The organism is Pseudanabaena sp. PCC 6802 (assembly GCF_000332175.1).
Classification (GTDB): Bacteria; Cyanobacteriota; Cyanobacteriia; order Pseudanabaenales; family Pseudanabaenaceae; genus PCC-6802.
Map to the genome: position 1 here is coordinate 4,235,606 of NZ_KB235914.1, position 57,671 is coordinate 4,293,276.

Genomic DNA, 57,671 nt, shown 5'->3' on the forward strand with positions numbered 1-57,671 from the left:
CCGAATGTTTGCTTCGCTAATCTGCTCAGCTTGGTTAGCAACCTGTCGCAATACCTCCAACCGTTTCCGACCATTAGCTAGTATAGCAAACGGCAATAGCCCCGGTGCTTGTAAAAACGCATCCACAGGCTGCTCCCACAACCTGATAACCTCAAACTCATGCCATAAACCAGAGATCTCAAACTTCGTTTCACGTACCAAAGGCGATCTTGTTGGACGCAAATAAATGACCACTTGTCGCACAACTTTAGTAGGAAAGCGGTTATAGATTCTGAGGCGATAGTTTGCCATGCAAGCCGGGATTGTGGAATCGGGCTTAACCTGAAATTCGCCATGCAGTAGTAGTTCAGGAGAGTCTAACAGAATCAGAGAATCAGCACGGATTGGTTCGACATTGAGTTCGGTGGGACTGAGTTGGGTAAAAGCAATGGGACGACCGACCAACCAGGAAGCGAGGTCCGCGGAGAAATTTTCCGCCAGGAATTTGCAGACATTGTCGTACATGGGTAGTCACTAGAGGAGCGATTGCGATTCAAAACCGAATTCCCATCACCTTAAAATCCCATGATTTTGGCTACCGTACTAATTTCCGGCGTTACGCCTTGATGAAACTTGGCTTTGGCACTCTTGACGGCGGTGTCGGGATCTTTCAAACCATTACCGGTGAGGACGCAAACTACGGTGGCACCATTCGGAATGCGATCGCTCACCTTAAGCAACCCAGCCACTGATGCCGCACTGGCGGGTTCGCAGAAAACGCCTTCCTCGGAAGCAAGCAGGCTGTAGGCTGCGATAATCTCGTCATCGGTGACGCTGTTGAATTCTCCACCGCTTTCTGCTTTTACATTCAAAGCCTTTTCCCAATTCGCGGGATTGCCAATCCGAATTGCCGAGGCAACCGTCTCGGGGTGTTCTACTTTAATCCCCGTGACTAGAGGTGCCGCACCCGCTGCCTGGAAGCCCATCATGCGCGGTAGTTTGGTTGCCTTGCCAATGTTGTAATACTGGTTAAATCCCATCCAGTAGGCGGTGATATTACCAGCGTTCCCCGTGGGAATGCACAGCCAATCCGGCGCTTCGCCCAAAGCTTCGACAATTTCAAATGCCGCTGTTTTCTGTCCTTCCAGGCGATAGGGATTCACGGAATTCACCAGGGTAATCGGGTAGTTATCCGCCATCTGACGTACGATTTCAAGGGCGCGATCGAAGTTACCGTCGATCGCAATCACCTCGGCACCGTACATCAAAGCCTGCGCCAGCTTGCCCTTGGCGATATTGCCATCGGGTATCAACACGAACGCTTTCATCCCTCCCCGCTTGGCATAGGCTGCCGCTGATGCGGATGTATTTCCGGTACTGGCACAAATTACTGCTTCTGCGCCAGCCTCCTTCGCCTTCGAGATCGCCATCGTCATGCCCCGATCTTTAAAGCTGCCTGTGGGGTTCAAGCCGTCGTATTTAACCAGAACTTTGATGTCGCGACCGAGGCGATCGCTAAGCGCAAATGCCGGAATTAGTGGGGTATTGCCCTCATGCAGCGTGATAATTGGCGTACGATCGGACACGGGCAAGTAGTCGGCATACTGGCAAATCAGACCTGGCCAACCGTAGGGAAATGTACAAGCAGGATAGCGATCGAGACTAGTTGAGAGCACGCTGATAGGTTTAATTACTGAGTTATTGGACAATTAATAAAGGTTATATTATTTTGCTTTGCTTTTTTGCCTTTAGCTTGCTAGAGAATAATAGTCGCCTTTCCTTAATTATCCCCCATGCTTGCGCCTGATTTCAAAACTGAGCTAGTCAATGCCGCACCAATTTTGCGCCAACTCATCCAAAGCTTTACCAAGCATCGCATTCTGGTCGTGGGGGACTTAACCCTAGATGAATTTTTAACTGGGCAGGTGGAGCGCATTTCTCGCGAAGCCCCAGTACCGATTATTCGTCATGAAGGTACAAAGCAAGTTCCAGGGGGAGCTGCCAATGCCATTTACAATCTTGCCAAGTTGGGAGCCAGCGCGATCGCGGTTGGCATTGTGGGCGATGACATGCAGGGTGAAGCGTTAAGGCAGATTTTTGCGGAGGCAAACATCGACACGGCAGGCTTCATCGTCGATCCGAGCCGCCCTACGGTAACTAAAACTCGCATTTCCGCCCATGCCAGACAATCCGTGACGCAGCAAATCGTGCGGGTCGATCGCAAGTCAGATGCCTTACCTAACGAGGCAGTCCAGGCCCAGCTTGCCGATTTTATCGAGGCAAATTTGGATCGGGTGGACGCGGTGGTATGTTCCGACTACGGCGAAGGCGTAATGATGCCCAGCGCGATCGCGACAGCATTAAAACATTCCTTAACTATTGTGGATGCCCAAAAAGATTTACACCGCTACCAGGGTGCCACCATATTTACCCCCAACCTGCCAGAAGCCGAACTGGCTTTGGGTTATCAAATTGGCGATCGCTTCGACAAAGCCGCACGGGATTTACTCGCTCTGACGAATGCCAAGCAGATTTTAATCACTCGCGGCGAAGATGGCATGAGCCTGTTCGGGCAGGATGGCACGGCAGCAAACATTCCCGCCTTTAACCGCACTGAAGTGTTTGACGTGACAGGGGCAGGAGATACGGTCGTTGCCGCCCTAACTCTAGCTTTAGCTGAGGGTGCAACCTACTGGCAGGCAGCCGTGCTTGGCAATCTGGCTGCTAGCATAGTGGTAAGGCAGTTTGGCACCACCACAACTACCGCAATGGAAATGCTGACAGCCCTGGAGCATCTGATATCGGAATTCTAAACGTTATACTTGAAGGGGCGCAGGGGCACAGCCCCTGCCTGAGTTCTATTCCCCTCTCCCTGAGGGTGAAAATATCCTATGGATCGCGGGTTAAATAAGCTGTAATTTTCGTAGGGTGCGTTACGCCGCGCTAACGCACCGTGTTCGAAGCTTTTGGTGCGTTACGGCTTCGCCTAACACACCCTACTTTATTTAATTCGCATTCCTAAGGGTTGCAGGGGCGCAGCCCCTGCCTGAGTTCTATTCCCCTCTCCCTGAGGGTGAAAATATCCTAAGGGTCGCAGGGGCGCAGCCCCCGCCCTGGTTCTATTCCCCTCTCCCTCAGGGAGAGGGGTTAGGGGTGAGGACATTAAGATTAAGTCATTACAAATTTCTCAATATGGAATGGAAGCAAGTCGAACAAAATTGGGTATTAACACCATCACAGCCTAAAGGGGTAGTGCATTTTTTAGGTGGCGCATTTTTTGCTGCCGCACCGCAAATTAGCTACAGCAGGCTACTCGAAAAACTTGCCAGCCACGGCTACGTCATCGTAGCGACTCCATTTATCAATACATTCGACCACCGACAGATTGCAGTTGACGTGCATCGCTCGTTCCAACAAGCACGCAGCAAACTATTCCTGGATTACTTTCCCATCTTCGGCCTCGGCCATAGCATGGGCTGTAAACTGCATTTACTGATTAATTCCCTATTTCAGTCAGACCGCAGCGGCAACATCTTTATCGCTTACAACAACTACAGTGCCGATCGCTCCATTCCATTCTTCAAGGAACTTGCCAGTACGATTCCAGAGATGTCCACCATGGAATTTGAACCCTCACCTCAAGCAACTTTAGAAATTATCGAGAGGGGCTATCAAATACCCCACAATCTTCTTATCCGCTTCTTCAACGATGACATCGACGAAATTCCCGCTTTATCAAAATTACTGACGCGCAAATTCCCTAGCTCCGTCAAAACTCAGACACTGCCAGGCACGCACCTGACATCTATGGGAGTGGATTTTAACTGGCAAACGGGATCGAGCTTTACCCCGATCGACGCGATCGCCCAGTGGCTCAAACAAGGCATCCATCGCGATAATCATACCTTAGAGCAAGTATTGCTGCGTTGGTTATCTCAGCATGAAGGCGCGATCGTCTGAAAATTCAACCATGAGGTGCAATTATGCAAACAATCTCTGCGGCAAATCTTGACATCACCGATCTGATACAGTCATTCAGCTTAGAACGCTGTTTCGATCGTGAGTTTTTTTCGGAGTGGCAGGAGGATCTCCCCGAGCTATCCGAGACAGAACAGCAAGTACTGGATGAGGTGCGTGCGGACTACGAAAACCTTTCTGCCTATGGGCTGCTCGAACCTCTGGTAAAGATGGTGGTGCTATCGCCATTATTGAAACTAGCGGGTTTCTACCGTCTGCCGTTTCGGGTCGTAGCAGAACAGGAAATGGAGATTCGATCTGATGAGGACGGTATTCAGATTACTGGCAAGATCGATATTCTGGTATTCGTGCCCGAACTATGGGTTACAGTAATTGAGGCAAAACGCACTAGCTATTCGGTCATTAGGGGAATCCCGCAACTGTTGGCATATAGCGGTTTTCACTTGAGAACGGGTTTTATTTTTGGGGTGAAGGGGTGGAACCCCTTCTTGGGGGCAACGCCCCCAAACCCCCTACTCTTTCTGATCTGAAAACCGCTATATCTAGCCAGCCCTAATGTAAGGGTGCCCGCCTACGGATTCATTACCACGGGTTACGAATTTCTATTTCTAAAACTCGAGCGTACTGAGAACGATCCGGAGAAATTTGTTTACGGGCAATCCTATTCTTTAATTATCGATCGCGAAGACGATCTATACCGAGTTGTCAGGATTTTGAAGAAGTTGCGAGATTTGGCGATCGCGCACAGTGCGAAGTAATCTGGTGAGTTCGCTAACCTGAGGCTATGTCGCAATTAACCCCCGCTAGCAATGGTGCGCTTATTGGGGCGGGTGGCAGGAGTAGGGAGCATAGTTTGAAAAGCGGCATCGCGATCGCCCAGACTCTCGTAGAAAAAGAAAGAAAATCCGTGGAACTTGCGATCGCGGGTAGCTTTGACTTGACTGGCAATTTGTTTGATATCGACATTGCGAACGCGCAATCCCGTGAGGATGCCGATGCCCACTGGCATTTTGCGGCGTACTTCCTTCAGATCGGGTTGGTCGATTTCGCGGAGGAAATCTTTGAGCTGGTAGCGGTAGACCTGCACGACGATTTCATTGACGAAGCCCAACCTCACCCACTGCGACCAATTTTGCAAGTAATTCGTATAAGCAAAGTCCTTGGAGTTGGGGGAAAGAGAAATGAGACAGTTGGGCTTGTTGGTTTTGACGGCGGCGAAGATCTCAATGAGCAAATTTGTAATTAAGCGAGTGCGCCAGCGCGTCCATTCTGGATCTTTAGGGTTGTTGGGAGGGCGCTTGCCATTATGTTGTTGTTGATAAAGAGCGACAGTGTAGTCATCATAGCCAAACTCTACTGGTACGCCAAAATGATCGTCAAATTGAATGCCATCAACGTTATATTTGGTAACCACCTCAGTGGCGAAGTTAACCAACATCTTTCGCACCTCTGGGCGGGCAGGATTGAGATAAACTAAACGATGCTGCTGCTTATCGCCCTGAACGATTACGGTGGAACCATCTCGACGGTGCGTCAGCCAGTCTGGATGCTGGCGGACTAGATCCGTTCCCTCATCTGCCATCAGACCGTACTCAAACCAGGGGATCACGCTTAGTCCTTTGGCATGACCGATTTCCACTGCCTCCGCGAGCATATCTCGTCCCTGGAACTGAGGAATTGGCTCCACGGCCTTGCCATACACGCGCTCTGCTGTAGGACTGGGATAAAGCGTATATCCACCATTCCAGATCGTGGGATAGATAGTGTTGAAGTTCAAACGTTGCAATCTTTGCACTGCTTGCTCAAGTTTGGCACGAGAGAAGAGAACGTCGCTATCTACGTTTGTGAGCCATACGCCGCGCAATTCGGTTAAGGGTGGCGCTGTTTGTGAAGTGGATTGAGGTGCGGATGGGTTGACAGATTGAGCGACAGCGAAAAAGGGGACGTTAGCGGCCAGGGCGATCGCTAGACCTAGAAAAATTAATAAAAGCGATCGCACCTGTTTCTGCCAAGTTATTTCACGCGCTTTACGCATATCACACTCCTCAAATTACATATCTATATCCTTTGCCATACCCTTTGTCCAGGATCGACCGATCGCTCCCATTTGGTAAGATTATCCACCAGCCTTTGTGAGTAAGATACTGCGCTTATCAGGTCGCGTAGCCATAGCTGGAAGCATGGTCTGAAAAGCATTGTCGCGATTGCCTAAAGTTTCGTAAAAGAAAAAGGAAAAGCCATGAAAGTTGCGATCGCGCGTGGCTCTAACTTGCCGTTCGATTTGTCCGATGCCGACTTTCTTGACGCGCAACCCGGTGAGAATACCGATTCCGACAGGAATCCTACGGCGCACCCGACGTAGTTCCGGTCGATCTAATTCTTCTAAAAATGTATCTAACCCATCGCGATATACCTGTACTAGCAACTCATCAACAAATCCTAATCCTACCCATCGATACCAGTCCTGAGCATAGTTCTCATATGAAAACTTCATGGGATTGGGCGAGAGGGAGATTATACAATTCGGCTTTGAAGTTTTGACGGCGGAGTATATTCTCACCATCAAATCCGTAATGAAGCGAGAGCGCCAATGCACCCATTCCGGATCGTTAATATCGTCTGGTGGTGGGTTGCCGTTGTGTTGTTTCTTGTAGAGGTTAACCGTATAGTCGTCATAGCCTAACTCGACGGGCATACCAAAGTGATCGTCTATTTGAATGCCATCAACCTTATATTTAGAGACAACTTCAGCAATCATGTCAACCAAAAGATTCTGTACTTCCGGGCGCAGGGGGTTGAGCCAGACAAAGTGATGTTGCTTGCGATCGCCGTAGATAAATACCTTCGAACCATCCTTGCGCGCAGTCAGCCATTCGGGATGCTTGCGAGTTAGTTCGGAGCGTTCCTCCGACATCAAACCGAATTCAAACCAGGGAATTACGGTTAAATTACGGGCGTGTCCCAACTCGATCGCTTCCGCTAACATGTCGCGGTTTTGCAGTTCTGGGATCGGACTAATTGATTCTCCAAATGCTTGTTTTGTCACCATGCTAGGGTAAAGTGTAGAACCCTCATGCCACACTGTGGGATAAATGGTGTTGAAGTTGAGACGTTGCAGTCTTTGAATTGCCGCATCGAGTTTTTGGCGCGAGAAGAGGACATCGCTATCGACATTAGTCAGCCATACACCTCGCAATTCTGATGTGGGTAACCCGGACTGAGCTGCGGCCAAAAACGGAAAATTTGTCGCCAGGGCGATCGCCAAACCCAGGAACATTAATAAGAGCGATCGCCCTCTTCGCCGCCATCTTGCTATGTTTTTTGTTTTCAAAGCCTGCCAGCCCGCTAAACTCTGCCCGTGCATATATCTATACTTTACGTTGCCAAGTATCCGAGATAGCAATTTACCCTGAAGGGTTCCCATATGCAAGATCGATCTGTTAGCCTCATCTACGAGTGCGGTTAAGTGCAACGGCACGTGCAGTATAAGCAAACGGTTATTCCCCTATGAGAACAGTATTAATCACTGGTGCCTCTACAGGTATTGGTAAAGCCACCGCTATCTTGTTTCAGCAACGCGGCTGGAATGTGGTAGCGACTATGCGATCGCCCCAAAAGGCAGCGGATCTGGCTAACCTGGAACGCATAACCTGCTTGCCCCTTGACGTAACCGATCCAGACTCTATCCGCAGCGCGATCGCCACTAGCTTAGAAAAATTCACGACCATCGATGTAATAGTCAATAACGCTGGCTACGGTTTAGTGGGGGCGTTTGAGACTTCCACACGCGAGCAAATTCAACGACAGTTTGACACGAATGTATTTGGCTTGATGGAAGTAACTCGTGCCATTTTGCCGCATTTTCGCGCTCGAAAGCAGGGTGTAATTGTGAATATCACGTCAATGGGCGGTCGCCTCACATTCCCGCTCTACAGCCTCTACCACGGCACAAAGTGGGCAGTGGAGGGGTTTTCAGAAGCTTTGCAGTTCGAGCTGCGCCCCTTTAATATTCGCGTCAAAATTGTAGAGCCAGGGCCAATCAAAACTGATTTCTACGATCGCTCCGCCGATGTGACTGCCAATCCTGAAATTCCTGATTACGATCGCTTTATTGCCAAGGTACTCCCCAAAACCAATCAAGCCGGAGTAGATGGCGCACCACCGGAAGCAGTGGCGGAGGTAATCTACAAAGCCAGTACGGATCGCTCCTGGAAGTTACGTTACCCAGCCGGAGGTATTGGCTCGCTTTTACTCCTGCGTAAATTCTTGCCAGAGGGTTGGTTCACCGCACTGGTAAATCGTTTGCTCGTTGATTAAGGGTAAGTTTAGAAATTCACGCGATGCGTATAGCGTTTTTCAATTGAGAACAGGTTTTATTGACGGGGTGAAGGGGTTCTACCCCTTCTTGGGGGCAACGCCCCCAAACCCCCTTCTCGTTTTCATCTGAAAACCGCTATACTCCTACAATTTAAACGATCGCGTCAGGATCCATCCCAAACCCAGTCCCAGCCAGGAGACACTACCCAGCCACACCACAATTTTGGGTTTGGGTAAGCTTTTCCAGAGATGGTTACCAGCTAGGGGCAAAAGCACAAATCCCAGCCACACCACGACAAATGCGGCGATTTGCGTGTTTTTAATTTGCCCTGTCGCTATGGTCATCGCCAGGGCTAAGCCGCCGCCGACTGCGGAAATCCCAGCTACAAGTGGGAACCCTGCCAAGGCGGAAAATCCAGGCAGGACAAAGGCTGCAACTACAACTGTCGCCCAGATTTTGAATTGACTGGACGAAACCAGCGCAAACTCGGTATACCCCAAAGCGAGAATCACGCCAATTAGGGTAAATAAAAAGAAGATGCCGCCTAGCCACAACCAATTAGAGAGCTTCATCATGATTTGTTTGCGAGAACCAGTTTTAGAGTATCCCTAAACTGAGTAATCTGAGTAATCCGAAGCCAGAAGCATAGAGCCAACCCCAGAATCGGTGAAAATTTCCAGCAGCAGGGAGTGCGGTACCCGTCCATCAACGATATGAGCTGCGCGCACGCCCTGGGCTAGCGATCGCACGCAACACTGCACCTTAGGGATCATGCCACCACTGACAACGCCTTTGTTAATTAGTTCCCGTGCTTGTTGAATGCTGAGACCGCGAATCAAGCTATCGGGGTTTTTGTAGTCTTCTAAAATACCAGCAATATCAGTCAGCAAGATTAACTTTTCGGCTCCGAGCGCTGCCGCCAGTTCCCCCGCTACCGTATCGGCATTGATATTGTATGCCTGTCCTGTTTCGTCGCTGGCAACACTAGAAACAACAGGAATATGTCCTGCCTTAATGAGCGTTTCTAGCAGTCTTGTATCAACGCTACTAACTTCGCCCACAAACCCGATCGCCTCATTGTCATGGGGTCTGGCTCGGACTATGTTACCGTCTTTGCCACATAGTCCAACTGCTGAGCCACCTTCGAGGTTGATCATCTCCACAATTTGCTTATTGACTCGGCCAACCAGTACCATTTCCACCACCTCCATAGTGGCAGCATCGGTCACCCTCAGGCCATTATTGAACTGCGGCTCGATATTTAGCTTGCCCAGCCAGGTATTAATTTCTGGCCCGCCACCATGCACTAAAATTGGGCGAATACCTACCGATGACATAAATACAACATCGCGGATCACCTGCTGCCGCAGCGCCTCTTCCTTCATCGCCGCACCACCGTACTTGACGACAATGGTACGCCCCACAAATTTTTGCAAATACGGTAAAGCTTCGCTCAATACCTGCACGCGATCGTTATCTGTTAACATTCAGCCCCTCAAGAATCCTTTTGCTTTGACTTAGTTTAAATTAATGGCTTAGCCTAAGCAATTAAGGCGGTACTTATTGTTGTTTGCGATACGGGCTTGAAAACTAAATTAGCCCTTGCACGATACCGATCAATTGTTCGGCATCTACTGGTTTAGTGACGTAAGCATCTGCACCTAGATCTAAACTCCAGACCTTGTCAAAGTCAGTATTCTTAGTAGAGCAGACCACAACCGGAATCCGTTTGGTTTTCTCATTCTCGCGCAGCTCGCGCAGCACATCAAAGCCATTCACGTGCTCCATAATGATGTCCAGTACGATCAAATTTGGCTTATGCAGTTCGACATTCTTCATGACTTCATCACCATCATTGGCACGACTAACAATAAAGCCTGCATCTTGCAGAGCGCGGCAGATCGATTCTTGTTGGCTGGCAACAGCATCGACAACTAGAACTTTAGGCATTTGGAACCTCCAATAAATTATTTGCAATGTGGGTTACAACAAGCGGTCTTGGGGGTTCCCCGCTAGAGCCACTGCCGTGTTCCACCCCTTCACCCCAAAAATAAAACCCGTTCACAAGTGAAAACCGCTATAAGCGATCGCATACGCTTACGAGCTTATTTGGTTTAAAAATTGTGCTGCGGGTATGGGTGGGCTAATTAGAAATCCTTGAATTTCATCGCATCCAAGCTGCTGCAAGCAGTCCCGTTCCGCTTGGGTTTCCACCCCTTCAGCCACAACTTTGATGTCGAGCTTGTGGGCTAGGGAGATGATAGAGCTGGCAATGGTAATATCTTTCGGACTGCAATCGATATTTGTGATAAAACAGCGAGCTAGCTTGAGGGTGTCAAAGGGGAAATGATGCAGCAAAAGCATTGAGGAAGATCCCGTCCCAAAATCGTCGATCGCCACGTTGACTCCCAAAGATTTGAGAGCATGGAGTTGCTTAACCGTCCAATCCATATCTTCGATTAAAGTGCTCTCGGTAAGTTCTAACTCAATAAATCTCGGGTCAATTTGAGTATCCTGAAGAATCCGCTCGACTTGAACGTGCAGATGGGGCAACTTAAGTTGAGAGCCTGACAAATTGACGCTAATACTTAAATTTTTTAAGCCGCTTTCCTGAAAGGCTTGCAATTGATCGCAGGCCGCCCTGAGTACCCATTCTCCAATCGGATCGATTAAGCCATTTGCCTCCGAAATCGCAATAAAAGTTGCGGGTAAAACAGTTCCATGTTGCGGTCGGTGCCAGCGCAGCAACGCTTCTGCACTGACAATGCGATCGGTGCGCAAATTGACTCGGGGTTGGTAATACAAGCTAAATTCTTGATTTTTCAGTGCTTGAGATAAGCCTTCGGCGATGCTGCGGTGCTCTTCTTGCAGCCGCTTAAGTTGGTTTAGTTCAGCTTGAGAATCTTCCAGTTGTTCTGCAAAACGTTGTTCTTTTACGACTTCATCGCGATATTTTTGGAGAGCAACCTCAATACTGACTCGCAAGTTTTCAAATTTGAAGGGTTTTACTAAATAGCCATATGGATTGGTTGATTTAGCTCGATCTAATGTTTTGCTGTCAGTATAGGCAGTTAAATAAACTACAGGAATTTGTAACTGATGGCCAATCCGATCTGCCGCTGTGATGCCATCAATAGAACCTTGCAGCGATATGTCCATCAGCACCAGGTTGGGACGTAGCTCGGTGGATCTAGCGATCGCCTCTTCGCCCGATGGCACAATGCCTGACACTTCATAACCTTGCTTGCGAAGATGCTTGGCAATGTTTTCCGCTGCCAGGATTTCATCTTCCACAATCAAAATTTTAGATGGAGTTGTAGTTGTCATCTTTGAGAGTTTCCTTAAAAGCGAGGTTTGTACTTTAGCGGTTCAAATGCAAAATGGAAGAAAACACCATTTGCGAAGGCATGGTGCATATCTGCTCTTAACTGTTGCGAAAACAGTCCGATCAATTTCAAGCCTAGGGAATTAGAATTCTGCCAATCCAAACTATCGGGGATGCCAATACCATTGTCCCAGACGTATAAATGCAGCTTCTGTTCGGCCTCTTGATGGAGTTCGATATGAATTTCTCCAGGCTGACGATTTGGGAAAGCATACTTGAGAGAGTTAGTCACCAGTTCGTTGATCAATAATCCACAGGGAATTGCTGTTTCTATAGCTAATTTCACGGGTTCGATCTCTAGAATTGCTCGAACGTTGCCATTAACTTCACTATAAGAAAGCAGCAAATTCTCAACCAAGCGCTGAATATAATCATCAATATTGATAAAGCCCGAATGTGCCAATTGATAAAGGTGGTCGTGGATTAGTGCCATTGCTTGAATGCGATCTTGACTATCTGACAAAAAAGACAAGACTCGCTCGTCCTCAATGGAGTCTGCCTGCATATCTAGTAAGTTGGAAATCACGTGCAGATTATTCTTCACCCGATGGTGAATCTCCCGTAGAAGAATTTCTTTCTCTGCTAGCGAAGTTCGCAGTTCTGCCGTGCGTTGTTCAATGCGCGATTCGAGTTCGACATTGGCTGCTTCCAGTGCCTCGAAGGAATCCTGCAACTTTACTGACATGCGATTGAACGATTCTGCTAATTCCTCCACTTCACTGATTTGAGGCAACCACGACAAAGGAGGGATAATATCAACGGTTTGTTTTAGATCTCCTTCAGTAATCTCCTTGGATGCTTGGCTTAATTGTAGAATTGGAGTTGCTAACCAGCGGGCTGTGAGGGAGGTCATAAACATGGATGAGAAGAATGCTGCCAGACACAACAGGATTGTAGAACGTGTATTAGCGCGAATGTGCTCCATAAAGTCCGATTCGGGTATTACGATCGCGATCAGCCAATCTAAGCCCATCTCATCTCGCCAGGGTAACACCTGCACGAACTGCTTTTCGCCTGCAATGCTAAATTCCATCTCCCGATCGGCTTGAATGGTAGCCAGATCGCCAAATTGTCCGACCAAATGCGCTGCTGTGGCTTTAACCAGGGGATCGCCACTTTGACTGGCTAAGATCCGCTTTGCCTCTCCATTTGCGAGTGCAAACGAAGGATGTGAGGAGGAACTAGCTACTAGAAAACCCGAGCGCTCCACGATGAAGACAACGCTCGATCGCCCGATCTGGATCTGCCTCAAAGAATTAGACATATCTGAGATAACTCGATCGACTCCCAAAACTCCAATTAGCTTGGATCGAGCATCATACAGAGGATAGCTAGCAGATATCGCTAGCACACCGGGCATTCCGTCCCATTGATAGACATCGCTCCAAACGGGCTTACTCGCTTGCACGGCATTGGCGTACCAACTTTCCAGTCGGTGGTTGTATGGGTATTGGTTTAATAATTTCGTGCGATTTCCTTTTGAGTCAGTGGCATATTCGTAAAGCCTACCGGGACGATCGCGAGTTAACAGGTCAATCCCAAATTTGCCGTTGGGCTTGCGTTCTGCGCCTACTAATTCTCCTGATGGAGTGCCAAAGTTAATGTAACTCACATGGAATAACTGCACTTGCTTCCAGAAAAAGCTTCCCATGTTGTCCATGTTGGATAGCTTCAGCAGCCCAGACTGTATTGCTTGCTTGTTAATCTGATTGATTACTTTAGGAGCAGATAGGTAGTCTTCCAGGTTGTGAGAGACTGTGTTAGCTGCTTGACGCTGTAAATTCGTTACTAATTCTTTAATAGCTTGTTGCCCGTGTCTAAAAGACAGCCATCCAACCAAACCGACAGCTCCACAAATTTGTAGCACAAACGCGATCGCTAGAATCGATTGCAGTGAGGCTTTGCGTGTTTGCTTTTGGTTTTGGTTCAAAATAATTGTGAAAGGCATGTTCTATCCTGCGAGTTGCAGTCCGTCTGGTTACATTCAGCAAATGGTGCTGTTTGATTGCTTCAACTCTAGGATTTTCTTGAATATGCTTCAGTAAGGATTGGTGCGATCTTTAGGTAAGCAAAGGTGTCATTTTCTTGTCATATGGTTTGGGTAGGTGTGTAGTTCCTACCCGTATCCGCATTAGCTACCATCGCAACGATCGATAAAATTTTCTATATGGGGGATGTGTGTGGTATCCTCTGCGCGCTATCTGTTGAGTCACAAGATGGTGAGAAAAAGCCCAATCTGGTAGTAATTTCGATTACGCACCTGCAAATCGACTCTAAGCATCCCCTCGCTGCAAAATTTCGGGAATATCAGAAAAAACGCCTCATACGCATGGCTATGTTCGAGAAACTGCAAGGGCATCCCCCTGGGAAAGGAAAAAGGGTCGTTAGCGTTCGATAGATGCGTCTTGGTCAGATTTGAGCTTACTCTTTTGGTAGGCTAACGTGGCGACTAACTCTTCGATCTGATAGCGTTTATAACGCTCCGCTTCACGCCAACAGGTAATTGTCAGCAGCACTAAGGTGCCACAAAGGGTAATCCCTGTAAATGGATTTAGTTTTGGATTGATGCCCCACAGTCCTAAAGACCAGGCAATGACGATGATTAACCAAACAATTAATGCAGTTGCCAAGCCATCATAGGTTGCTGCCATAAACCAGTAGCGGTTTAGAAGTGTATAGGAGGCTATTAAATCTGGGGATTGCCGTACTTCCGCCCATAGCCGGGTGTAAAGGCGGCTAGTTGGGGCTCTGTCTTTTGCTTTTCTTAAAGGATGGTTGTGTTTGTGAACTCGATATTGTCGTGAGAGGTTAAGGCTTTTGATTTCCTGGCCTTCGGGTCCAACTTGATAGGCTATCTCCGCCAAACTGGATTCATCCACGCCTTCATCCTCTTCATCAGAACCGATATACTTGTTAACAAAGTCTTGCTTTGAAAGGGCATGGTCTTTCAGAACAGCTAATAAGAATTCTGATGATTGGACAGGACTTTTTTGATAACCGCGACGTTTGCAAAGCCACTCTTGGAAACGTTCAAATAGAGTTGTGCGAACCCATCTGCCAAAAGCAAAGCAAATCATGCCCAAAACATAGCACGCCAGCACGATGACCGCGATTCCCCAACCCTGGGTGAGTTCGCTGGGCACGGCTCTGCCAGCTAATTGAATCCAGACAAAGGCAAAGGCACCCAGGCAGGTTGCACCTGACACGAAAAGAGAGAGGAAGTCGATGCCAAAGAGATAGCCGAAATTGTCGATGATTATCTTCAGGACTTCACCTAGTTTTTCCATGATTTAGCAGTTCCCCTATCTTATGTTTTAGTCCCTAATTCGCTAACCTCTATTTGATTCTATAGCGGTTATCATATCTATGAGGTACAGTACATACTTTGTTTTTTGTTGATGGTTGATTGTTCATTGTTGATTGGGTGTACCTCATGAGTCACAGAATTGCTATAATCGCTCAAAATTGTCCCGTTAGCCTAGCTTAGAAATGTTTTTTCTTATCTCTATGTTGTAGATTATCATCAACTGATTCTATTGAGCGATCATAGCGATACCTTCGATACTCTGGAGATAATTTGTATTTAATAGTTCTAGGCTTATTGTCAGTATGAGAAATCTGCAAATAACCTAACAATCGGAGAGTTTCTAAGACAAGATATAACTTTTCAAATTCTTCATCGGATGAATTCCAGAAACCCGCAATTTCTACTTCAGAGATACCAGCATCAGAAGAGTGTTCTTCAAGAATTTTGAGAATTTCTTTTTGATTAGAGCCTAGCATTTCTTTTTGACTAAAATCGGGAGAACACAATAGCTTTTTACATTCCTTTGCCGCGTTAATTAACATACTTTGGGTAGACACTATACTAGTATCTGAGCTTTCTGAAGTCGGAAAGTTTTCCATTGGCAGGCTTGAACTTACATATTCCTTCCATTCATCATTACTGATATCTCGCCAGACTTTTTGTTGAACCATTGCTGCAAGACTGTCGGCCTTAGCAATCCAAACTCGAATTTTTCCATCGTTACTTCCTGAAGCTAAGAACTGTCCATCTGGACTAAATGCAACAGAGGAAACAACATTTTCAGATTTGGGTTCAGCTTGAGTAGAAACTGTCAACAGAATTGGCAAAACTGTAGGATTAGCACTCGCTTCACTAAGATTCCATAGCCAGATTCCTTCCGGTTGCGATGAGTTTTGTGTCTCAGGCCACCTTCCTATTGCAAGCATATTCCCATCCGGGCTATATGCAATGGAACTCCCCTTAAAGTTATGTCCGCCTAAAATAATAGGATCATTGATCTCGATGGATGCAGCTCCTTCATCTTTGATTAAACCCCATAGACGCAATGTTTTGTCTTCACTAACAGAAGCCAACTGATACTCCACTTTATTGTTAGTTTGTGCCTCTGTATCTTTTTGCCCTTTCGGACTGAAGTTAACTGAAAAGACCTCACTCTGTTCATGTCCTCCCTTTAAGTCAATCACAGGATTTGACTGAGCAAGGTCGCTTGGACAGATCGCTCGTTTTGGCTTTTGTTTCCCATCTACTTTGCCTAATACTGAGAGGATTTGATTGATATCCCATAGACGAATTGTTTTCTGGTTTGATTTTCCATCTGTCCAAGAACCTGATACTAGATACTTACTATCAGGACTGAATGCCAATGTTCTGACTTCACTTTCAAAAAATCCCTCAAATTTTGAAAACAATTCCAAGGATGTAAGATCCCACAATATTAGAGTCTTATCCCAACTCCCGGAAGCTAGCCACTTCCCATCGCGGCTAAAAGCAATAGCCCTAACTTCACCATCATGACCTGGTAAGAATGTAGGGATTACTTGAAGCTGATTTAGATATTCTTCAGATTGATCGATACGATCTTGAAATTCTCTTAGGTACCACAGTCTGACTTTATTATCTTTATCGTAACCGCCAGAAGCCAGAATCCTGCCATCAGAACTGAACGCCAGAGGACTGTTACCATAACGTGCGTCCGGCAAAATCATTGGGGAAGACTGAGGCTTCGTCAAATCCCATAACCGCACAGTATCGTTTCTTTTACAATCCAAGCTTGTCCGATCCCAACCGCCGGAAGCCAGCCATTTCATATCTGGGCTGAAAGCAACTGCCCTAACGGGGTAACCATCATGTGCTTCCCACTATAGGTAATCAGTCCGATCGTTTTTAACTTCCCATAGACGCACTGTCGTATCCTCACTCCCTGAAGCCAGAAAACTGTTATTACAATTAAAGGCTAAACAATTAATCTTCTTCTGGTGGCCGCGCAAAATTGCAGTAAGAGAAAGACGATCGCTTTCAACTTGCCATAGTTGAATAGTTGCATCCTCACTCCCAATAGCCAAAAGCTTTCTATCTGAACTAACTGCAATTGCACTTATAGCGGATTGATTATGGGCGTTTCTCAAAGTAATTCCAGTCTCTAAGTCCTGCCACTGGATAATTCCATCTCTATAACCAGCAACTAGAATTCGGTTGTCTTGACTAAAAGCAATGGCCGAAACTGCATAGTCGTTTCGATCCTGATCGATATCAAGCTGAGCAGTTTCATCAGTCCTGCTATTCACAATCTGTATGGTGACTTCGAATAGATATATTTTTAGCCCCCGAAGCTCTACTGCTACTGTATCTTGGTCGGGGTCGGATGCAGAAGTACAAATCTCTAGAGATTTACTTAGCAAGGTTTGATGTTCAGCACCAAGTTTGACATCATCACCCGAATCAGGCAAGAAGTTATTATAGGAATCTATCTTTAGATCACCATTCTGGATGGCAACAGATAGTATAATCGGTTGCTTTTTCTCTGATCCAGGGTCTTTAGGTGAAGAGTCAAATTGCCGTAAATTCCAATGCAAAATCTTATCCTCAATATCTGCTGCAATAAGTTGCTGCCCATCTGCACTAAAGGCAACCGCCACAACTTCTCTCTGATGCCCTTCAAGGAGAGTACTAAAATATGGAATTCTCAATGCTTCACGAAGTGCTTGATCAACTCGACTAAGCATGGGTAAACTACTTTCCTCATTCCAAAAATAAGCTCGCAGGGCAAGCAGAGCACTTAGCTCATCATTAGCTCCATCATGTTCTTGAATGTGACCATCTTCTTGCGAGAGAGCATACGATTCTTTAGCCAAGGTAATAGCACGTTGAGCAATTGTTGAAATCCGAGATAGTTTAAACTTTTCCTGTTCTTTTTTATAATCATTTAGCCAATTCAAAATTACTTTGGCATAGGCAGAAAACAGAATTTCGTATCGAGTACCACCAATTGGCCGCAAAATTCGAGATGGATCATCTTCATTAAGAGTGCCTAAAAGTTTTTGAAATTGATCCTTATCAAGTTTTCGGTGAGGAAGAAATTGATTGTCATTTGTATATTCAAATAAATCGCTAGCATTGTGAGAAATTGAAGTGCCAGATGGTGTAACCAGATGACGGAAAATAGAAGCTACAGTTCTTCGGTCGTTTTCCGTATCTAGTAATTTTAATCGTGTCTTAAGATGCTGCTCGATAATCCCTTTTGTTCCATCTAGTTCATCTAAGGTCGCAATCCGCAATTTATGGGAGCCAGGTTCTTCTTGTTCCTTTTCCCATAGTTTCCTCATTACAAGCTGTAGATAAGCCGCTTCAATAGTCTTGCCATCATTATCATTAGCAATTTTCTCTACAATAGATTCACTGAATTTGTCTTCAATCTCAAATTGCTGCTCAGATGATACTTTCTTGTTGTACCATTCGGTAATTGGTTTTTCTATGGCTTCGATCGCTTCACTTGCTGTTAATTGATCAAGAGAGATTCTATTATCAAACCAACGAGATATTCTTCCCTTGAAAAAACGATCGGCTTTGGCTAGTAAATCTTCTCGAATTGAAACAAGGAACCTTACAGGCATTTCAGAATAATCATAATCTTCAATTACACGAGTAAATCCATTAACAAATGTTTCTCTTGAATGTTGATCTTCTTGGCACGAGAAATAATCTTCAAATTGATCGAGAATTATATAGAGTTCGCCACAGTTATCTCCCCCAAGGCACTTCGTCCATACCCGAAGGTACTCAACAAATGGAAACTTCAAATCTGGTGCTAAGATTTTAAGCGTTTTCTTTTCTTCGCTATTTTCCCAACCTTCACCCTCAATTGAAGGATCAATGCATTTAATGCCGTTGATTTGTTGGATATCCTTTTTAATTTGGCATTTCAATTTTTCTAGAGGGTTGTCAAACCAGTCTCTAAAAACAACAATACCAAATTTGGGGTTGCCATTCTGCAGATTGCGTTCTGCTTCCCGACGCAGTACAGAAGCAACACCAGCTCTAAGTAGGGAACTCTTTCCAACACCACTCACTCCATAAAATACTGTCAATGGGGAGTTCTGCAAGTTGAGCTTAACAAGTTTTTGAAGGTTTGTGCGTCCGAAAAATCGCTCTGAATCTAAATCTGTCTCAGAGTAAGGTATAGGTCCTTTATAGGGGTTTCCAATTGGATTGGCTAATATCATATACTCACTCCTTGAGGTATTATTTCACTTTCTCAGCTAACTCATGCGTCTTTGTTATTAAAGAGAGTCAATTTGCTTAGTTAACTCATCAACGTAGGTTTTCAAAGAGATTTGCAAGGGTTCAATCCCTAAAGAGTTCCAAAATTTCTGATCGAGTTGATCAGGCGTAGATACCACCCTCTGAATTGACCAACAGTTTTTTAATTGTTGGTTCGGCCATAGGCGATGCAGAATAATTCTATGATTCCAGTCGCTTAGTCCAAAACCCAAAAATAAGAGATGATTCCTCTCTATATTAATTTTGTCTTTTAAGCTAACGTGTAACAATCGATCAATGTTTCTTTCTACTAGGTATTCGATGAAATTATCCTCAGTAATCACTAATCCTTCGTTCTCATTCATATGGTCGGTTGTACCGTAAAGCTTCAAAATTACAGGTCGCTCTTCAAATGATATTCCTAGAGAGAGATCATTTGGATCTGTAATCGGGGCAATTTCTCCATTCGGCTTCCTGTGCAAGAACTGGTCTTTCCCCTTCACTGAATTCATATAAAAAACTAGGTCATATTCTTGGTTCGCTCTTTTAAAGGCTACCTCTAATGCAGTATCGTAATTGGTCGTTATTATCAAAGGATAAGGAAGAGTGAAACCTTTAGCCTTTAAGCTCTTTGGAAGATGGGCAAAGAAGTCGAGCACTGGATTTGTCTGGTATTCAAAATCCTTTGATTCATTTGATTTATCAACATGAAAAATCTTCTCTAGTTCCTCCAGAAGCTTATTCGACCCGTCCGAAGTAAGATTGGCATATTGTGATGAGGAGTGTAGGGGGCTTCTACCCACTATCATGTGTTTGGACTTGACTTTTGTATCCGACTCCATTCTGGGGCAATAAATATATGCGTTCTCATCTAGAAACTCATCTCTGAACCAGCATTCTTTTGGCGGTAATTCGTGTTCATCATTAACGCTACAAAGGGGGCATCTAAATTTCTTGCTTTTATGGGGCAAGCCAAACTTTTGAATTAGATGCAAAGCCAATTCCCTACTTGTTGGAGGAAATTTAGAGTGAAGTTCCCAATCGATCACTTCATCATCATCTTGTCCTCCTCGACCATATAAGTTAACTTCTGAACCTAAAATTGCTACAAGTGCACCCTCTTTAATAGCTTTGACTACATCGTCATAATGCGATTCATCTGGGCAGCTTGAACTATTTTTAGGGGGAGGAGCAAATGGCTTTCTTAGCTTAAATGTGGCTGGGGAGGTATAAATACCTCCACTTAAATCGTTGTTGACATTATCTGCTTCTAATCGAAATGCCCTGTTAGGAGATCCCGGCCTATATCTTGGCCAATGGATCATATTTCCCTCTTTTTCACCATTGTTGAACTCGATTTTGCTAGCAACGTAACCGTGTGAACGTTGAACTTCTTGATTTCCTTGATCCGTAAAACACGTCTCTAGTCCGAAGAGTGAAGGAGCCTGCATTGTACGTCTAATCCAACCACTGCCTTGTTCAACCCCTGTATATCGAGTCTCATGCTCATGTCCGCACAGGTGTACTACAAAGTAGTTTGAAGTATGAATGAGGTTCTCTAAATGGTCCTTAGAGCTGCTGTCTAACCAAATTGAAGGGTGATGGGTCATCAGTAAATTAGCATGGTGCTTTTCAACCCATTTATCTCCCTCACGTAAGCAGGCTGCATGAAATTGTCTAGAACTCAGACCAAGACGCTTATTATAGTTACCATTGTCGAGTTGGAGGAAGCTTGTATTGAGTCCTACTACTCCTAACTTAGAAGCCATTTAGGAAGTAAAAGGCGCACCAAAAGCAGGTATAAATACTGATGAAGTCTAGTATAAACCTGAAGAGATGCGCCGATCCTATAATACCGATTTATCCAACCAAGAATGGGAAATTATCGCACCCATGCTACCCAAACCATCAAAATGGGGTAGGCCACCCAAAACAAATATGCGAGAGTTACTGAATGCCATTTTCTATATACTCAAAAATGGTTGTACATGGCAGAATCTACCCCATGACTTTCCGCCTTACTCAACGGTCTATTTCTACTGGCAAAGGTGGGAAAGAACTGGGCTACTGGAGGAGATTAATCGCAAATTGAGCCAACAATTTAGGGAAAAGGTTAGTAAAGAGGCGACCCCAAGCTTGGTGAGTATCGATAGCCAGAGTGTGAAGACAACAGAAAGTGCGGGCAGTCGAGGTTTTGATGGCGGTAAGCAAATCAAGGGCAGAAAACGCTTCGCTATGGTTGACACCTTGGGCTTAGTTGTAAAGGTGTTGGTGTGTGCAGCTAACATCGGTGAAAGAGCAGGAGCTAAGCAGTTGTTACAGAATCTCACATCTCCATTACCACGATTAGAGAAATTCTGGTTGATGCTGGATTCTCTGGTGATGAAATCACACAATGGGTCAACGACAACTTCGGATGGCTTTGGGAAGTTAGCAAACGGGCAGACAATCAGAAAGGTTTTGTAGTGGAGTCAAAGCGTTGGGTGGTAGAGCGAACCTTTGCTTGGTTAGGTAATTGTCGTAGACTAAGCAAGGATTATGAATTTTATGAGCAAATGTCTGAATCGTTTATTTACTTGGCTTTAATCCGCAAAATGCTAAGAAATCTGGCAACTGCGACTTCCTAAATGGGTTCTTAGCTCCGTCTTTGTTTTCAATGGTTACAGAGAAATCTCCTGGTAAAATACCATCACAGATATTCTTTGGTTTATATTCCTGCTCTTTCCACCAATCACTGTAGTTTTTAAAGGCTTCATTGATGACTTCTCGGTAATCGGATGTTTTTTTAAGATCCCAAAAGTCATCCCATACTTCTTCATGTTGTGACCACTTTAGAAGGACAGCCACTGCCGGTGCCTTAGGATTCTCAGGCCAAACCAAGTCATGATTTCCTGGAACTGCAAGCAGTTGGGGGGTGGTAGATTCAAGGTGTCCAAGCTTTGCGAATTCTTCCCACAGCTCATTCAAAAATTCATCAACTTGCTTAAACTGCTCCTTGCTGCCAGAATGTGTCAGATCGCCAGTGAATAAAACTAAATTCCATGGGCCGCACTGTGTATACAACTTTCCCACGTCTTCAAATATTACTTTTTTTATCCTGGACCAGGACTCTGCTTGTTCTGGCATTCCTCGATGTAGGTCTGAAAAGTGTAACCAACTGAAGCTTGTCATGATTTACTCCCTCCGTCAGCACTACAAAATGTTCTTCCCAAAAACCTGCGTCCCTTTTCCACGTTTTGTTCCAAACTCTTGCAAAGAAGTGTAAGTAATTTCTCTATTTGCCATTCCAACCTCCTTATCAAAACGTTAGTCACGGTAAATAAACCGTCAACTCACTGACTTTTTCAACCAACGCGTAGCGAATATACCGACTGATCGCCGAAATCTTTTAATCATTCACCACATACGTCCATCCCAGCACCAGGCTTACCCAGGGCAGCACCAACAGCGCATAGGGATTTCCCTTATCACCCAAGGCAAACACCAACACCGTACCAAATAAAGCCAGCGTCACGTACAGCAAGTTATCCCGAAAACCAATCCGTTGCACCTGTTCGTGCTTTAGCTTGTCATATTCTTGAAGGTACACATTCAGCGCCTGCACCTGTTCGTCTATCATAAAAACCTCCTACCACCGAAATTGAGTCAGGTTAAGACGATTGAAATACCAGCTTATTAATTCAGCTCGATCGCCGCCAGTAACTTCATCCAACGATCTCGCACGAGAACTTCCCACTTGCCCAGCTCAAACTCTTATTGCCAAGCACTCGGGCATCTACCTCACACCCTTCACCGACCAAATATCAATCCCGAAAACTGGGCTGCAAACACCTCCCGGCAAGGAAAAAAGTCGCTTGCTATTCCGATGCATTGCCTTAGGGGAATAAGTATAATCACTCTTTTTCACCACGTTTTAATTTTATGAAATCTATTTTGAAAAATATCAATAAGTCACAAATATTTACTTCTCGTCGTTGGGGATCGCTAAAGCACCGGAGCGCCATTGCCCCTTTACCAGATCGGCGCAAACGAAAATTTCCCAGCCAAAAATAGATTCAATAAAACTGTCCCGATTGAGAAGGGATTAACGTTCTTGCGGTATAGTTCGATCTCCGCCTCAGATCGATCCGCCAGGACAACTTTATTAAAGTCGCTAAAAAGATGTTGCTAAGTTTCAATCGCACCTAAAGCTTTTAAAGCTTCCCTCTGAGACTCGGTTAATCCTGTCACGTCCGAGATATTCATGCCCTCATAGGGGCGCTTTGCTCTTAGCGTTCTCAAGCACTGACCTGTCCCAACGTCCCATAGCTTAATGGTTTCATCTTCGCTGCCCGTAGCTAGCGTTTTGCCATCCACACTCCAGGATACAGACCACACGATGCTGGTATGACCTTCTAAAGTACGCAGGCTCGCACCCGTTGCCGCATCCCACAATCGCACGGTCAGATCGAAACTACAAGAAGCGATCGCTGACCCATCAGGGCTAAATTGAGCAGACCAGATCCGATTCGCATGCCCCTGTAAAGTTAGCTCCGGTGCTCCCGTGCAAACTTGCCACAATCGGATCGTGCGATCTTCACCCGCAGATAGGAGTTTTTTGCCATCAGGACTAAAGCGAACGGACATCACCCGATCGGCGTGTCCGCTCAGGATGCTGAGCAGTTCTCCAGATCGCGCATCCCAGAGTCGCACGGTCGTGTCTTCGCTAGCCGAGGCAAGGACTTGTCCATCGGGACTAAAGGCCACAGACGTGACACCATTTTCATGGCCTGACAGGGTTTTGAGCAGTTGTCCAGTCTGTACGTTCCAGATTTTAATCGTGCGATCCTGACTGCAACTAGCCAGAATTGGCTCCACCATACTCCAACTGACAGAATAGACGCGATCGCTATGACCCTTTAGCGTCCGCAGGCTGCGACCAGTTTCCACATCCCAGAGTTTGACGGTGCGATCTCCGCTTGCCGAAGCAAGTATTTGCCCGCCTGGACTCCAGGCAACCGCCCAGATGCGATTGGTATGCCCCTCCAAGGTTTTCAGTTCCTGGCCGGCATTAGGATCCCAAACGCGCACCAGATCGTCTTCACTACCACTTGCCAGCAATGGCCGCCAGTGCGTAGCTGCCATGACACTGCGCGGTTCAGGTTGCCAAGCGACAGACCAGATTCCGTTAGCATAACCGCGCACGACCTTCAAGATCTGACCCGTTTGGGTGTTCCAGATGCGTACCATTTGATCTTCCCCTCCCGAAGCCAGCAATGGTTGACTGGGACTCCAGTGCAATGACCAGACAATATTGGTATGCCCTTGCAAAATTTTCAGCGTTTGTCCAGTTTCGGGATCCCACAGCCGTACGGTGCGATCGCTACTCCCGCTAGCTAGAACTAGACCATCGGGACTCCACGCTACCGTACATACCCAGTCACCATGACCTTCCAACATCCGCACCGTATTTCCCGATCGCGCGTCCCACAATCGAATCGTTCGATCCTGACTGCCACTGGCAAGCGATCGTCCATCGGGACTGAACTTCACCGACCATACTCCCCCTGTATGTCCGGTATAGATCCCGATCGCTTTACCTGTCTGCACGTCCCACAGGCGCACCGTACAATCGTCTCCACTGCTGACAAGGTGCTTGCCGTCGGGACTCCAATCGATACACCACACCCCCCGTTCATGTCCTGCCAGAATGCGCGTGGTTTCTCCTGTTTGCCCGTGCCACAGTCGGATGGTGCAGTCCTCGCTACCCGTTGCCAACAGGTTGCCGTCGGGACTCCAGCTTGCAGACATCACCTGGTTTGTATGCCCCTGTAACGTTTTCAGGTGTTCGCCGGTTTGCCCGTGCCATAACTTGACCGTGGTGTCGATACTGGCACTAGCCAGCCTCTGACCATCTGGACTCCAGGCTACCTCCATTACCCGCCCTGTATGCCCGTAGGCCGTCCAAAGGATGCGATCTTGAAGTTGATCGTAGGATAAATCCGCACAGCGCACCTCTCCTTTACTATTCCCCGATGCAAAGTATTTACCGTTTGGACTGAAGACCAGCGATAACATCGATCCGAACGATCGCGTAAACCTGGTGCCGGAAAAATCCGACCCGCTAAAATTGACCTGTAGCAGTCGGCTCCCCGGTAAGTAGGCTTGCCAAATCGCAATGCCAGAAAAGTCATAGCCGGTGAGATCTAACTGTAATTGCAGACAGAGGTCTAACAGATTGCCACCTCCATAGCCCGCACGTTGGCTCGTCCGTAGCTCATGCAGAATGGCTGCCACCTGTCCTTCCACTGCGTTCAGAGAGGCAAAATTACTCAACAGCCTATCGGCTATTGGTTTTAAAATGCAGCGTACCTGACTTTCGCGAATGTAGTCTTTGGCCGTGCTTTGAATCAGGAAGTGACTTTGAAATAGAGATAACTGAACTCGGTCGGCAATCTCTCCACAAATCTTGTCAATCAGGCGATCGCTTACATATTCCATCACCACGGGCTGCTGCGCGTATTTGCCCAAGCGCCGCTCGATTAAGCTGCGCCAGCATAAGGATTCTAGAGCTTCCAGGATCTTGGCAGGAGCCGTTGCGGGAATTAAGTCAGCTTGCAAAGCAGGCATATCCACCCATTCCCGATGGATTGCCAACCAGAACATGATGCTTTGCTCGAGATCGGTGAGGCGATCAAATTGACTGTCGAGCAAATGGCGCACGCCATTGAATACAACTGCCCCCTGCGCCAAAAAAGCAGAGGCATCGTTGCCAAATAGTTCCCGAATGGAGGCTGCAACTAGTTTTAGCGCTAGTGGATTGTTCCCATAATAGTCCCCCAATTGCGATAAATTAGCTGGGGTACCAGACAAGCCTCTTGTTTCTAAAAGGGCTAAGGAAACTTCGGCGGAACCCTGGAGTTGCAGCGATCGCACTTTTGCCTGTGGGTCTTCTAGCAATGCCAGAGTTGCTAGCTTCTCGCGACTGGTAACGATCAGACAGCTTTGATGGTTCGTTTCAGCGATCGTCTGAAATAGTTCGTCGTAGTCTTCGTAACCATCCCGATATTGGCCTACCGTACCGACTTGCAAGATCGTTTCTAGATTATCCAACACGATCGCGCAACGGGCATTCCGCAAGCAAACCATCAAGTCTTTCAAACTCCCTTCAGTCTGGGCGCGGTTGGAAAGGAACGTTACCAATTCGTCGATTAATGTTGACAGGGGAGGCGCATTGCGAAGCGATCGCCAGATCGCATAGTCAAAATCACCAGCCACCTGATGGGCTAATTTCACAGCCAGGGCAGTCTTGCCGATGCCTCCCATACCCAAAATTGCCACCCAACGACATTTTTCCCCAACAATCCATTCCTCTAATTGAGCGAGTTCCGCCAACCTGCCATAAAAAACCGAGACATCGACCGCTTCTCCCCAATCTGTCCTGGTCGCACGCCCCCCAGATGCTGCGGATTGTCGCTTCAAGCTTTGGAGGAGCATGAAGCGAAAGTTGCGCTTATTTACCTTTTCTCCCAAAGCCTCGGAGAGCGATCGCCACAACTGAGACCCTATACTTTTGACATAATCCGGGTCATATCCCAGCATATCGGCAATTTCTGGATAATCTTTCCCTTCCCAGGCTGCCCGAAACACCTGGACTCTAACGGTACTCAAAGCCCCTTCTGGGAGAATCTGCTGTAACAGACCCAGAGCTTGTTCTAGTTCCATTAATCTAAACTATTGAGGATCGCTGTGGCGAGTCATCACGGCCTCCATTACGCTATCTAGAGAAGCACCAGCCACGATGCCGCTAGAGCAGTGATAGCAATTTGGATCTTGCTTGTAAAAAGTTTGGAATCCCGTTCGCATTTGATTGTCATTCATCACCCAGTAGCGCTGCAAAATTGACTCTGGTGCAAACCACCCCTCCCCCTCAATTTTGCCCAACTCACTATGCTGCAAGACAAATGTAAACGTACGCTCGTCAAACCCCAAACGTCCCTTATAGGTAAGAGTAATTTCGGGGCGTTTGTTGTCTGGGAAGCTAAGTTTAGTAATCATGGTGAACCAGCTATCCTGCGACCAACTGACTAAAGTTCTGCCACTCACAGGTATGGGCATTGAATTGCGCTCTAGCCAGTTCCCTTCCAATTTCCATCTACCAGATTCCAATAAAAAGGTGTGATCCACGTTGTTTGAATTTCCTGAGTGCATAGTTAATTATGCCAAAGTTCATAATTTTATTAACGTGCGTTCGACATTGACCTCTAGCCAATCGCTAGAATAAAGACATAAACAGGTTGCTAATTTTAGCTTTCACTGCTTCCGGACTATAATGACGCACGGCGGCGATCGCATTGTTAGAGATCTTCCGCCAGAGAGATTCGTCGGTATAGAGCTGCAATATACTCTCGGCAAAAGTGTCGGCGCTATCGGCAATCAAAGCATCAAATCCCGAATTCAGTCCCATTCCTTCCGCACCAATGGAGGTGGTTACAGTGGGCAGGCCGTAGGATAGACTGTGACCAATTTTGCCTTTCATGCCAGCGCCATAACGTAATGGTGCGACAAAAATGCGATGGTTTAAAAAATATGGCTCTACATCTTTGATATAGCCTGGGACGCTAACTCGATCGTTTTTTAAGGCTTTTACCTGAGGTGATGGGTTGCTGCCTAATAGGGTGAGCTTAATCTCGGGGTGCTTTGCCCATACTAAAGGCATAATTTCCTGGCACAGCCACGTTACGGCATCAATATTAGGAATATGGTAGTAGCCGCCAATAAACAAGATGTCATGGCGATCGCTAAATTTGGGAATGGGATGCTCGTAGATGTGGTGAATATTGGGAATTACCTGCACGTTACGTACGTCCAGGCTCTCCAGAATCTTTTGCTCGACAGCAGTAACTACAATTGTCAGATCGGCAGCTTGGGCAGCTTGGACTTCTGAAATTTGCATTTCCCGCCACTCTTCTTCGTCTTCACGAGTTTTTTGGGATGAAATTTCCCATCCGCGCTTCAAGCGCAGGAAGTGTAAATCGATGGTGTCGTAAATTAATTTTATATTTGGCTGCTTTTGCAGGACTGGGAAATATTTGGCGCAAAGTTCTGGACGGCACACCCAGGCTAGATCGATCGCGCTCAACCTGCGCTCCAATCGCAATTTCCAGTCCGCTTGCCTGTGCGTAAAGTACAGGACTTCGATGCCCATACTCTCAAATTCAGAGGTATAAGGCTCCTGCTCGTGGCCGTAGTCTGGCAAGAAAATGATGTGATATCCCAACTGTTGCAGGATTTTAATGATATTGAAAAGTCGATAGGAACCAGATTCTTTATCGTAGGCTGGAACTAAGGTATCTACGATTAATATAGTTGGCTTTGGTAATAGTCGCCTACAGGCAGCTTCTCGATGTTCTGTCCGATCCGTAAAATATCTTTCTTGTAGTTGCCCGTGCCACCTATGCTCTAATTTTGCGGCATCTGTCGAGTTGGGATTGCGATCTTTAGCAGCATCTTTGGGAGACTGGTGATAAATTATCTCTGACTTGGCTTGATAAAGCACCTTGCAGTCCCGGCTTTGCAACGCTAAACCCAAATCCGCACTGGCATATAATAAGGAATCATACGATCTGCTAAATCCTTGCAGAGAGCGGAAGAGTTGAGCGTCTACTAATGTGCCGATCGCGGGGCAAAAGTCAACCAATCGCACGTAGCTATACTCTGGTTCGCCAGCAAACTCAAACTGTCCGTATGGCCAAACGGAGCCATCTTGCCAAATTACTCCACCAGCGTTATGTAAATCTCCACCTGCGAACGTTAATTTCGATCCAATCGCTCCAATACCCCGATCGATAGGGCGATCGATTTCCCGTACGATTGCTTTTAAGTTCTGCGCCCAGCGATCGCCGATCTGGCAATCGCGATCGAGGAAGCACAGCCATTTCCCTTGCGCCTTTGATGCGGCCAGATTAAATCCCTCGATCGCACCTCGATCTGTCGTTAATCGAACAATCTGCACGCCCGAGACTTGACTGAGAAATCTTGCTAATTTCTTATCGCTACTTTGAGCATCATTAATGATAATAATCTCAATGGGCAACCTTGGTTCGACATACTTTTGTATCGATAGCAGGCAGTTATATGCATGTACGTGGTTGCAATCGATGTAGATTAGGAAAGAAACAACAGGATTTGGAGCGGTAGCTAGAGCGATCGGCTTGGGTCTGGGTAGAGGCGATCTAATGGCTCCTCTTTTAATCGCATCAATGGGGCCAAAGAAGAGAACGTGCAGGATTTTATCTCTAATTTTTTTGAGGAGAGCGACCCATCCTCCCTGAACGAGGGTTACTTTAGCGATCTCAATGTATCTCATAACCTGACTAATAACCTGACCAACTTTTCACTCCTCAGCCTTTAGCCCCAAAGTTTGTTTTATCCTCAGCCAGGCTGCCCTTAACTTCCAAAATTTACTGCTTTCCATCGCCGCAATTTTCGCATGAGTTTGTTCCAGGTGGACTTGCGTTAAGCTGAGCTGTTCGTTGGTTTGCCAATATTTTTCCCTTAATTGTTTGACTTCGGCTTGCATTCGCTTTTGCGTCTCCTCTAACTGCCGATAGGCATCGATCGCCTGCGATCGCAAGCCGTCTATTTCAGCATAGGTTTGGCTAATGCGCTCCGAACATCGCGCCACTAACGATCGCTTTAGATCCTCGTCTAGAGAGCTATAGGAGCGATCGCCCAGCATTTTGAATTGCAAGCGCCAGTCATCAAGCCAGGATGCACCCGATCGAGCATTTTGAATGCTTTGCTGGTTGCGATGCACGCGAAATCCAGCCAGAGACCGATCGATATAGCCAATCTTGTAGTGCTGCATAATCCGCAGCCACATATCCAGATCGAGCACCTGCATCAAATTAAGATCGAATAAGCCTACCTTGTCGAATGCAGCTTTAGCAATCAATACAGCAGTTGGTTCGCCAATTTTATTAAATGGTGGCTCCAGGAGTTTGGGGTCTGCCAGTAGAGATTGCCCTGGCTGAATTGCACTCAGACTCGTCCAGCCTTCAGTAATGTCAACATATACCCGATCTAATTGGGTGTCGTCACTGTTAATAATGTCTCGTCGCGCAAATACCAAACCTATTTCCGGATCTTGCTCTGCCAGTTCCACCATTTGAGCAACGCAATCTGGCGCGATCGTGTCATCTTGGAACAGGAACTTAACGTACTTGCCCTCAGACATAGTAATGCAAGTATTCCAGTTAGCAGCGATGCCAAATCGCTCGTGGGCGCTTAATTTAAAGCTTACACCCTTGCCATCTAGCAACTGCTTGGCAATTTCCACCGTGCGATCGCTGGAGCCATCATCAGAAATGATTATTTCAATAGGGGCATAGGTTTGAGCTAATGCAGCGGCGATCGTCTCAGCAATAAATGCTTCGGCATTGTAGGTGGGAATACAAATACTAACTAATGGCGACAAAGACACTAAACTACTCGGATTGCTTAACTAAACTATTTCAACCTGTAAATTTTTTATTGATGGCCTTTATGTACGGGCAGGTTTAGCTACAAGTTTTCGCTTATTACTGAGCACCCGAACAAAACCTGCCCCCTACATCAATGGATTTTTTACAGCAACAACTATTTCAACGCAACCAAAATAATACCTTAACTTGCGCAAAAGCCTTGCAACCCTGGAAATCTCCCCAAAGCTCAATGAGTCTAGCAGAAGGCTGCCAGACTCATGTCCGAGTTATTAACACTAAATCGCTTGCTATGGTTTACTAGAATATTGCGTTGCTGCTAACCTTCAGAAATTCACCACTGCCGATCGCAACCCGATCCAGTTTGTCTCCTTGAGCAGAGCAGGTCTTATATACACCCCTGTCACTAACCTAGAAGCGGGATGAAAAACTGTCACACCTGCATTGTAATGCTTAACTATTAGATCAACCACAAAGCCTACAACACAGATAAACTTCACCCACTCTCCCTGAAACTAACCTTCCAGGCTTCCTAAAGAAGCAGATATAGATTGTTCGTTCGACGGTAAGACAAAAACTAGCAGAAATGACATTAGATTGCTTTGAACGCAACTGACCTCGGGAGGAGGCACTGCCCGATGGAGCCAGCCTTATTTAGCTAACCTTATTTTGTAAGATATAGCTAAGTGCCTTGATTTATAAAGTACGCAAATTGCCTAAAAAATTCAAGCAATTTTTATATATGTTTATAAAACGATTGGTAACTTCAGGTGTCGAACCAAGACCCGATCTCAAATCCGCGTTAATTATCCGGTATTCCTCTACCGCGTACGCACATCTCTAAAGTGCTTGGGGTTGACGCAACTAGCGAAGTGTCGCTTAGCATAGGCATGAGGAGTGGCAATGTGTTAGTATGTGCCCAATCAAGATTTATTCGGTCGATTGATTTGTAATTATGCTTTTTGCAGACTCTCTCCGAATCAAATTTTCTAGTAACTGTGATTCTGTGATTCTGGAGATATAGTATGTCTATTTACATTGGTAACTTGTCCTATGAAGTTACTCAAGAAGATCTAAGCGAAATTTTCGCTGATTATGGTGCGGTAAAGCGCGTGCAAGTGCCAACCGACAGGGAAACTGGCAGAATGCGCGGTTTTGCTTTTGTGGAAATGTCATCTGACGCGGAAGAGGAAAGTGCGATCGCTGCTCTTGATGGGGCGGAATGGATGGGACGAAATCTGAAAGTGAACAAGGCAAAGCCTCGGGAAAATAAAGGTGGCTCTTTTAGCAGATCTAGACGTTCCGATCCCGAGAGCAATCGTTTTTCTAGACGTTCTTAGGACAGGAACTGACTAAAAGCTAAACAGAAGTAGAGACCGATTTTTGTCTGTACTTTAAATGTTTTAGGGTTTTAGTCGGCGTGTTTTTTGTCAATAGTAGTAATTAGGTAGTGACTAAACTTAAAAACATTATGAAGGAGATGGGATGACCCAGGTAATTGTTGGCGATCATGAAGGGATTGAATCAGCACTACGCCGCTTTAAGCGTCAAGTAGTTAAGGCTGGTATTTTCCTAGACATGAAGAAGCACCGTTATTTTGAGACTACAACGGAAAAACGCAAGCGCAAAGCGATCGAAAAGCGGAGACAGCAAAAGCGTATTTATCGCAAGTAATTACTGCAACTGGCTTGCATGCTTTCGATAGCCTAATATTTCTTCATATAAAGTGGGTGGTGTCATCATGCGATCGCCGCCTACTTTGTTATGTCTCTAACAGTACCTAGCGCAATACCAGGCTATCTAACCGATCTAAAATTGCCGAATCGGTTGCCAGATCGAATTTCCGAGCAAAGTGATATTCTGGAGTGGTAAGGCTTGCATAGTCCGCAACTGTCAGTACTTTGGGCCTACCATATCGAGTCTGACTAAAATCCACATACATTTTGTTAGCATTACAAAGATTAAACTGTCTGCTATTTACGAGTACCGTTTGCATGTAAGACTCATCGCTATTTAGAGTTTTGGCATAATACTCAACCAGGTCAGGATGCTCTTTAGTATACCGATAAAGGTATTCAACGCATTGCCGGGACAGTGTTTTGAAGTGCGACCCACCATAACAGATAAAATTCTGGCTAAAAGGGATTATCGGGGCGCGTCTGCCAATTGCAAAGCCATAGGCGAGATTAATCCGAGCGTACGGTTGCAGTCTATTAACTATTTTCTTGAGCGGTACTAGCAAACACATTTGCCATTTTGATGGGCTGTGCTCCCAACGCCAATACTGATAGAAGTAGCGCTCTTGCCCTTCTGCAAGCGTCCAATGACTCAACGGCGATAACACATCAAACCATTCCAAAAAGCCATCGTACTCAGTTGTGGCAAGAAATTGTTCGATACGCTCCAGTGGCTGGGTTGGATAGTCTTGCCCCGACAAATTAGTTAACCAGTCAAATTGAATATTCCGATCTAGCAACCATTCCACAGCATCTAAGTAGTTTTGCACGAGCGTGAAATCCCCTCGCACGCACTTGTTAGCGTTAATAATCGTCACATCTTTAAATTTTTGAAATGGTTCAACTGGTAATTGACAGTTTGTGGGATCGTGGTCGATCAAAATGAAAGCGCGATCGCTAGATTGTCTAATCGTACTGACCAGTCTTAAGATTTGCTGTGGATTTGCGTGGGTTTGAATTAAGTAGCAAACTTTCATATGTAACGATTCTGCATCCCTTTCCAGTTACATTTTGGACGCTAGCCTCAAACCATACCAACTTGCCCAGATCGTATAAGTGGGCAGAGCGATCGCGTGGGCGAGCAAAACTGCAAAACCTACTCCCAGCACCCCCCAATGCAGGCCGATCGAGATGGCGAGCGTAAGTACGATCGTAAATATAACGTTCCAATATAAATCTAGCTGTGGTTTGTCCACTGTCCAAAGCAAGCGCGAACTAGCATTAGCAAAAGGGCGGGGTATGGCAGATAAACAAATCAGGATCAAAATAGGAATCGCAGGCTTCCATTTGGCACCGAAGATGATGGGGACGTAGAAGGGAGCCAAACTTGCCTGTAAAACCATAATTGGTACGGCTACGATCGCAATGGTTTTGAGCGCCTCAAAATAATACTTTCTTAATAGGGTGGGATTTCCCCGAGCAGAGCAAAGATAGGGAAATAGGGGTTCGTTTAACGTGCTAATTACGTTTAAGCTAATGCCAATTCCAGAGCTAAAGGCAAAATAATACAATCCCAATTCTTTGAAAGAGAGAAACTTGGCAATTAGTAAATAGTCAATGTTAGACCGTAAAGTCCCCAGTAGCTCGACTCCTAGAAGGTTCTTACTGTAGTTAATAATTTCTTGCCAGCGGTGTAGAGTAAAAGCACCAGTGACTCGCCAGGGATGATATTTCAAATAAATTGCCACCCATACTGGCGCTAACACTACTTGAGGAATAATCATTGCCCACATACCCACTCCTGCCAGCAGGAGAATTACACACAAGCTATTGGTTGCCATATTGCCCACCGAGTTGGCAATCGCAAACACGTGCAGGCGATTTTCGCGTTGAATCAGACCTGAGGGCACTTCCGAAACCGCAGTGATCAAGTAGGTGATGCCTAAAAAACAGATTGGTAATATCAGGCGATCGTTACCGTAGAACCAGGCGATCGGAAAAGCGATCGCGCACTGACCCAAAAAAAAGATAATAGAAATTACCCAGGTCAACCAATAAACCGTCCTGCAATATTCCTCAATATCTTCTTCTTTAGCTTGGGTGAGTTTTTCCCCAATCCCAGTGCGAGTAAACACTAGCACGAACTCATTAACGGTTAAGACGATTGCCAACAAGCCAAAATCTTCTTCGCTCAGCCACTGAGCAGAAACAACGGTTGTCGCCAGGCGAAATACCCGGTTTACCAGTTGGCTAGCGCCCATCCAGCCCACATTCTGGACAAACTTACTAGAGAATTTCTGTTTGAGTTTGTCAATTAGAGATTTCATTTGAATTTGTAGTGTCCAATGTCTTGTGACTAGCTGGAGCAGTTTCCAGATTTAGGTTTAAATCCCGTCCCTGGCTTTCCTTAAATGCAATCCCCATAAATATTAGAGACATCCAGACAATGTAGACTGTTACTTCTAAGCTGTCAGCGAATGAATTTAAGAATATAACTAAATGAATATTAAGGGCAATCTTGGCAGTTTTGCTGGATTGGGCCTTAAAGACCAGGGTGACAAAGCTAAATAACATGGGCACGGCTAAGGCCGCAAACCCCACAGCACCTTTTACGAATAACAAACCAGTCCAGGTGTTATGCGAGCCAATGGGCATAAATTCGACTAAATGCGGTCCCCGTTCGACCGTGCCGTGCCCTACGATTGGGGCCTCGCTCCAGCGTTCGATCGCGATCCGATCTAAAGCTTCTCTAACTATATTAGAGCCTTTACGCAGGTTACGAAAGCCTTCAAAAAATGACTGATAGAACTCAACAATCGTATTAAAAAAAGCACCAGCCAGTACGCTGAAAAAGCTACCTAAAAACAAAACTACTGGGTGGCTAATCTTGGATAAGGTTTGAGCAATTAGCCAGGTAGCAGGCACCGATACAACGGCTAACCTCGAGCCAGAAATCCAACACATCATTAAAGAACCTGCCATACCAATGCCACGCCATACTCGATTTGATTCTCCCAAAGTAAGGGGAAATAGCATTGTCCCCACGTACCCTATAGCTGCTGCCCAAGGCGCGAATAAACCAATACGTAGCTTCCCATCATTAGCATCAAATAAATAGAGAGAAATGCTAAACGTACCAGCCGGAGCCCCAAAAAAGTTAAATGGCAGTGTATAGAGTGGGTTGGGTAATTTCAGCAAAGAACCAGCATAGTAAACGGGATATAAAATCAAAGACTGTAAACATAGAATACAAACAGCCCTACTGATAATCTGCGGGCGTATATTCAAACAACCAATTAACGGTAGTAGCGCCCACATCGCCCATCCTTTCCCCCACCCAAACGATGACTTAATCGTAGCAGCCAGGCCAAGATTAAAATTTAGATGACCGCCAACTAGTGCCACAAACATCATGAGCATAGATACTATCCATACCCACGTTGTTAGCGGGATGTTAATTCGATCCTCTGTGGGAGTATCCTTAGTCTGCAACCAGAGTTTCCACAGAAGATAAAAAGTTAACACCCAAGCAAGGATAGGTGGAACAAAATAAAGCGTGCCCGTGAAGTAAAAAACATAGGTTCCAATAATGGAATACCAGATAACTTTTTCTTCAAAGTTACGGGGCTGCATGTGTTAACTCGGACAAAGGTTAAACTTAGGATCGTGGCTTATTACTTAAAGGTGTTGGTGGAATAATTGCAGGATCGGTACCGCGATCGAGTTTAGGCTCGGGAGAGGAAGCTGCATCCAATGACAGTGTATTGATTTGATATTTAGATTGTCGGCGCTGGCGCAAATATAGTAAAAAAAACGCCGTGGTTGCAAGTATGGAACCGATAGATGCCCCCAGATAGACAAACAGTGGTTTAGGTGAAGTTGGAACATCAGGCAAACTAGGTTCGGATATGAGTTGCACCAGAGGGTATGCCGCAAAAATTTCTGTCTTGCCCAGATCCAGCTTGGCCAAAGTGGAGGCAAATACTGCTTCGGCAATTTGAGCGTCACGTTGCAGCCGCTCCAACATCAATGACTTCTGCGATAGCCGATTGAGCCTCGACTCTAGCAGTTCGATCTGCTGCGTCAATGTCTCATTTTGGGCTACAATTCCACTACGCTCTGCTTGAACGGTAACCAGCTCTTTAAATAGTGCATCTCTGCCAGTTCCATTAGAGTTAGAACTAAGGTTAAGGCGAGCTAAATTAGCTTGATTGATATCTCGACCTAGTAAAATTCTGGCTCGTTTCATGAGGGCAGTTTGAGCCGCTTCTTGCTTGGCAAACTCCTTGACAACTGAGGGATGATTCTTACCCCACTTAGATCTCAGCACTGTCAACGTTGCTGTAGATTCATTGTAGTCTTTAAGATTTTGTTGAAATAACTGATCGGCATTGAGCGTAAAAGCATTGGCAGCTTCCTGTACTGATAATCCCAGGTCAGATGATAGTTGCTGAAGTCGCTGGGAGACCTGCTGCTGCTGTGCCAGTGTCTCAGCTTTTTGTTTGCGGAGCTGCTCGATATTACTAGAGAGATCCTTTACCTGATCGCTCGAGTTCAAGCCAGATTTTGCTTTGTATTCCGAGAGTCGCCTTTGGGCATCTTGCAGCCTCTTTTGAGCCGATTCAAGAGTTGCTTGAATCCCTACGTCCCGCTTAGTCATTTCCTCAGCACGCAGTTGACTCACTTTGCGCGTCAGTGCTCGATAAAGCGCGTAGGAACGATCCCTTGCCTTTTGTGGTGAGGTAGCATCAAGATCGAACTGCAAGATGGTGGTGTTGTCAATCAGTTTGGATTTGGGCTTACCAAACTCTTTAGGAGTGATATTTAAGGATCTGGCCGCCTCTTCAATTACATTTTCGTCGTTGGCAATGTACTGGTAGTTAGCCCTGGGATCTTGAGAAGAGCTACCAAATGGAGAGGTACTGGAGGATGTGGCAGAGCCGATTTCGGGCAGGGTAAGATTAATTCCAGAACCAGATCCAGGTAGAATCAGAGAAAACTGACTGGTATAGCTGGAGGGAGCCAGTTTGAGATAGAGCACCCCAAAGCCCCAAATAATTGAATTGGCAATTATTCCCCAGAACAAATAGGATAACCCGGCATGGGAACCTTTCGATCCTTTGACTGGGGATGGTTCTATAGAGGTAGAGCCATTCATCTATTCGATCCTCCAAATATACCTCTAAGCAGATTAATTGGGTTTAGGAAGTCACCAATCGTGCGGGCTACGTCTCTAGCGTCTGTAAGTGATGAATCATAGCAGACTACACCGTCATCTGGCATGAGGAATGGGTTGATGGAATCTTCATTTGGCTTTTTAAGTAAATCTTCGATCGATCGCTCCCAGGTTTTGGTCGTTCCTGTAACGCGTTCTGTTCTTACTAAGACAGCAAAGCGACTGGCATTAGTAGCTAATGTACCGCCAGCACAGTTGCCAGAAATCACTGCTTGAGATAATCGCGAACCATAGGCAAACGTAGTAGCTTCGCGGGTGATTGACGCGCTAGCATTGCTACTTGCAGGCACGGTCAGGTTAGATAGGATCACTCTAATTCCCGGCGGGGTAATTTGCGAGGGTCTGACCTGCTCGTTATTAACAGCCGCGAGTTTGGGGACAACTATGCGATCGCCTGCAATTAGGGGAATATCTTCTACTGGTTCGCCACTGAATACCCCAGACAAATCGATTATTTTCTCTTGTTTGTCTCTGATCAGACGTATAGATTTAACATCTGCATCTGGGGTTACGCCGCCTGCGTTACGCAAGGCTGCGGTCAGGAAGCGCTCGACTGGATAGTCCCCTGTAGTGCGCTGCTGTTGCAATGCCCGATCGGGTGCCGATCGCGCGTTGATTAAAACTAGTCCGGGCTGGAATGTGGCACCGGCCACTGAAACCTGCACCGCTGCCCATTCTATAATCGCTACGTTGACTTTAATAAATGTGGGGTTAAAATAGCCCTTACCCACAAGAAGTCTGGTTAGCTCTCGCTCTAGATCGCTTAGTTCCAGACCTTTTACGGAAATTGGATCGAGATAAGGTACCTGAATATTGCCATCCAGGTTCACTTCGTAAATCCCGTTAAACAGTTCGCCTTCAGGTATAGTAATTCGGAGGCGATCGCCTGGAGAGAGGGGTAAGGCACAGGCAGGCAATGTGCCTAACATTTGATAGGCAACGACAGTAAGAACTGCAAGCTTAACGATCGGCCAGTTATTCAGTCCCATACCTAGTTACCGCGATCGCCCCATAGGAACTTAGAAATAATTAAAATCTAGTGTATTTAACCAAATAACAAGATTATTTACCACTAGGTAGATCGGTGGGATTTGTTTTAGGGAGAGCAGTTGGGGCTGGTTGCGCAGATGGAGTAGCGGTTGTTGGTGGAGCAATCAGCCCTGCACTTAGCGCCACAGTCAGGCTGAGGAACATTACTGTTAGCGTCCAGGTAAGCCGATTTAAGGTTGTTTCCGCACTCTTGGTACTGGAAAATAGTTGCGCTTGTCCGCCAATACCACCTAAACCATCTCCCTTAGGGCTGTGCAGCAGAATCAGAAGTATGAGTATGGCGGCAATTACTGCCCAAGCTATTTTGAACCAGATATACATATCTAAAAGCTCTAAAACTAATTTCAAAGGACTACTAACTATATAGCTTATCCCATCGTCCTGGCTAATTATGCCTCAGCCAAATCCAAGCACGATCTACTTCTGCCCAGCTTCCACCAGGGAAGCGATCGCAACGAGAGCGATGGGGCGCAGAGACAAGGCGGAGAAATTTCTCGACATGGGCAAAACTGACACTTTGACGCAGGTGATATTGCAAAAACTGGCGCGCGATCCGGCGCTGTAATGCTGGGTGTTGCTGGCGCAGATCGATGCGGTTAATTTTAGGTAAGTCTCCAGGTTGCCAAGCCTGGCTGGTCTGTTGCTCTAGATAGCTCGCATCTGCATGGAGCAGATCGGCGGTCTGCGCTAAGGCTCGCTCTATCTGGGGGTTAAAGTGCTGAACTATGTAGGGCATTAATTCTTGACGAATGCGATTGCGTTGATAGTCCAGGTTGTCGTTAGTACTATCAAGCCAAACTGGCAGCTCTAACTCCTGGCAGTATTCGAGGGTTTGACTGCGACTGATATCGAGCAGGGGTCTGACGAGAGCGAGCTTATCCCCTAGCGGACGCTGCCAGTACAGCGATTGCAATCCTTCTGCCCCACTACCGCGCATCAGGTTAAACAGGAAAGTTTCAGCCCGATCGCTTCTAGTATGTCCCGTGACAACTATTTGGCATTGTGCCTCCAGCGCCATCTCCTCCAACATGGCATAGCGCCATTGTCTTGCGGCGGCTTCGTTTTGGGGTGGAGCTTCGGCAGTCCGCAGGCAGAATGGCAAGCCCCAGTTGCTCGCTAGTTGTTGCACGTGTAGCGCATTCGCAGTAGAGTCAGCTCGCCATTGATGGTCGCAGTGGGCGATCGCCAGATGCCACTGCCATTTTGGCTGTAGGCCCCACAGTAGTTGAGCGAGGCACAGCGAATCTTGCCCGCCGGACACCGCAACTAAAATACTGCTGCTGCGCGGCAATAAGTATGGGGGTAAGTTTAACAGCCTATTTAATTTTGCCCGCAAGAGCTTGCTAACCATGCTAGATCTAGATCGTCTATCAGGTCTAATAGCGATCGGCAGTAAGAAGATTAGGATTCCGTTGAGAGCGAATCTTTAAGCGGTAACCCCTCACAGTCGCCGAGTTGACTAAAAGGGTTATAACTGAGCAGCCCCGATCTTGTTGCCCATTCGCAGCAAATCTTAATTTGCGTCAAAATATAATTTGCGGAACTGGGAGGTTGTGTTCTGCATATGTACCTGTGGATTTCGATCGCGTTGCCTACATGTTTTGATGGTAATTCCTCTATATAATTGCGGAATTTTTGGTAATCATCGATTAAGGATGTTGACTCAATAATGCCAGATAGCAGTCGTCGGGTCGTACTGGGCGTCCAGCTTATACCTGAGTTGCCAGAAAATGGCTCTGTGGGATCTGCTCCAGGCTCGTCCGCGCTACGTACGCTTTTGTGAAAGCGGTTATAGTTCTTGAGCGTGCTGGGAGTAGCAATTTGCTTGCTTCTAAACTCAGTATACTTATCCCATAAAGTATCTAGCATGGGTTGCTGTCTGATTGCCCTTGTCCGTTCGGGTGTTTGATATTTCGCCAGGGTTGGATCGAATTGGCCGATTTTAATATCTTGAGCTACCCGATTTGCTTGTGCTTGTGCTATTTCTCTATTTTCGGGTAGATCTGGCAACCCAACTGCCAGACAGTAGCGATCGCCTGCTACTCGAAAGCGCAGTCTCAGTCTTCCTTTAAATGACTCAACTACTACGGTACCTTTAGGTGCTTTTTTACTAGATGTGGAAACACTGGGCATGATTGAACTCGATCTTTAGAACCTTGCCCTAAATATACCCACATCAAGCAGATTTCATTCAGGATGGGGGCGTTTGGGGTTGGGAATTGGAACTTGGCTGAAGGCTGACCGCCAAAAGCTTCAAATACAGGAGGTTGTGATTGCTCGAAGTTATCTTTCTATGCGGGTTTTCTGGTTTAGCAGGATTTATCGACTCTATCGTCGGTGGTGGCGGTCTAATTCAATTGCCCGCCCTATTTATCTTTTTACCGCAGATCGCAGTACCCACTATTTTCGGCACTAGTAAGCTAGCAGCGATCGCTGGCACCTCAATAGCAGTCGTGCAATACACCAGGCATGTCAAGATTAGCTGGAGGGCTACTTTACCAAGCGCGATCGCGGCATTTATATTTTCATTCCTAGGCGCGCGCATAGTGAGCTTAATTAACCCTGCCATGCTGCGTCCGGCAATTTTAGTGCTTTTAATTGCTGTTGCCATCTACACGTTTGTCAAGAAAGACTTTGGCAATTTGCACGCGCCGAAACTAGAGGCGGCAATGCAATTATGGGTGGGGATCGCGATCGGGGCAATAATCGGCTTTTATGATGGCTTTTTCGGGCCGGGGACGGGCAGTTTCCTCACCTTTGCTTTTATTGGCTTATTTGGATTTGACTTCCTCAATGCGGCTGCCTCGGCGCGTGTAGTTAACTTTGCCACCAATCTCTCCGCCATGCTGTATTTTGCTGCTACAGGAAATATTCTTTATCAGGTTGCCTTACCTATGGCAGTTTGCAATATCACTGGTTCTCTAATCGGTTCAAGAATGGCCTTGACCAAAGGTAGCCAGTTTATTAGAGTTCTATTTCTAGTAGTGGTATCTGCTTTGATTTTGAAATTTGCCTATGACTTGCTAAAACCTTGAATTCTAGGAAACTTGCTGGCAAGCATTAGGTTCCGTCTGTTTCCTCTGTTACTTCACCAACAGCTTTCTGTGATGCATGACGAATATGGAGAATGCGAACTGTTGAACCACTCTGTCCTTCTAAAATTGTGAAAAGGACTCGATACGAATTACGCCCTTGACCGTAGAGTAATTGGCGGATCTCCTGAGTAAAATACTTATTTTCTCGTGCCAGGGGACAACGTTTAGGCATTTGGGACAGAGATGCGATCGACTTTAGCAGCCCTGAATACCATTGGCTCGCCTTTGCAGGAGAAGTAACTTGCGATAACCGTAGAAATGCTTTGTCTGCCTCAGCTTCTGCCACACTTGAAATTTCGATACTATACTTCATGAAGTAATTGGCAGGTTGTATCTATAGCCTTGTTCTTCGGCAAAATCTTGGAAAGCCCGAAATTGTCCTGCCTCAAAATCGTCTAATCCTCGCTGAATACCACTAATAGCTTCTTTTAAATCTTGCTCTTCCCACCTTAAGGCAGCAGTCAATAGTTCAGATGCGATAAAACCTACATCTTGACCTTGTTGTGTAGCCCTTTCGCGTAATAATGCTTCTAATTCGGGACTGAGAGTAACTACTATTGTCATTAAGTGTCCTCCTTTGCTCCAAAGCCTTTGCATCCTGATTTTAGCAAAACTATTTCAAATGACTTGATAACTCTGTGCGTGCAACCAAAGTGTCTGGACAAACCACTCCTCAAAGTAAAGGGGGGTTAAGTCCCTTGAGGAATTTAATAGTGTCGGCGATCGCCCAGCTTCAAATATCTTAAAATATGCTTATTGAAGATTTAGAGAGCCTAAAAACATGGGAAACCCACTAACTCGTGCTTTTTTCATTGGTAGAGCTACCGCCGAGGCTCTAGTCGATCTCTTGGAAGACAGCTTAACTGATGCCCTAAGCGCCTTGGGTAAATTCGATGCGGAACAACGGGAAAAATTCCGTAACTTTGCAGATAATGTGGTTACAAAAGCAACCCAGGCAGAAAACGCTGTTTACCAAACGAGTAGCGCATCCGAGTCGCTAGATTTGCAGGAAGTAATTGATAATTTGCGCGCAGAGATCGCTCAACTTAAGTCGGAACTGCAAGAGTACCGCAACCAAAAGCAAGACTAAAGGTGAATGGCACTAAAGTGGTCTTCTCTATCTTGCTACAGACACAGAAAATTCCAGCGATCGCGTTAGAATGTAAAGGTTTGTTAAGGTCTCGCTTATACTGTGTCAGGGCTGTCGTCTGAACCTACCTATCGCTGGAGCCAGGAAAATTACTCCCAACTAGCCCGTACTGTAGACATTTGGCGCACAGTACTGCTGTTTCTTTGGTACAACTGGCTGGATCGGAAAAAGTGGAGTTATGTCGGGGGGAAAACCGAGGAAGCGCAAAAAAAAAGGAGGCGCAAGCGCGCCATCTGGCTGCGGGAATCTTTGTTGCAACTTGGCCCGACATTTATTAAAGTCGGTCAGTTATTCTCCACCCGTGCCGATTTATTCCCCGCCGAATATGTGGAGGAGTTATCTAAGTTACAGGATCGGGTACCAGCATTTGGCTGCGAAAAGGTTGGCAAGATTATTGAAACGGATTTAGGCAAGCCGATCGCCGCCATGTTCCGCCACTTCGATCCGGTGCCGATCGCCGCTGCCAGTTTGGGGCAAGTTCATAAAGCCCAACTACATTCCGGCGAAGAGATTGTTGTCAAGGTGCAGCGTCCGGGGTTAATGAAATTATTTGCGATCGACCTCACCATCTTGCAGCAGATTGCCACCTACTACCAAAATCACCCGCGTTACGGCAAGGGCCGCGACTGGTTGGGTATTTATAACGAATGCAAGCGCATCCTTTATCAAGAAGCTGATTACCTCAACGAAGGACGCAATGCCGATCTATTTCGACGCAATTTTCGACACGATCCTCGCATTGTCGTACCAAGAATCTACTGGCGATTTACTTCTAAGCGGGTTTTGTCCTTAGAGTACATGCCCGGCATTAAAGTTAGTAACTACGAAGCCTTAGAAGCAGCCGGTATAGATCGTAAAGCCCTGGCTGCGATCGGGGCGGAATCTTACCTGCAACAATTGCTCAATCATGGCTTTTTCCACGCCGATCCCCACCCTGGCAATCTAGCCGTCACCAGTTCCGGCGGGTTGATTTTTTATGATTTTGGTATGATGGGACAAATCCAGCCAATTACCAAAGAAAAATTACTGCGCACGTTCTTTGGCATTGCCAAAAAGGATGCGGACGGGGTGATTTCTTCGTTAGTTGAGCTGGGTGCTTTAGAAATATCTGGAGATATTGGCCCCGTGACCCGTTCCGTGCAATATATGCTGGATAACTTCATGGGTAAGCCATTTGAAAAGCAGTCGATCGCTGCCATCAGCGACGACCTGTACGAGATTGCCTACGATCGCCCCTTTAGGTTCCCAGCCACATTTACATTTGTGATGCGGGCATTTTCTACACTAGAGGGTTTAGGTAAAGGCTTAGATCCGGAGTTTAACTTTATGGAGGTGGCAAAACCTTTTGCTACAAGTCTGATGGAGAATGGCAATTCAAAAGATCCAGGCAGTTTATCAGCCACCTTTCTAGGCGAGATTGGCAGGCAAGCAGCGCAGATGGGCAACTCTGCCTTTAACCTGCCGCGTAAAATTGAGGACACAATTGTTAAATTAGAGCGTGGCGATCTGCGTTTGCGGGTAAAATCGCAGGAAACTGACCGGATCCTGCGACGCATCAGCAATATAGGTATTGGTGCCATTTACTCTATACTTTGGGCGGCGGCAAGCCTGTCAGCAACTATTCTATTAGTTAACAAATTGTACATAATTGCAGGAATTGCCCTGGCAATTGGTATCTTTTTCCTAATTGCACTGTTGCGATTGCTGATCCGCATAGATCGCTCAGAGCGCACGTTTTAACAATGTTTTAACTCAGGGAGTCGCAAAAGGAGTAAGTGTAACTATCCAATATGAAACTATCATTTGCTGGAAGCTCAGACGTTGGCTGTGTAAGAACATCTAACCAGGATTCCTACCATATCGATCCCGATGGTCGGTTCTTTGTTGTTGCCGATGGTATGGGAGGACACGCTGGTGGGGAGGAAGCGAGCCGAATTACTACAGAATCGATCGGAGCTTATCTGAGCCTGGAGTGGGGCAAAAATTCACCTCAGGAATTACTTCAACAGGCGGTGTTAAAAGCAAATCAAGCGATTCTCCACGACCAAAACATCCACCCCGTACGTGGCGACTCTGGTACAACCGTAGTTGTAGTCATGTTTATTGACGAACAGCCCTGGTTTTGCCACATCGGTGATTCCAGACTCTATCGCCTGCGCGGTCCCCGACTCGAACAGGTGAGCGAAGATCATACCTGGATTGCCAGGGCAGTACAAACCGGTGCAGTTAGCACCGATGAAGCCCGCAACCACCCGTGGCGGCATATGCTACTGCAATGTTTGGGCAGAGAAGATCTCAAAGAGATAACTGCTCAAAAGGTGGACTTTCAACCAGGCGATCGCCTTTTACTGTGCAGTGATGGTTTGACTGAAGAGTTGACGGACGATCGCATTGCCAGCCAGCTTAAGGGAAATCGTTCCTGTCATAAAGCCGTCGAGGCACTAATTAAAGCTGCTAAATCCCACGGAGGACGCGACAACGTCACGGTTGTCGTGATTGCGCGAGAGTTGAATGATAGTAATTGAATCGCCGATCGCCATGCCGTCCGTTCGCAGAAGTACTAGCAAAAATATATTTCTTAGGTTTTTCTCGATCTCGGTCGGCACTCTAATTGCAGCGCTGATTATTTCAAGACTGTCAGGCATCGCTATCTACGCGGCTCAAACCAGTTGGCTGGAAGAAACTTGGGGGCAGGCAGGCGCGATCGCATACCAGGCTGCCGCCAAAACCATGCTCTCGCGCAATCGCCAGGGTGGACGGAGTTTAGACAATTTCCAAAAAAGTTATTTGCGTCGGGACTTTAGGAGTCTCGCCAATCGCGTTTCCGTCATCTACGCAGCCAAACTCATGGATCGGTGGCAGGTTGGCAATTCGATCGTGCATCTAGGCGCGATTGACTCAGCCGCCCAAACCTATTGCGATCGCGTTTATATCCGAGCGCCCTATCAACCAGAAAATAGGCAACAGCTAATTCTCCTCGCTCACGAAATGGTACATGCCAAACAGTGCGAGCAATTGGGAGGCATGGGAAAATTTGGCTACGAGTATTTTAAAGAATACAAACGCGCCAATCAGAGATACGACAAAAACAAACTTGAGAGAGAGGCATTTATCTTTCAAGCAAAATTTACTGCCTCTTTGTAGGAGTATAGCCATAGACAGATCTGTTAGGGCAGGGGGTGTGGGGGCAACGCCCCCAACCCCCCTTCTCGTTTTCATCTGAAAACCGCTATAATGCGGATTTGGTATTATTTCTTGCGAAATCGCTTCGCGAGCGGGTGCATACTGCAGCCGAGGGATTGTCCCTACAGAAAGGCTAGAGTTTATCCCTAGGGATTCTCATATAGGTGGTATCATTCGGACCAGAACTCCAACTTTGTATCATCTTCACTTCGTCGCGATAAGCACTTCCTTCGATCTGGAACCACAGCCAGGTAGTGATAAAGTTAACCGCTGAAGTCAAAAAGCGTTTTCGCCCAAACTTGCTAGTACCAGAATGGCGGGGGTGCCAGGGCGTGGTAACCTCGGTTACCTTGCAACCGATACCCGCCAAAATTGCCAGAAGATAGCGATGCGTAATAATTTGCAACGGCAGCTTTGCCACCCGATCGCGACGTACTAGCTTAATCCAATTCATATCATGGATTTCCAGATTAAAGGCTTTTTGACAAGCCCAGTTAGCCAGTTTAGAGGCGCGCACTTTACCATCACCACGATTGAGTCGCCGCCCTGCTACAGCGTCTACACCAGGCACGCAAGCTTCTAGCAAAAGTGGAATATCAGTTTCAGGATTTGATTCTAGATCGGCTTGCCCCCATAGAATCCAATCAGTGTGAATATTGGCGATCGCCGTTCTCCAGACCTCAGTTACTCCACGCCTGCTAGGATGGCGAATCACTCTCAGAAAAGCATAACGTTCCATCAAACCTGTTAAGATCTCAGGACTACTGTCAGTGCTACCATCATCGATGAGCAACACGGGTAGATCGAACTTAAGTTTCCGAAATGTATTCTCTAATAAAAGAAACAATCGCTCCAGGTTTCCTTCTTCATTGAAGGAAGGAATCGCAATTGTAACCGAGCGACTTTGTAAGGGAGTTTCTGAAAAAGCAGTTGCAGGCGTAGCCTGTATTCCTGTTGTCAAGCTATTCATTGAACAATCTCCTTGGGCTTAGATTTTTCGATTCTCCACCACTCACCAAGATGGATTGGAGAGCCGTTTAGAAGTGGTGGGAAAGTAGTACTTCAGGAGTCACGATCGCATGCGATCGACAACCTGGAATTGGAAACCTGGAATTGGAAAATCAAATTACCCGCGTACGGTTAATAGACAAAACATCCGTTAGGTATCTCAACTCTAAACAAAAACTTAGTGCAGCTAGTTCAGTAAGCGCGTCAAATTACTGATGTCTGGAATAAGTTCAGAGGTGAAGTACCAAGAAAGAACTATTTGTGGAGGTTCTCACCCGAGCTAATAGTGATGGAACCGATTCTAGAGAAGGAATTTAATGGGCAAGCTAAATTTTTTAGCGCATCCATAGAGCTACTCCTTAGTTGCAAGCTGAATAGGTTCTGAAGTACACCCCTATTCAAATTGTTGGACTAAATTTTGGACTATTTGATAACCTCATCTAGTTTTTACACGATTGCAATACAAGCGCAATACAAAATGTTGGTGGAGGACGGACATTTTCGTAGGTTTAAGAAGCCAATCTACAGGAAAGGCATTGCAGTACTAAACACGATACCAGACATACCAAACCTACGCTGGAGCTTGAAATCTGTCAGAAACATTAAGATAGCTGACAATTCCGTCATAGACTACCCAGGATTCTTAATCCATGTCGGTACCACTCGATACATTTCCATGAAAATACGAATTTGTCAACCAAGCGATCGCCACGCAATGGCAATTATTACTGCTGCGAAATAACTAAAAGCTTATTCAGTTTCTGCCCAGATCGACTATCCTGTTTGGGTTTGGAGATTTAAGCGATCGAATTAAAATTCGATCGACCGACAAAATCAGTTGAGATCGTGGAAATTATTGATTTTTGTAGTCTATTAAGCAAAACAATCTAATGATTTTTTGCTATCAGTAATTTAAATCTAAGCTCGATCGCAAGGTCATTAGAAGAATAGTAGGTAGTAAAAACCATTAGCGTACGGGTGATTTCAGCGTGGAAAAACTAATTTCTAAACCTAGGGAACCTTCGAACGAGAGAATTCGTCCTTCTCTAGAGTTCGCAAAATCGTGTAGAGATATTGCGAGTGTCTCGACACTTAACTTAATCGGTCAAGAATTGATTTGGTTAAGGAGTTGTTAAGGCTTCCAATTGGACTTAGCAGGCAGTTAGTATCCCCAGATCGAAGCGCGTCACTTTTTAAATAAATTCTGATTTCTGGATAATCCTAAGTTTATGTGTTCTAGGAAACTAGCAAACCTTGTTATTTAGGGCGATCTATGAATCTCAAAGACAAGCACATACTTGTTGTTAGTTCTGTCTACCCTCTAACGGTAGATGGAAATCATGGTGCGTTTGTGCGCGAATCCATTTTAAGGTTGCAGTCCACTGGTGCGAAGTTCGCCGTGTTTGCACCTGCCTATGAGGGTTGTACCGATCGCATCCTGGACAGTATTCCAATCTATCGTTTTCGTTATTGCCTGAAGCCGTTTGAAAATCTCGTGCGCGATGGCGCGCCAACTAAATTGCAAAAGCAGCCTCTTTATCTGATAGTGGCAGCACTCTATATCCTCTTAGGAACTGTGCAATTATTCTGGTTATGTCTGCGCCGCAAACCCGATCTACTTCAAATTCATTGGCCTTTTCCGCACGGTTTGATGGCACTGCCATCGATGAAGCTGCTCGGTATCCCTGCTGTATTTAGTTGCCATGGGGCTGAACTTCTCTTAAGTAACAAATTTAAGTTTGTCTCCAGAGTGCTCGCCTGGTTGTTCCCAATGGCTAAGGGAATCACTGCGAACTCCTCTTTTACTTATAAGTTGATTCGCAAAATTTTTACGGGATCTGTACAGATTATTCCCTACGGTCAGACTATTGAAGCAAAACCAGTCAAGCATAGATCGTTCCACGATCCCGACGATCCCGCGCGCTTGTTATTCGTGGGCAGACTCGACGAGCGCAAAGGACTGAAGTATCTTTTAGACGCTTTACCACTGGTACTAGCAGAGAGAAAGATATGTTTGCGCATTGTTGGGAAGGGCTTCTTAGAAGCAGAGCTGCGATCGCAATCCCGCGAACTAGGTTTAGATCGTTTGGTTAGCTTCTTGGGATTTGTAAGTAAAGAGGAACTGGCTGATGAATATGCCAACTGCGATATTTTTGTACTGCCAGCGATCGTGGATAGTAAAGGTGATACTGAGGGTTTGGGAGTAGTTCTAATTGAAGCACTAGCCCATGCTAAGCCAGTTGTGGCGACAAATGTAGGTGGCATACCAGATGTCATCGTCTCTGGTAAAACAGGTCAGTTAGTACCAGAAAAAGATGTTCGATCGCTAGCTCAAGCTATTTTGAATGTTTTAGCAAAGCCCGAGATCTTTACAGAAATGGGGTTGAAAGGGTTAGAGGATATACAAACTCGCTTTAGTTGGGAACGTATCGTACCCATGTGGGAACGAGTATTTATGGATGCCCTTAGCGACACTGGAATTGTTGAATTCCGAACAACTGACGATCGCGTCGATAGCGCAGCAGAATTTCCAGAACTGGAAGCTAAGGGATTTGCTCGCAAATAAAATACCACTAGGATGTGTTAGGCGAAAGCCGTATAGCGGTTTTCAGATCGGAAAGAGTAGGGGGTTTGGGGGCGTTGCCCCCAAGAAGGGGTGGAACCCCTTCACCCCAAAAATAAAACCCGTTCTCAAATGAAAACCGCTATAACGCATCATTGCTAGGTTCAAGATTGGTACATTATTAAAGCGCTAATCCCTAATAGCTATATGTAGTTTACTTAGAATAATGGCAGTGTAAAGATGACTAGCATTCGCTTACCCTCACGGGCAATTTTTCCTTTTTTGGTGGCAGCACCTATAGGTGTGATGGCAATTCTATCTATTACAGTACTTTTGCCAGCGCTGAGGAATCCTGAGTCCAAGTTTTATGGTTCCTCCATCGGCTATCCCGCTTGGCAGAGGGCAATCGGTCAACCTATTGAAGTGCAAACTGCTATAGCCAAATATGATGCTGTAGAAGATAGTGTCGCAGCTCCGGGTGAGTCCATGAGCCTACAGCAAGTAGACGTACGCTCCCTGGTCTCTGGCACGGTAGAGAAAGTTTATGTAACTGAGGGACAGAGAGTCAAAAAAGGTCAACCTCTGATGCAAATCGAACGATTGACATTTATCGATAATCTCAACGAAGCTAAAAACGATCTGGCGATCGCAGAAGCCAGATTGCGCTCCCTAGAAATTTCCATGCCAATCAAACTCAGGCAGATGGAAACTGAATTGAATGCCAGTCAAGCAAGGATGAGTAATTCCCATGAAATTACTGCGGCAGTGGAGGAGCAGTCCAAGAACTATATTGAAGAAGCAAGGGGTTTGGCAAATACTTCCAAAAAGAAATTAGAGCAGATTGAAATGCTTACCCGAGAAGGGGCGATTAGTAAGTTTCAACTATATAATGCTCAAGATGAATATGCATCCCGCCTCAGAGATCTAAGAAAAGCACAGAACGGATATTTAACTGACACCTACAGCCAGTATAATGTTAAGGACTTCAATCTTCAGCGGCAGAGAGAAGTTCTGGCCGCACGGCAAAATTTAGAGCTAACCCAGAAAACCGCTGGCAATGAAATTGAAAAAGCTCGTCTAGATTTTGAGACCCAGCAACTCAGGCTGAAACAAGCGGCGAGAGATTTGAGCAGAACCGTAATTTATGCCAGCATGGATGGCCTGGTCAGTCAAACAAATATTCATGCTGGCGAACTAGCCGATGCCAAGGGCAAAGATCCTCTACTGACATTATCTCAAGATATCGTGTTTAGGGCATTTGTCGATCAAGCTAGATTGAATGCCATTAAAGTAGGCGATCGCGCCACTGTGAGATTGGTTGCTTATCCCGGTCAGACCTTCCAGGGTAAGGTAATGCAAGTGAATCCTACAGTTGCTACAAACACGTCTAAGAGTAAAGTAGGAGGCGATCGCCAGTATACCTATTCTGTGTGGATTTCTGTCCAGGGTGTTTCCGTACCGCCAGGTTTGCAGGGATTTGCGCAATTCAGTCAGGGTAAAACCAGCTTGATGGTGCCAGAAAGTGCAGTGACGCACCTATCTAGTGGCGAAGGCATGGTGATGGTAGCTGGTGCCGACGATCGCGCCCAGATCAAGAAAGTCAAGTTGGGTCGAGCAGTCAACAACCGACGCGAAGTCTTGGAAGGTCTGGCTGAAGGCGATCGGGTTGTGCTTACGCCCAGAGCGCTCAATCCTGGAGATAAGTTAGCAATTTCACATAAGCAAACAACATAAAACAACATATAGCAATCCAAAATGATTTGTGTAAGTTGCGATCGGCGGTCAGTAAAACCTCTCTCAAATCTTCTCTAGCCAAGCTGTATAACCCCGCGACCGTATTAAAGAGACGGTTTCTGGGAGCATCTCCACCCTGGTAATGATAAAGTAATGGCAAGGCAAATTTATGCTAAACGAATCAAAGCTTGAGTATGGAAGGTTATCTCTGGTGTTTGGCCTGCTTCTCCGTTGGCTAAGCTGGTTTAGTAGAGAACGCATAGTCTTGCTTGCTGCTGCATTAGCGCTGGGGATCGGAGCTATTAAGCCGTGGTATCAACTCCCGCCAACAACTCTCGATGCCTTTAAGACAAACCTATCCGTCACGCATTTAGGTAGGGGTCTATCTGCTTTCTTTGTCTGCCTCAGCCTTATGTTAATATTTCGACCCAGTCCATCTAGTCGCGCCCATAGATTATCCTACTGGTGTGGATTTACGATCGCGCTGCTTTTCCCTTACTTTGTAACCACCTGGATGCCTACGATAGACTACATCTCCGCATTTATTTACGATCGAGAAGGCAGCGTCACTGCCCATGTCAAGATGAATGCCAATCAGATACAGGCGCAGTGGAAGCAGAATATTCAACTAACACCGTCAAGTCCCATCACCACAACATTTGACCTCCCATTTCGCAATGCCCGCTTTTTTCAACTCTCATCGTGGGATCGTGTTTGGAAGTCGGGTTTTGGCTACTCTCGCTCTTTTCTGGCATTTATTGGACGGGGATGGATGATGTCTGGCTTGGGGTTTGGGATTGGCCTGACTGCGCTCTACCTGGGGTTAGGTGGTTCAGGCAAAGGAGCATTCCAAATTTTCCTGGGAGATATGTCCAAATTTCTACCAGGTTTTGCCATAGGATTTGGAATTCTGGTTATTTCGATTCTATTACCTGGAATGGTCAACTATCAGCTAGATGCCATGTTTGCAAGGGGAGAGTATCACCAGGTACTTGTTGTTAGCAGGATCGTATCATCATTTTTTCCTCCAATGAACACTGATGAGACATTCCTTAAACGCATTGCTGAAGCAGGATTTTACGGTGATGAACCAGAGCCAAGTTTGATTAGTTTTGCCAAAGGCGTAGAACGCTATCGCCTCAAAGATCTGGCTGGAGCAGAAGGATTTTTTCAAGAATCATTAGAACTCAATCCCAGGCGTGCTGTGGTGAGGGGATATCTAGCAACGACAATTCTGAACCAGGCAGTGCAATATTACAACACCTCTTATAACACGGAAGTCCCTAATACTCGCAAACCCGGATCTGCTATAGATCGTTTCGAGCAAGTGCTGCGGGTTTTTCCAAATCATATTGAAGCTATGTACGATCTCATGTTAGCGAGTTTCGTTAACGGCGAATTAGAGCGATCGGCTAAAATTGCCAAACAGATTATTGAAGCAGAGAGTTACGCTCAATTACCCAATCTCTCTTTGTTAGGGCAAGCCTATCTGCACTCCGCTTGGATCACTTACAAGGACGGCGATCCCGCACTTGCCTGGAAGAAATTCCGTCAATCTACCGATCCTAAAACATGGGATAGTATGGAAGAAGAGGGAGAGCCATGATAACTGCAACGGAGGCACCAAACAAACTCAGCCGCTGGCTAGCGATCGGTACGATTCTAGTTCTGGGATTTTTAGTGGGGATGCTGGGATTCTATACTTGGCATAAACTCCCATCTCCAATCGAACGTGTATCCTGGTCGCCCGAAGTGCAGTGGATTGAGCCGCAGGAATCGAGCTTTCGCATGTACGCTCGCAGTACCTTCTACTTGAATGGAGATGCTCGGGTTGCCTGGCTCAAGCTTTCAGCCGATAATGACTTTATCCTCTACGTCAATGGGGAAACTGTCGATCTAGAGTTGAGCGTTCTTGGTTTCCCTCTGAGCTTGGGTACGAAATCCTCTCAGCTTTGGCAAAATCTAAATGATAGCGTGAGCTATGTCGATCTGGGTGTAGGGAATCACATGCTTGCCAATGCAAAAGACTGGCAGTTAACTACCTACGTCGATCTCACTAATTATCTGCGACCTGGCAAAAACGTCATCGCTTTAGAGTTGCAAAAAGGACGGCCTAGCCCCCGTCTGGCGCTGGAAGGAGCGGTATATTCTGTCGCTAATGTATCGCCGATCGCTCTTTCCACTGGTATAGCAACCTGGCGAGTGTCGCCCGTGTCAGAAAATCGCGGCAATCTTCAGTGGTATGAAAGTGACTTCCCAGATCAAAATTGGGCGGAAGCTAAGTTACTTGGGACTGTAACAGAAGCAACCTACAGTCGCACGAGTTCCCATGTCTACGATCGCGAGTTGCAGGGAAACTGGATTGTCGGTAACGAAAGTCCGCAGGGAGAGATATGGTTTAGAGGCAATTGGCAAGTACCCAAAGATCGACAACGAGCATTTATCCGGTTTGCAGGAGATGGCGAGTATGCCTTGACAATCGATGGTTTGCTAGTTAGGCGATACAGTAAAGACGATGGCAATCTCCTACGCATGTTTGAGGTTACCAACTTTTTGCGTAGCGGTAATAATACCATTTCGGTGCAGGCTATCCGTCCCATTGATTCCATTCGCTCCCCTACGCGCAATGGGAGTTTGGGCTTCTTCCTCGATGGTTGGGTAGAAACAGCGTCGAATCGCGTTACGGCTGAGGTTGCAACCGATAGCTCTTGGAGTAGCACGGACAAGGCGATCGCTGGCTGGGACAGAGGCTTGGGGTCAGGTCAACCTGTAGTGGAACTGCGACCTCCAGACTCCAATGAGTTCAGGCGATATTTTGAGGGTAATGCCTACCTGGTTAATTTCCCGAATTATATCGGGCAGCAAGGTATTTGGCAGATAGCTAGTATGGCTTGTGCGGCAGTTGGGGCATGGGGGTTGGGTCGTTTCTGGCTGTCTCAGCGTCAGGGTGTGTGGGATAGTTTCAATGCTGGGAGCGCCCTGTTGTTACCTGGTACGTTATTTCTCATCGGAATTGGTTTGCTGAAGCATCGCTATGCTGAAGCCGAACGCGGTATTCTATTCATGCGATCGCAGAGTATCTCATTGACATGGTTGGGATTTATCGGAATTGTAGTTTTAACTCTACTATGGAGTCAGTTCAAACTAATCGCTCGGACGAAATCCCAGGATGGTTCATCTATAGCAACGCCGTTGCAGGCTTTGCGGATACGTTGGGGATTGTGGTTCCTGTTTGGTCTAGCTGCATTTGTAGCTCTCCGACTGCTAGCAGGAATGGGTTTGCTGGCAACCATCGGCTCCATATCCTTGCCCGTATTAGGCGCGATCGCTATTGTTAGCATCCGCGCCAAACGCTCGCAATGGCATCCCAAAGATTGGTGGTCATTGCTGCGATCGCAATGGCCAGTTTGGGGACAGTGGGTTGTGTTGGCTGTAATTATCGCAGTTGGATTTGTCCTGCGCGCCCGAGATCTGAATTTTGTCCCCTACGATGCGGATGAGAATACTTCACTCGATGCAGTCAGAGGTATTTTGCGTACTGGCGCACCGGAGCCAGCTTCTAAAATTTGGTATACGCGCGGACCATTCTTTCACTACATGTCTGCCATTTGGCTCGCTTTGGTGGGAGAATCTTTCACTAAAGCCCGCTTCCTGATCGTGTTGTGGGGAGTTGCTTTCCTAGCTGTAGCATTTATCTTTACTAGGCATATTACGGGCAAAGTTTGGTTTGCTTTGCTAATCGTGGCAGTATTCGCGATCGATCCTTTGGAGTTATGGAACTCCAGAAACTTCCGCTTTTATCAGACCGTGCAATGCTTAAACCTGCTGGCATTTTATTTTTTCTGTAAGGGATTCATCGACAAAGCGGGCAAGAAATATCAATACGGATTTTTCATTGCCTTTACATCGGCACTGTTAAACCAGGAGGTTTCGATCACCTTAATACCGGGGTTCTTGCTGGGGTTTATCTTTTTCTATCGACCTTTCGATTGGAAGAGCGATCGCCACATAGCGATCGGGGCATTCATGACCATGAGTATATACATCTACAATGGAATCTTTTTCCTCATTCGATGCCTAACTCCCTATGTAGCCTTAACGAATACGACTGAAACTCAGATGAAATTCCATATGCGCGACTTCACTGGGTTTACCGGATCTTTCTTCTTTGGCTCGGCTCGCTTGTATACGCTTTACAGTTTGTTCTTTTTCCTTGGGTTTATTTATTTTATCAGGCAGAAGAATCAAAAGTTAGTCTTTCTATTTTGCTGTGTATTCCTGAATTTAGTGCTTCTGACCGTGATGGTGCTGGCTCATGCTAGTAGATATTCCTATTCTATCTATCCCCTATTCATTATCCTATCGATCTATAGCGCCATTTGCTTAATGGCAAGTCTGGGTAAAAATTTAGAAGCCATGCTTGCTGGAATTGTGCCATTGCAGGCGATCGCCTTGAGTTTTCTTACTCTCTTACTAATCTTTAATATCGAGCCAGCTAGAGTACTGGACAGCTACCATGATGCCATGTCCAGGCATAATCCCAAAGTATTTGAGTATATCCGCGATCGCCGTCAACCTGGAGACGTGGTGTTTGCGAATCTTCCCGCCGCTGCCGCTATCAATCTGGGCGGACTGGACTACTACTTGCCACCGACTGGGATGTTAGGGTTTGATGGCGTTTATCTGAGTGACGGTCGATTGATCGATCGCTGGGCTGGCGGTGAGGCGGTTACGACGATCGACCAAATGAGCCGCATTCTCGCCAAAGCGAATCGAGTCTGGATTCAAGTGGACGACCGCAAAGCTCCCGACGAGCCAGAGTTAGCGAAACTCTACCATTACTATCGCACGATTGGCAAATCTGCTATGGAAACGTTTGGCGTGCGCCTGCGCCTATGGCAGAAAGAAGATGGCTTGTTGCCACGCGAACCCAACCAGGGTCAAGATTTAGGAGCATTTTAATGAAACGGAAATCAGTCGTAGCGCTAAAAGTGGCAGTTAGTCTGGGCATTCTCGCCTTTGTCTTCAGCCGCGTAGATTTGGCCCAGATATGGACGCAAGTTAATTATCTCTCTTTACCTTTTGTTGCCTTTGCTCTGCTCTACTACACGGGCTGTCAGTGGTTGAGTTGTTGGCGCTGGCAAACTGTTTTGCGAGCCACGGGACATTTCGTGTCGATTAGTAGGTTGCTAGCGAGCTATTTCGCAGGTATGTTCGTCAGTATCTTTCTGCCAGGTTCCTTTGGTGGAGATGTCTATCGCTCCTACACGGTTTCGCAAAAGATCGGGGATATTGAGGTGGCGATCGCGTCGGTATTTTTGGAAAGATTTACCGGACTAGCCGCAATATTTGCGCTGGCGCTGTTGGGACTGCCCTTAGCCTTCAAGATTATTGGCCGCTGGGATATTATTCTACTTTTTGTCGTATGCGCCTCCGTAATTTCCGGTGGAACGCTCCTAATTGCCAGCCCCAGGCTGCTAATTTGGGCAGAACCCTGGCTGCAAAAACTACGTATGGGTGGAATAGTTGCTCGAATTGCCAAGATTCAAATTATTCTCAGAAAGTTCGTCCAGCATCGGCGCGCAATGGCGATCGCCATTGCGATTTCACTATTAATCCAGCTTGCAGTTCCCTTTTATCAATATCTTTTAGCCCAACAATTAAAGATTTCCATCTCTTATCTGGAACTTTTAATCTTTACGCCCATCTCTATAGTAGTTACCCTTTTACCTATATCCTTCGGCGGACTGGGCGTTCAGGAAGGATTATGGGTTTACCTATTCGGTCGCGTTGGTGTTAGTGCCGAGCAAGCTATTACCCTATCTCTCACATTTACGCTTTTAGGCTGGATCTTGAGTTTACCTGGTTCAATCGTCCTCTTCCTCGACGCTGCTGGAGTGCAAAAACTGAAGCAGGACGCGAGCAAATAGAAACCTTCGACAACAAACATATGTCCGCGATCGCAAATCATGTACAAAACCTTTAGATACAAACTATTTGGCAGGTTTAGCAAGTCGATCTTGTTATGCTTCGCTACCCTACTTGCTTGCGTATCGCTCAGCGGGCTACCAATTTTTAGCCCTTCGACCTTAACCTTGGCTGCTCCAACAGCCTCTGAGTGGGATGTACTTGCAGCGATCGATCCAGGCTTACTAAACTTCCAAGTGCAATTAGTAGATGTCGATCGCCGCAACGGTGCAATTAACGAGAATAGAGATATCTTTATTTCTGTTGGTATGCAAAGACACTCTAGTAAACCGATTGCCTATGGCATACTAACTAAGAACACG

At 46.3% G+C, this 57,671-nt stretch carries 51 protein-coding genes and 1 pseudogene (2 of these 52 running past the window's edge); 21 read left to right on the top strand and 31 right to left on the bottom strand.

What is annotated here, in order from left to right; genetic code table 11:
- Together PSE6802_RS0125615 and thrC are read right to left on the bottom strand one after the other, a co-directional pair.
- A protein-coding gene (locus PSE6802_RS0125615; protein ID WP_019502870.1) for a DUF4351 domain-containing protein crosses the window boundary here: on the bottom strand, positions 1-504 show its 5' portion. Its footprint begins 342 nt before the window's first position; 504 of the gene's 846 nt are visible here — the first part of the coding sequence; it begins with the start codon at positions 502-504; its stop codon lies beyond the left edge, outside the window.
- A gap of 50 nt (positions 505-554) precedes the next feature.
- The gene (gene thrC, locus PSE6802_RS0125620; protein ID WP_156815656.1) at positions 555-1,655 is read right to left on the bottom strand and encodes a threonine synthase; all 1,101 of its coding nucleotides are present in this window, start codon (positions 1,653-1,655) and stop codon (positions 555-557) included.
- Between the two features lie 117 nt (positions 1,656-1,772).
- Between thrC and rfaE1 the strand changes: the two genes are divergently transcribed.
- From rfaE1 to PSE6802_RS30360, 4 genes are all read left to right on the top strand, one after another.
- Positions 1,773-2,792: a D-glycero-beta-D-manno-heptose-7-phosphate kinase gene (gene rfaE1, locus PSE6802_RS0125625; RefSeq protein ID WP_019502872.1), complete on the top strand. Its 1,020-nt coding sequence runs from the start codon at positions 1,773-1,775 to the stop codon at positions 2,790-2,792.
- A gap of 379 nt (positions 2,793-3,171) precedes the next feature.
- On the top strand, positions 3,172-3,939 hold the full coding sequence (locus PSE6802_RS0125630) for a DUF1350 family protein (RefSeq protein WP_019502873.1): 768 nt from the start codon (positions 3,172-3,174) through the stop codon (positions 3,937-3,939).
- Between the two features lie 23 nt (positions 3,940-3,962).
- Positions 3,963-4,487 carry a hypothetical protein gene (locus tag PSE6802_RS30355; protein WP_019502874.1) on the top strand — a complete coding sequence of 175 codons (525 nt, stop codon included), beginning with the start codon at positions 3,963-3,965 and terminating at the stop codon, positions 4,485-4,487.
- Positions 4,488-4,520: 33 nt separating this feature from the next.
- Positions 4,521-4,715, top strand: a complete 195-nt coding sequence (locus PSE6802_RS30360; RefSeq protein ID WP_019502875.1) for a hypothetical protein — start codon at positions 4,521-4,523, stop codon at positions 4,713-4,715.
- A 35-nt stretch (positions 4,716-4,750) separates the two neighbouring features.
- On the opposite strand, the gene PSE6802_RS0125640 is transcribed toward PSE6802_RS30360, so the two are convergent.
- Entirely contained in the window at positions 4,751-5,992 is a 1,242-nt protein-coding gene (locus PSE6802_RS0125640) for a glycoside hydrolase family 10-like protein (RefSeq protein WP_019502876.1), read from the bottom strand.
- Between the two features lie 81 nt (positions 5,993-6,073).
- A complete protein-coding gene (locus tag PSE6802_RS0125645; protein WP_225902710.1) occupies positions 6,074-7,381 on the bottom strand; it encodes a glycoside hydrolase family 10-like protein in 1,308 nt (435 codons plus the stop codon).
- Positions 7,382-7,464: 83 nt separating this feature from the next.
- On the opposite strand from PSE6802_RS0125645, the gene PSE6802_RS0125650 reads away from it, so the two are divergent.
- Positions 7,465-8,274, top strand: a complete 810-nt coding sequence (locus PSE6802_RS0125650) for an SDR family oxidoreductase (protein ID WP_019502878.1) — start codon at positions 7,465-7,467, stop codon at positions 8,272-8,274.
- Positions 8,275-8,418: 144 nt separating this feature from the next.
- On the opposite strand, the gene PSE6802_RS0125655 is transcribed toward PSE6802_RS0125650, so the two are convergent.
- From PSE6802_RS0125655 to PSE6802_RS0125700, 10 genes and pseudogenes are all read right to left on the bottom strand, one after another.
- On the bottom strand, positions 8,419-8,850 hold the full coding sequence (locus tag PSE6802_RS0125655; protein WP_026103573.1) for a hypothetical protein: 432 nt from the start codon (positions 8,848-8,850) through the stop codon (positions 8,419-8,421).
- 33 nt (positions 8,851-8,883) lie between these two features.
- Positions 8,884-9,762, bottom strand: a complete 879-nt coding sequence (gene argB, locus PSE6802_RS0125660) for an acetylglutamate kinase (protein WP_019502880.1) — start codon at positions 9,760-9,762, stop codon at positions 8,884-8,886.
- A 103-nt stretch (positions 9,763-9,865) separates the two neighbouring features.
- On the bottom strand, positions 9,866-10,225 hold the full coding sequence (locus PSE6802_RS0125665) for a response regulator transcription factor (RefSeq protein WP_019502881.1): 360 nt from the start codon (positions 10,223-10,225) through the stop codon (positions 9,866-9,868).
- A gap of 147 nt (positions 10,226-10,372) precedes the next feature.
- The gene (locus tag PSE6802_RS0125670; protein ID WP_019502882.1) at positions 10,373-11,602 is read right to left on the bottom strand and encodes a two-component system response regulator; all 1,230 of its coding nucleotides are present in this window, start codon (positions 11,600-11,602) and stop codon (positions 10,373-10,375) included.
- A gap of 14 nt (positions 11,603-11,616) precedes the next feature.
- The gene (locus PSE6802_RS30365) at positions 11,617-13,608 is read right to left on the bottom strand and encodes a histidine kinase dimerization/phosphoacceptor domain -containing protein (protein WP_019502883.1); all 1,992 of its coding nucleotides are present in this window, start codon (positions 13,606-13,608) and stop codon (positions 11,617-11,619) included.
- 436 nt (positions 13,609-14,044) lie between these two features.
- On the bottom strand, positions 14,045-14,947 hold the full coding sequence (locus PSE6802_RS0125685; protein WP_019502885.1) for a hypothetical protein: 903 nt from the start codon (positions 14,945-14,947) through the stop codon (positions 14,045-14,047).
- Between the two features lie 196 nt (positions 14,948-15,143).
- Entirely contained in the window at positions 15,144-16,775 is a 1,632-nt protein-coding gene (locus PSE6802_RS35570; protein ID WP_019502886.1) for a WD40 repeat domain-containing protein, read from the bottom strand.
- Positions 16,752-16,811, bottom strand: a pseudogene (locus tag PSE6802_RS36030) (hypothetical protein); the annotation flags it as partial. The pseudogene PSE6802_RS36030 and the gene PSE6802_RS35570, both read right to left, overlap by 24 nt.
- A gap of 15 nt (positions 16,812-16,826) precedes the next feature.
- Complete coding sequence (locus PSE6802_RS35580; protein ID WP_019502887.1) at positions 16,827-19,187, bottom strand: WD40 repeat domain-containing protein; 2,361 nt, start codon at positions 19,185-19,187, stop codon at positions 16,827-16,829.
- Positions 19,188-19,244: 57 nt separating this feature from the next.
- The gene (locus PSE6802_RS0125700) at positions 19,245-20,993 is read right to left on the bottom strand and encodes an SIR2 family NAD-dependent protein deacylase (protein ID WP_019502888.1); all 1,749 of its coding nucleotides are present in this window, start codon (positions 20,991-20,993) and stop codon (positions 19,245-19,247) included.
- Between the two features lie 67 nt (positions 20,994-21,060).
- Here PSE6802_RS0125700 and PSE6802_RS32305 point away from each other — a divergent pair, with 67 nt between their 5' ends.
- Positions 21,061-21,690 carry an IS5 family transposase gene (locus PSE6802_RS32305; RefSeq protein WP_412973438.1) on the top strand — a complete coding sequence of 210 codons (630 nt, stop codon included), beginning with the start codon at positions 21,061-21,063 and terminating at the stop codon, positions 21,688-21,690.
- Positions 21,612-21,851, top strand: a complete 240-nt coding sequence (locus PSE6802_RS36035) for a transposase (protein ID WP_412973446.1) — start codon at positions 21,612-21,614, stop codon at positions 21,849-21,851. Before PSE6802_RS32305 ends, PSE6802_RS36035 begins: the two co-directional genes overlap by 79 nt.
- On the opposite strand, the gene PSE6802_RS0125710 is transcribed toward PSE6802_RS36035, so the two are convergent.
- Complete coding sequence (locus tag PSE6802_RS0125710; protein WP_019502889.1) at positions 21,793-22,395, bottom strand: metallophosphoesterase family protein; 603 nt, start codon at positions 22,393-22,395, stop codon at positions 21,793-21,795. The two genes, PSE6802_RS36035 and PSE6802_RS0125710, sit on opposite strands and share 59 nt — an antisense overlap.
- 217 nt (positions 22,396-22,612) lie before the next feature.
- Positions 22,613-22,843 carry a hypothetical protein gene (locus PSE6802_RS30380; RefSeq protein WP_019502890.1) on the bottom strand — a complete coding sequence of 77 codons (231 nt, stop codon included), beginning with the start codon at positions 22,841-22,843 and terminating at the stop codon, positions 22,613-22,615.
- Positions 22,844-22,883: 40 nt separating this feature from the next.
- Here PSE6802_RS30380 and PSE6802_RS33925 point away from each other — a divergent pair, with 40 nt between their 5' ends.
- Complete coding sequence (locus PSE6802_RS33925) at positions 22,884-23,111, top strand: hypothetical protein (RefSeq protein WP_156815657.1); 228 nt, start codon at positions 22,884-22,886, stop codon at positions 23,109-23,111.
- Positions 23,112-23,391: 280 nt separating this feature from the next.
- Here the strand turns inward: PSE6802_RS33925 and PSE6802_RS0125720 are convergent, their stop codons facing one another.
- From PSE6802_RS0125720 to PSE6802_RS0125735, 4 genes are all read right to left on the bottom strand, one after another.
- Entirely contained in the window at positions 23,392-26,928 is a 3,537-nt protein-coding gene (locus PSE6802_RS0125720) for a WD40 domain-containing protein (RefSeq protein ID WP_019502891.1), read from the bottom strand.
- A gap of 9 nt (positions 26,929-26,937) precedes the next feature.
- Positions 26,938-27,390 carry a hypothetical protein gene (locus PSE6802_RS0125725; RefSeq protein WP_019502892.1) on the bottom strand — a complete coding sequence of 151 codons (453 nt, stop codon included), beginning with the start codon at positions 27,388-27,390 and terminating at the stop codon, positions 26,938-26,940.
- An 88-nt stretch (positions 27,391-27,478) separates the two neighbouring features.
- A complete protein-coding gene (locus PSE6802_RS0125730; protein WP_019502893.1) occupies positions 27,479-29,572 on the bottom strand; it encodes a glycosyltransferase in 2,094 nt (697 codons plus the stop codon).
- A 27-nt stretch (positions 29,573-29,599) separates the two neighbouring features.
- Positions 29,600-30,688 carry a glycosyltransferase family 2 protein gene (locus PSE6802_RS0125735; RefSeq protein WP_019502894.1) on the bottom strand — a complete coding sequence of 363 codons (1,089 nt, stop codon included), beginning with the start codon at positions 30,686-30,688 and terminating at the stop codon, positions 29,600-29,602.
- A 1,023-nt stretch (positions 30,689-31,711) separates the two neighbouring features.
- Between PSE6802_RS0125735 and PSE6802_RS0125740 the strand changes: the two genes are divergently transcribed.
- Both PSE6802_RS0125740 and rpsU read left to right on the top strand, forming a co-directional pair.
- Positions 31,712-32,026 carry an RNA recognition motif domain-containing protein gene (locus PSE6802_RS0125740; protein WP_019502895.1) on the top strand — a complete coding sequence of 105 codons (315 nt, stop codon included), beginning with the start codon at positions 31,712-31,714 and terminating at the stop codon, positions 32,024-32,026.
- A gap of 145 nt (positions 32,027-32,171) precedes the next feature.
- Positions 32,172-32,360, top strand: a complete 189-nt coding sequence (gene rpsU / locus PSE6802_RS0125745; RefSeq protein WP_019502896.1) for a 30S ribosomal protein S21 — start codon at positions 32,172-32,174, stop codon at positions 32,358-32,360.
- 106 nt (positions 32,361-32,466) lie between these two features.
- Here the strand turns inward: rpsU and PSE6802_RS0125750 are convergent, their stop codons facing one another.
- The 8 genes from PSE6802_RS0125750 to PSE6802_RS0125785 all read right to left on the bottom strand — a co-directional run bounded on the left by PSE6802_RS0125750 (position 32,467) and on the right by PSE6802_RS0125785 (position 40,781).
- Positions 32,467-33,399, bottom strand: coding sequence for a beta-1,6-N-acetylglucosaminyltransferase (locus tag PSE6802_RS0125750; RefSeq protein WP_019502897.1), 933 nt, complete (start codon positions 33,397-33,399; stop codon positions 32,467-32,469).
- 27 nt (positions 33,400-33,426) lie between these two features.
- On the bottom strand, positions 33,427-34,689 hold the full coding sequence (locus PSE6802_RS0125755; RefSeq protein ID WP_019502898.1) for a lipopolysaccharide biosynthesis protein: 1,263 nt from the start codon (positions 34,687-34,689) through the stop codon (positions 33,427-33,429).
- Positions 34,673-35,995 (bottom strand): hypothetical protein, encoded by a 1,323-nt coding sequence (locus PSE6802_RS0125760; protein ID WP_019502899.1) that lies wholly within the window; start codon positions 35,993-35,995, stop codon positions 34,673-34,675. The genes PSE6802_RS0125755 and PSE6802_RS0125760 overlap by 17 nt, the downstream gene beginning before the upstream one ends.
- Before the next feature lie 25 nt (positions 35,996-36,020).
- Positions 36,021-37,520, bottom strand: a complete 1,500-nt coding sequence (locus tag PSE6802_RS0125765; protein ID WP_019502900.1) for a GumC family protein — start codon at positions 37,518-37,520, stop codon at positions 36,021-36,023.
- Positions 37,517-38,587: a polysaccharide biosynthesis/export family protein gene (locus PSE6802_RS0125770; RefSeq protein ID WP_019502901.1), complete on the bottom strand. Its 1,071-nt coding sequence runs from the start codon at positions 38,585-38,587 to the stop codon at positions 37,517-37,519. Before PSE6802_RS0125770 ends, PSE6802_RS0125765 begins: the two co-directional genes overlap by 4 nt.
- A gap of 73 nt (positions 38,588-38,660) precedes the next feature.
- Entirely contained in the window at positions 38,661-38,969 is a 309-nt protein-coding gene (secG, locus tag PSE6802_RS0125775) for a preprotein translocase subunit SecG (RefSeq protein WP_019502902.1), read from the bottom strand.
- 64 nt (positions 38,970-39,033) lie between these two features.
- Complete coding sequence (gene tilS, locus PSE6802_RS0125780; RefSeq protein ID WP_019502903.1) at positions 39,034-39,999, bottom strand: tRNA lysidine(34) synthetase TilS; 966 nt, start codon at positions 39,997-39,999, stop codon at positions 39,034-39,036.
- Between the two features lie 50 nt (positions 40,000-40,049).
- On the bottom strand, positions 40,050-40,781 hold the full coding sequence (locus PSE6802_RS0125785) for an Arm DNA-binding domain-containing protein (protein ID WP_019502904.1): 732 nt from the start codon (positions 40,779-40,781) through the stop codon (positions 40,050-40,052).
- Between the two features lie 140 nt (positions 40,782-40,921).
- Here PSE6802_RS0125785 and PSE6802_RS0125790 point away from each other — a divergent pair, with 140 nt between their 5' ends.
- Positions 40,922-41,683 carry a sulfite exporter TauE/SafE family protein gene (locus tag PSE6802_RS0125790; RefSeq protein ID WP_019502905.1) on the top strand — a complete coding sequence of 254 codons (762 nt, stop codon included), beginning with the start codon at positions 40,922-40,924 and terminating at the stop codon, positions 41,681-41,683.
- A gap of 25 nt (positions 41,684-41,708) precedes the next feature.
- Here PSE6802_RS0125790 and PSE6802_RS0125795 read toward each other — a convergent pair whose 3' ends face one another.
- Both PSE6802_RS0125795 and PSE6802_RS0125800 read right to left on the bottom strand, forming a co-directional pair.
- Entirely contained in the window at positions 41,709-42,056 is a 348-nt protein-coding gene (locus tag PSE6802_RS0125795; protein WP_019502906.1) for a type II toxin-antitoxin system RelE/ParE family toxin, read from the bottom strand.
- A complete protein-coding gene (locus PSE6802_RS0125800) occupies positions 42,053-42,307 on the bottom strand; it encodes a hypothetical protein (RefSeq protein WP_019502907.1) in 255 nt (84 codons plus the stop codon). The genes PSE6802_RS0125795 and PSE6802_RS0125800 overlap by 4 nt, the downstream gene beginning before the upstream one ends.
- Before the next feature lie 217 nt (positions 42,308-42,524).
- On the opposite strand from PSE6802_RS0125800, the gene PSE6802_RS0125805 reads away from it, so the two are divergent.
- From PSE6802_RS0125805 to PSE6802_RS30385, 4 genes are all read left to right on the top strand, one after another.
- A complete protein-coding gene (locus tag PSE6802_RS0125805) occupies positions 42,525-42,833 on the top strand; it encodes a DUF6825 family protein (RefSeq protein WP_019502908.1) in 309 nt (102 codons plus the stop codon).
- A gap of 102 nt (positions 42,834-42,935) precedes the next feature.
- Positions 42,936-44,633 (top strand): ABC1 kinase family protein, encoded by a 1,698-nt coding sequence (locus PSE6802_RS0125810; RefSeq protein ID WP_019502909.1) that lies wholly within the window; start codon positions 42,936-42,938, stop codon positions 44,631-44,633.
- Positions 44,634-44,683: 50 nt separating this feature from the next.
- On the top strand, positions 44,684-45,418 hold the full coding sequence (locus tag PSE6802_RS0125815) for a PP2C family protein-serine/threonine phosphatase (protein WP_019502910.1): 735 nt from the start codon (positions 44,684-44,686) through the stop codon (positions 45,416-45,418).
- Positions 45,405-46,037, top strand: a complete 633-nt coding sequence (locus PSE6802_RS30385; protein WP_019502911.1) for a hypothetical protein — start codon at positions 45,405-45,407, stop codon at positions 46,035-46,037. Before PSE6802_RS0125815 ends, PSE6802_RS30385 begins: the two co-directional genes overlap by 14 nt.
- A 172-nt stretch (positions 46,038-46,209) precedes the next feature.
- Here PSE6802_RS30385 and PSE6802_RS0125830 read toward each other — a convergent pair whose 3' ends face one another.
- Positions 46,210-47,046: a glycosyltransferase family 2 protein gene (locus PSE6802_RS0125830; RefSeq protein ID WP_019502912.1), complete on the bottom strand. Its 837-nt coding sequence runs from the start codon at positions 47,044-47,046 to the stop codon at positions 46,210-46,212.
- Between the two features lie 1,311 nt (positions 47,047-48,357).
- On the opposite strand from PSE6802_RS0125830, the gene PSE6802_RS0125845 reads away from it, so the two are divergent.
- The 6 genes from PSE6802_RS0125845 to PSE6802_RS0125870 form a co-directional block, all read left to right on the top strand.
- Entirely contained in the window at positions 48,358-49,650 is a 1,293-nt protein-coding gene (locus PSE6802_RS0125845) for a glycosyltransferase family 4 protein (RefSeq protein ID WP_019502915.1), read from the top strand.
- A 237-nt stretch (positions 49,651-49,887) separates the two neighbouring features.
- On the top strand, positions 49,888-51,381 hold the full coding sequence (locus PSE6802_RS0125850) for an efflux RND transporter periplasmic adaptor subunit (protein WP_019502916.1): 1,494 nt from the start codon (positions 49,888-49,890) through the stop codon (positions 51,379-51,381).
- Positions 51,382-51,550: 169 nt separating this feature from the next.
- Positions 51,551-52,987 carry a tetratricopeptide repeat protein gene (locus PSE6802_RS0125855; protein ID WP_019502917.1) on the top strand — a complete coding sequence of 479 codons (1,437 nt, stop codon included), beginning with the start codon at positions 51,551-51,553 and terminating at the stop codon, positions 52,985-52,987.
- Complete coding sequence (locus tag PSE6802_RS0125860) at positions 52,984-56,343, top strand: ArnT family glycosyltransferase (RefSeq protein WP_019502918.1); 3,360 nt, start codon at positions 52,984-52,986, stop codon at positions 56,341-56,343. The genes PSE6802_RS0125855 and PSE6802_RS0125860 overlap by 4 nt, the downstream gene beginning before the upstream one ends.
- Positions 56,343-57,311 (top strand): lysylphosphatidylglycerol synthase transmembrane domain-containing protein, encoded by a 969-nt coding sequence (locus tag PSE6802_RS0125865; protein ID WP_019502919.1) that lies wholly within the window; start codon positions 56,343-56,345, stop codon positions 57,309-57,311. The genes PSE6802_RS0125860 and PSE6802_RS0125865 overlap by 1 nt, the downstream gene beginning before the upstream one ends.
- A 165-nt stretch (positions 57,312-57,476) precedes the next feature.
- A protein-coding gene (locus PSE6802_RS0125870) for a hypothetical protein (RefSeq protein ID WP_156815659.1) crosses the window boundary here: on the top strand, positions 57,477-57,671 show its 5' portion. The gene runs 804 nt beyond the window's last position; the window shows 195 of its 999 coding nt (coding positions 1-195); the start codon lies at positions 57,477-57,479; its stop codon lies beyond the right edge, outside the window.

Bases quoted from the DNA above. Each gene is read 5' to 3' on its own strand.
- rfaE1 (WP_019502872.1), top strand. From the start codon at position 1,773: ATGCTTGCGCCTGATTTCAAAACTGAGCTAGTCAATGCCGCACCAATT.
- PSE6802_RS0125630 (WP_019502873.1), top strand. From the start codon at position 3,172: ATGGAATGGAAGCAAGTCGAACAAAATTGGGTATTAACACCATCACAG.
- PSE6802_RS30355 (WP_019502874.1), top strand. From the start codon at position 3,963: ATGCAAACAATCTCTGCGGCAAATCTTGACATCACCGATCTGATACAG.
- PSE6802_RS0125640 (WP_019502876.1), bottom strand. From the start codon at position 5,992: ATGCGTAAAGCGCGTGAAATAACTTGGCAGAAACAGGTGCGATCGCTT.
- PSE6802_RS0125645 (WP_225902710.1), bottom strand. From the start codon at position 7,381: ATGGGAACCCTTCAGGGTAAATTGCTATCTCGGATACTTGGCAACGTA.
- PSE6802_RS0125650 (WP_019502878.1), top strand. From the start codon at position 7,465: ATGAGAACAGTATTAATCACTGGTGCCTCTACAGGTATTGGTAAAGCC.
- PSE6802_RS0125655 (WP_026103573.1), bottom strand. From the start codon at position 8,850: ATGATGAAGCTCTCTAATTGGTTGTGGCTAGGCGGCATCTTCTTTTTA.
- argB (WP_019502880.1), bottom strand. From the start codon at position 9,762: ATGTTAACAGATAACGATCGCGTGCAGGTATTGAGCGAAGCTTTACCG.
- PSE6802_RS0125665 (WP_019502881.1), bottom strand. From the start codon at position 10,225: ATGCCTAAAGTTCTAGTTGTCGATGCTGTTGCCAGCCAACAAGAATCG.
- PSE6802_RS0125670 (WP_019502882.1), bottom strand. From the start codon at position 11,602: ATGACAACTACAACTCCATCTAAAATTTTGATTGTGGAAGATGAAATC.
- PSE6802_RS30365 (WP_019502883.1), bottom strand. From the start codon at position 13,608: ATGCCTTTCACAATTATTTTGAACCAAAACCAAAAGCAAACACGCAAA.
- PSE6802_RS0125685 (WP_019502885.1), bottom strand. From the start codon at position 14,947: ATGGAAAAACTAGGTGAAGTCCTGAAGATAATCATCGACAATTTCGGC.
- PSE6802_RS35570 (WP_019502886.1), bottom strand. From the start codon at position 16,775: ATGAAATGGCTGGCTTCCGGCGGTTGGGATCGGACAAGCTTGGATTGT.
- PSE6802_RS35580 (WP_019502887.1), bottom strand. From the start codon at position 19,187: ATGATATTAGCCAATCCAATTGGAAACCCCTATAAAGGACCTATACCT.
- PSE6802_RS0125700 (WP_019502888.1), bottom strand. From the start codon at position 20,993: ATGGCTTCTAAGTTAGGAGTAGTAGGACTCAATACAAGCTTCCTCCAA.
- PSE6802_RS32305 (WP_412973438.1), top strand. From the start codon at position 21,061: ATGCGCCGATCCTATAATACCGATTTATCCAACCAAGAATGGGAAATT.
- PSE6802_RS0125710 (WP_019502889.1), bottom strand. From the start codon at position 22,395: ATGACAAGCTTCAGTTGGTTACACTTTTCAGACCTACATCGAGGAATG.
- PSE6802_RS30380 (WP_019502890.1), bottom strand. From the start codon at position 22,843: ATGATAGACGAACAGGTGCAGGCGCTGAATGTGTACCTTCAAGAATAT.
- PSE6802_RS0125720 (WP_019502891.1), bottom strand. From the start codon at position 26,928: ATGGAACTAGAACAAGCTCTGGGTCTGTTACAGCAGATTCTCCCAGAA.
- PSE6802_RS0125730 (WP_019502893.1), bottom strand. From the start codon at position 29,572: ATGAGATACATTGAGATCGCTAAAGTAACCCTCGTTCAGGGAGGATGG.
- PSE6802_RS0125740 (WP_019502895.1), top strand. From the start codon at position 31,712: ATGTCTATTTACATTGGTAACTTGTCCTATGAAGTTACTCAAGAAGAT.
- rpsU (WP_019502896.1), top strand. From the start codon at position 32,172: ATGACCCAGGTAATTGTTGGCGATCATGAAGGGATTGAATCAGCACTA.
- PSE6802_RS0125750 (WP_019502897.1), bottom strand. From the start codon at position 33,399: ATGAAAGTTTGCTACTTAATTCAAACCCACGCAAATCCACAGCAAATC.
- PSE6802_RS0125755 (WP_019502898.1), bottom strand. From the start codon at position 34,689: ATGAAATCTCTAATTGACAAACTCAAACAGAAATTCTCTAGTAAGTTT.
- PSE6802_RS0125760 (WP_019502899.1), bottom strand. From the start codon at position 35,995: ATGCAGCCCCGTAACTTTGAAGAAAAAGTTATCTGGTATTCCATTATT.
- PSE6802_RS0125765 (WP_019502900.1), bottom strand. From the start codon at position 37,520: ATGAATGGCTCTACCTCTATAGAACCATCCCCAGTCAAAGGATCGAAA.
- PSE6802_RS0125770 (WP_019502901.1), bottom strand. From the start codon at position 38,587: ATGGGACTGAATAACTGGCCGATCGTTAAGCTTGCAGTTCTTACTGTC.
- secG (WP_019502902.1), bottom strand. From the start codon at position 38,969: ATGTATATCTGGTTCAAAATAGCTTGGGCAGTAATTGCCGCCATACTC.
- tilS (WP_019502903.1), bottom strand. From the start codon at position 39,999: ATGGTTAGCAAGCTCTTGCGGGCAAAATTAAATAGGCTGTTAAACTTA.
- PSE6802_RS0125785 (WP_019502904.1), bottom strand. From the start codon at position 40,781: ATGCCCAGTGTTTCCACATCTAGTAAAAAAGCACCTAAAGGTACCGTA.
- PSE6802_RS0125795 (WP_019502906.1), bottom strand. From the start codon at position 42,056: ATGAAGTATAGTATCGAAATTTCAAGTGTGGCAGAAGCTGAGGCAGAC.
- PSE6802_RS0125800 (WP_019502907.1), bottom strand. From the start codon at position 42,307: ATGACAATAGTAGTTACTCTCAGTCCCGAATTAGAAGCATTATTACGC.
- PSE6802_RS0125805 (WP_019502908.1), top strand. From the start codon at position 42,525: ATGGGAAACCCACTAACTCGTGCTTTTTTCATTGGTAGAGCTACCGCC.
- PSE6802_RS0125815 (WP_019502910.1), top strand. From the start codon at position 44,684: ATGAAACTATCATTTGCTGGAAGCTCAGACGTTGGCTGTGTAAGAACA.
- PSE6802_RS30385 (WP_019502911.1), top strand. From the start codon at position 45,405: ATGATAGTAATTGAATCGCCGATCGCCATGCCGTCCGTTCGCAGAAGT.
- PSE6802_RS0125830 (WP_019502912.1), bottom strand. From the start codon at position 47,046: ATGAATAGCTTGACAACAGGAATACAGGCTACGCCTGCAACTGCTTTT.
- PSE6802_RS0125845 (WP_019502915.1), top strand. From the start codon at position 48,358: ATGAATCTCAAAGACAAGCACATACTTGTTGTTAGTTCTGTCTACCCT.
- PSE6802_RS0125850 (WP_019502916.1), top strand. From the start codon at position 49,888: ATGACTAGCATTCGCTTACCCTCACGGGCAATTTTTCCTTTTTTGGTG.
- PSE6802_RS0125855 (WP_019502917.1), top strand. From the start codon at position 51,551: ATGCTAAACGAATCAAAGCTTGAGTATGGAAGGTTATCTCTGGTGTTT.
- PSE6802_RS0125860 (WP_019502918.1), top strand. From the start codon at position 52,984: ATGATAACTGCAACGGAGGCACCAAACAAACTCAGCCGCTGGCTAGCG.
- PSE6802_RS0125865 (WP_019502919.1), top strand. From the start codon at position 56,343: ATGAAACGGAAATCAGTCGTAGCGCTAAAAGTGGCAGTTAGTCTGGGC.